Here is a 56,743-nt window from a genome sequence, read left to right on the forward strand (position 1 = left end):
ACGGCTCGCCCCTTCATGACCGCCAGACGTGTGACGAGCATAAAGTCCAGCCCCGGTACCATCATGGCGATTAACCAGAAGGCGGAGATTGCGGTAATGACGGATAAATCCTGTGTCAGATTCATAAGAATATATTTTCTCAAAAATTAAAAGACGTAACTATACTTTTCCGTATTGTTCTTATTTTTATGCCACATCTTGCGCAATAAAAAACAGGTGATCTGCCGGTTTTTCTGTCATGCTGTCTCTGAAGCATCTGCCTTGGTAAGGCGGCGGGTTATGCGATGGTATGCGCAATACCCGTAGTGACCCCAAACCAAATATCTTTTGGACGAGCAGGTTACTAACCGCCCAAAAGAGCGCTTAGTCTGTTCGCCGTTGCTCTGTAGCAAGGCAGCCATGCCGCATGCATTTGCGGTGCTGGAATTCTCCGCTACCATCCCATGACCGCTGGCGCTGCCATGGTCCCCATTTATGCCCGAGAATGCGGCAGATCATGCTTGTTGCAAACCATCTCATGGGTTTTTCTTAACCGCTTTTTTCGTGAAAAGTCCAGAGAGTCAGCTTTTCCATTCCCCGCCTGTTTGCGTGCGCAGTTTGCGCTGTGGTTATTGTCCGCTCAGGGGCGGGCTCATCTGATCTACGGTTTCCAGAGCATTCCGTATGCTCTGGAGGTCGGTATCGGCTGGGGCGTCTGTTTTCTTCTGGTGGTGCCTGTTTGCGGGTAGCAGTGCTTTAATCTGTGCTGCTAACCCCCGTACCGATTGTGCAAAGTCCTGATCTTCGCTGTTTTTTGTGTTTGTTGCGTTGGTGGGTGAGGTCTCGGCCGGTGCGCTATCCGGCGTGGTGCTGCTTTGGTCCGTAGCGGCATTGGTCTGTTGTGTTTGCGTGGTCGCGTTGTTTTGCTCAGGGGCATCCTGTGTGTTGGACGGTTCTTGCGCTGTGCCTTGTGGGGTTGCCAGCAAGGCATTGCCCATGGCGGCAGCGCTGCCGCCACTTTGCGTATATTGGGCAACGGCAGCAGCCAGTTGCCGTGCAAGCTGTGCCAGAGCCTGCGCCAGTGCTTTGGGCGACATGAATGCTTTAAACTGCATCAGCAGGCGTATCTGCGCCTTGAGAATATTAACCTGATCTTCTGCCTGCTTTTTGGCGGAAGCGTGGCTTGATTTGGCAAGCTGATCCAGCCTGCTCAGTGCCTCCTGTGCGGAGGCGAGATACGCGCTGGTGGCAGAGGATGAGTTTGCTAAAAAATCAATGCCAGCCTGAGATAATGTTATTTGCACAGGGTCTTCTACGCCCGACTGCCCTGCCGTGCTGGTGGGGGTAGCGTCTGCGGCGGTGGTGGAGACTGCACTGCTCGTGTTGAGTGCCGCATTGTAGGACCCAGCCGTGTAGGAGAAGCCCATATGAGCAGTCTGGGCTGTGTTGAGAGTTGTCATGGAAAGGTCCTGCCATACGTCAATGTCGTACAGCATGGGCAGAAGGGATTATTAAAAAGTTAAAAGCGTTGGGTGAAGTTGGCAGGGGAGTTCGGGCAACGGTCACGTTGTTCTGGCTGGGGGCGTGATTGCAGGAATATGGTGGTGGTTATCGTACTGGTTTTTCTTGCCAGCACATTCACGGGTCTTTCCTGTTGAGGGACAGAATAATGTTGAGCGCTATGGCGCTCAGGCAGCCCGTAACAACGGGAGATTGCAGGATGGGTTGAGCCCACTGGGGCATGAAAATAAAAAAATCCGGCTTGAGCACAATAGTCATGGCCAGAACAATACTGACCGAAGCAACAATAAAAGGTCTGTTCCCCGGCTGTAGTTTTTGCGTGCCCAATATCTGTATGCCAACCATCATCAACGTGCCAAAAATCATCAGCCCCGCACCTCCTGCAACGGCAGGGGGAATGGCCGCAACTGCTGTTGCCAGAAAGGGGGAAAGTCCCAGACCAAACAGCAAAGCTCCGGCCAGAGCCACAATCCAACGGCTACGCACCCCTGTAATGCCCAGCAGGGCCACGTTTTCAGAAAAAGCGGTATAGGGGAACGACCCCATAATCCCGCCCAGAAGCGTTGCCACCCCATCGGCCCGCAACAGCCTGCTGATCAAGCCCGGCGTAGCAGGGCGTCCGGTCATGGTGCCGACAACAACTGCATCGCCAATAGATTCAACCCATGTAATGGCAACAATAACGATCATGCTCAGTGAGGGCATGATATGAAAAATCGGCCACCCTAGCGGGAAGGGCGGCACAGGTGCCAGCAGTGGGGGCATGTTGCCCAGATGTGGTGTTATCTGGCCCATGGCAAAGGCCACAGCCAGCCCCACACTCACGCCAATAATAACCGCAAGGTTTTTAAATACACTATGCCCTGCAATGGATAAACCAATTGCGCAGGCAAAGACGCTCATGGCGACAAGCATGTTTTTTCCCGCCTGTAAGCCTGTGCCCGCGGCTATTTCGTTCACCGCCACAGGCAGGAGGCTAAGCCCCATAATGGTCAGGGCGGTGCCAACCACAAGGGGAGGGAAAAGGCGCATGACGTACCGCCCCAGAGGGGCTGCAAGGATAGCGGTCAAACCTGCAATAATCACCGCGCCATAAACCGTGCGCAGGCCTTCGTTTTGCTGGCTGTGAGCAAAAGCGGGGGAGGAGGCAATGCCCACCACGCAGGACACCGTTGCAAACGAGACGCCCTGCATAAGGGGGAGGCGTGCGCCCAGCCAGCGTGTGCCAATTGTTTGCAGCAGAGTTGCAATACCGCTGGTGAGCAGGTCCGCCTGAATCAGAATTGCCGTTTGTGCCGCAGGTAATGCCAGCACACGCCCGATAACAAGGGGGACCGTAATAGCCCCCATATACATGACCATAACGTGCTGCACGGCCAAAGGCAGCATACGTGTGATGGGCAGAACCTCATCCACGCCGGTTGGGGCAGGGTGTTGGGGCTTCTGGGGTGTGGTGGCGTGGGGCATGTTTTTACCAGAACCCTTCATGCACATGGGCAATTCTGGCTTCCATGTCCTGCACCGGGCCAACCACCACCACCTTGCGTTGTCCTGCGTTCAATACTTGTGTGCAGGGCATGTCCATGGTCAGGTTTTCGGGGTTGTTCCCTGTCAGGCTGGCCAGACGTTTTTCGGTCATGCCGTAAACAAGCCGCCCGATCCCGGCCCAGTACAGGCCGCCTGCGCACATGCAGCATGGCTCCACGGATGTGACCAGCGTGCAGGTGGACAGGGCCTCTGCCGTAAACAGGCTTGCTGCCTTGCGGGCCACGTTCAGTTCCGCATGGCCGGTGCCACGGTCCGTGGCGGCGGTATTCCCTGATTCCAGCAGGATTTTTCCATCAGCCGTGGCCAGCAGGGCACCAAACGGATGGTTGCCGGTTTTACGGCTTTCTTCTGAAATCTGTATGGTTCTTTCAAGCAATGCCCGGTCTGTGGCGGTCAGGTCGGGTGGCAGTAAGGTATTTTTTGGCAAGGGCGCGCTCCCTTAAAAACGTGGCAAGGAAGCCTGAACATTAGACATTGTCTTTTTGTTATTGTAGCGCAATGAGTTGTTAACGGTGTTCTGATTTTTTATACACAAGGGGGAAACAGGAAGAATGTCCGCCTTCTCGCGCGAGTTGCTCTCTTTTGTGGAAATCAGCCGCCACAACTCGGTCCGTCGGGCCGCAGAAGTGCTGAATGTTGCGCCCTCCGCGCTCATCCGGCAAATGCAAATGCTCGAACGCGCCTTTGGGGCCCCGTTAATGGCCCGCACGCCCCAAGGCTCCAGCTTGACCGATGCCGGTAAAAAACTGCTCGAACAGGCAACACGCTGGATTGATGCGGAGCGTGAACTGCGTGCCGTTATCTCGCGCCCCAATGCCACAGGCATGCGCGTGGGTATTATGGAATGCCTGCTACCATTTGTTATGGCCCAACCGGAACTGCGTACCGGCACACTGATCCTGAAAATTATTGTGTCGGATACCAGCACCCTTTTGCAACAGCTCCGCTCGGGGGAGCTTGATGTGGTTATTGCCTTTAACGTGCTGGATGATCCGGACATCCATATTCATAAAAAGCGTGAATATGACATTGGTTTGATCACGGCCCCGGGGTTCGCTCCTGCTGGGGGCACGGAGGCCGATCTATTATCCGCTTGTGCAGATTTGCCTTTGTGCCTGCCAGATGGCTCGCTTTCCATCTGGCCAAGGCTGGAGGGCGCGTTTACGCGCATGCGTGTGCAACCCAGAGTAATGATGGATACAAATTCGGTCCGGCTTATCCGTGATTACATAAAGCAAGGTGAGTGCATGGGTTTTCTGACATGGCTGGATGTTGTGCAGGATGTGTCATCGGGGGATTTATCGTTCCATGCTCTGGATAACCTGCGGTTGAACGAAACATTGTGCCTGTGCACGCGGCATGTGGCGGGGGAGGTTATGCCTGTCATGGCAACCCTTGCACGCATGTTTGATGCACTGCCGCAAACGGGCACGCTCATGCCCGGCTGAGCGGGAAGCCCCTTATGGTATGCGTCATGCGGGCTTGTGCCGGTTTTGCGGGGTGCATACATGCTTTGTGCGCCAGTGGGGCCCTGCGGTTAGGTAGGTCATGGCCGGGTATGGTAGTATCAGCAGCCATGTGCCCATGGGGCAGGAATATGGAAGGCACGGACCATGCGTAAACAGCTTATAAGTCTTGTTCTGGGCGGTGTGCTTGCCGTGTGCTCGGTTCCTGCCATGGCGCAGGATAATGAGGAGGACGGGGACTATAAGGCGTTGATGCAGAAGACGACCAATAACGCCAACGGGATTTGTATAGATTACCTCAACTCCGAGCATGAAGATTATTCAGGCGATAAAATGAGTGAGTCCCGCCCGCCGGATGAGGTTACAAAAGGCCTGTCCAAAGCCATAAGGGACGAATGCCAGAAACACCCCAAGGAGCGGGTGGGCAAGGCCGTTACCAATGTTAAAACAGCCTATGCGCACGAACTTGCGCAAATTATTAAAAAAATGAAAATCAATGATGACCCGATTAACACCAATGGCGGGTCATAACTCCTCCCATTTGTGGGGGAATACCCCCCCTGACCAGAATGGCGCAGGAGGGGAGGGGCCGTCAGATGTGCGAGAAGATGGCTTTTTCAGGCAGGCGGGATTTGGGGAGCTTGGCATTGAAGTCAGCATCCGAATGGTAGCCAAGAGCCACAATAACGGCTGGTGACAGGTCTTTTTCCGCTAGACCCAGTTCTTTGCTCAGAATGGCAGCATCAAAGCCTTCCATCGGGGTGGCGTCCACGCCAAGGAGTGCCGCAGACAAAAGCAGAAAACCCTGAGCAATATAGGTCTGTTTTTGTGTCCATGTGGCAACATCCCCGGCCTGTTCATGCAACCCTACAAACCCGGAGCGCCCTTTGTGCGCCAGCGCGCGGGCATCTGCATCGGCGTAGCGGCCATCGGCCTGTTCCTGGTCTGCAAGGGTTTGCAGGTATTCTGGTGGCAGCGTGTTGCGCGCACTCAGCACAATAACGTGCGAGGCATTCAGAACCCGGGGGGCATTAAAGGCAAAGGTGCCGCTGGTGGATTTGGCAATACGGGCTTTGCCCTCGGCCGTATCGGCCACAAAAAAGTGCCATGGCTGGGAGTTAACGGAGGAGGGGCTGTAACGCAGGGCTTCCAGCAATTGTGCGACGACTGGGGCCGGTATCTTGCGCTCGCTGTCATATGCCTTGGTTGTATGGCGGTGTTTGAGAGTGTGCAGAAGGTCCATGATTCTGTCCTACGTTCCCCGGTATTATCCTGCGCATGCATGGCCCGCGGCGTGGCAACGGGTGCTGCCTTGCGCAGGGCGCTCTGGTGCGTCAGGCGGTATGTTGCTCCCACCTAGAGTGGGTCGGATCGCGCGGGAGATCAAGAGGGAGGGGGAGGTGCGTTCTGGCGTTGCTACATTTGTGCCAGCTTTCAGCCGACAACAATACGGTCCCGCCCGTCCTTTTTGGCCTGATACAGCGCGGCATCCGCCTTGCGGATAATGGCGGTTGTTTCCGTCGGTAAGGATTTGTCCCACATGGCCACACCGAACGACATGGTGGTTTTGCCCAGAACGCGGCCATTGTAATGCAATTCCAGCCGGGACAGGCTCGCCCGCAGGTTTTCCACCCGTTGGATAAGCGTGTTCAGCGGGTGGGAGGTTGTGATGATCAGGAACTCCTCCCCACCAAAGCGGCAAACAATGTCATTACTTCTGAAGGAGTTCTGGATTTCATTGGCAATGGTGCGCAGGACCATGTCCCCCGCATCATGCCCGAATTCATCGTTAATGTGCTTGAAATGGTCAATATCGGCCATAATCAGGCCCAGTGCAGTGTTGTTCCGGCTGGCGGTGGCAATTTCGGCGTTCAGGGTTTCTTCCATGTAACGGCGGTTGTACAGGCCGGTCAGCGGGTCATGGATTGTTTGTTCCAGCAGGTCTTTCTGCAGGTTCTGGTTGACCAGAGCAGAGGCAATGTTTTCCACCAGTGCAACAAGGCGGACGCGGTTTTCCTCCGCGACATGGCTTTGCAGGTACAAAAGCCCCACAACCTCGCCACTCGCAAACAGGGGTTCGCAATGATAAATGCTGACATTGCTATCCACATGCTGGCAGCTTACATCCCCGCCGGGGGTGTTGACGGAGTGGCTCTGCCCCAGCCGCAGCGCCCAGCAGGAGGAAGGATGTAACCCCTCGCAGCCAACAGGTGTGCTGCTGCCCCAGTGTGCAATACGCTCAAGCTGGTTTGTGGTGTGGTTATGTGTGTATAGCGCGCCGGGTATGCCGGGCAGCACGCGGGGCACAAAAGCGCAGATAATGGCCGAAAGTTCATCGCTGGTGCGGGCCGCTTGCAGGCGATGTGCCATTTCCCCCAGCAGTTCCATGGCCTCGTTGTTGCGTTTGAGTTCGGTATTGGCCTTGAGCAGTTTATAGTCGCTGGCTTCTTGCGCCTGCATGGCGGCGTCCAGGCGTTCGGCCATGGTGTTGTAGCCTTGGGCCAGCATATCAAATTCGGTACAGCCCATCTGGTCATCTACACGCACAGTGCGGTTGCCGTTCCCGAAGTCGGACATGGCCCGTACAATCTGGCTGACGGAACGGCGCATGCCGTTGAGCACAAAATACAGAAGCCCATTGACCAGCAGAACAATAATCAGGCACCCGCCGATAACCAGATTTCTGTTCCATGTGACATGCGCCCTTGCCGTGGCTTCCCGCGCAATGAGCAGTTCCTGCTCTGTCTGGCGGATTTCATCAGCTTTTTGGGCAATAATGGCCATGTTCACCCGGCCCTGACCAATAATAACCCGCGAGCGGGCCTCATCAAACCGGCCCTGCCGGGCCAGTGCGATCTGCTTGGTCAGGGTGTCCAGCCGTTCGTTGGTAGCAATTTGCAGGCTTTGTGCCCGTTCGTGCTGGATGGGGTTATCCTGCACCAGTTGTTCAAGCATGTTGACCTTGGCAAGGGCAGACGCAACGCGGTCGTCAAAATCTTTGGCAAAGGAGGGGTCCGTGGTCAGCAGGTAGCCGCGTTCCTCGGCCTGGGCCTCGCGCAGGTCGGACAGGGTTTCAGAGACAATTTCGGTAATTTTCTGCCTGTGGGCGTTCCATTCAAAGCTGGAGATCATGCTGTTGGAAGCGGAAAGCAGCAACCCGGAAAGACAGACCAGATTAACACTGACGATGGAGCCGACAAAGACGATCCGGGATGTAAGGGAATGGAGCAAAATAATCTCTTTTAATTCTAAGATTTTGCGCAAAATATAGAAGATATTTTGGTTTTTCAATTACGTTTTGGCAATTTTGCAAGAATGTCATGCAGTTATACGTCATGATTTCATTCATTATTGCAGATCAGATAAAGCAGATGCGTATAGATGTCTGCCGCACCGCCGCCTATGTGCGAAGGAGAGGGGGTAAAAGAGGGCTAATTGATATTGAGTTGCATATGCGGTATTGGGGCTGCATCGTCAGTCTCCCAGAGTTCCTAGGCTTATGCGGTCCAACGCGTTTACCCTGTCTCAACTCCTGATTTCCCAGCGTTCCGTGTTTGTCCGCATGGTCAAACAGATCGTGGGAAGCCGCCCGGAGGCCGAGGATGTGGTGCAGGGGTTGTGGATCAAGCTGCAGGGCGTGGAGGACGACCGCTCCATAGAAAACCCGCAACCCTATCTTGTTCGGCTTGCGCTTAATTCTGCCAAAACGCACAAGATGCGGCTGAAACGCCACGATCAGGCCAAGCAGGACGCGCAGGACCTGCTGCATGGCAGCCGGGAGAGTTTTTCCCCCGAGCGGGTAACAATGGGGCGCGAAGATATTGAGCATATGGATAACGTGATAAGGGCCTTGCCCGAACGCACACGCTATATTCTTTACTTGAACAGAATTCAGGGCGTGCCCCAGCAGCGCATTGCGGTGGAGCTGGGTATTTCCACCACATCGGTAGAGCGGCATATGCGCCGTGCGCTGGATATTATTGCCCTGAGCCGGGACGCCGGACCTTCCTGAGAGCTATTGTTCAGGAAAATGCAGCATTTTTATAAAACCATGCTGTCAATATATATTGGTATTAAGAAATAGGTCTGTTGCGTGTCCGCTCAAAGTTCTCAGTCTCCAGCACGAATCAAGGCCCGCGAATGGGTGATTGTGCTGGCGTCTGGCCATACGTCCCCCCAGAGCGTTGCTGCCGTAAAGGCATGGCTGGCCGAAGCGGAGGAGCACAGGCAGGCGTTTGATGCAGAGCGGCAGCTCTGGCAGGAACTACATCTGTTTGAACAGGTTCTGGCTCAGGCGGAACCCCAGCCCCAGTGCAGGCCCGTTCAGCCCCGAAGGGCATGGAAGCCCGCAAAACGCTGGGCGTTTGCGTTGCCTGTCATGGCCGCATTGGGAGTGGCACTGTTTTTTGCCCCCGATATTATGCTGCATCTGCGCGCGGATTACCTGACCCATGCGGGGGAGGTAACAACCTATACCCTGCCCGATGGCACCAGTCTGGCGCTGGATGCGCAATCTGCCGTTGCCCTGCATTTTTCCCCCACGGAACGCAGGGTGGAACTGCTGGCAGGCCGGTTGTGGGTGGATGTGCAACATCAGGATACAAGGCCCTTCCGGGTTGTGGCGGCCGATGGTGTTACGCAGGATGTGGGCACGGCTTTTTTTGTCGGGCAGGATAAAAACCGGGTGGATATTGCGGTTACTCAGGGCCGCGTGCTGGTGGGCAAGCAGGGTGCAGCCATGCAAACGGACCTGCAGGTAGGGCAGGCAGCGCATTACCTGCGTGGCGGCGCCGTCATGCGTGACCCCGCAGTGGACCCCGAAGATATAGCCGCTTGGCGGTATGGTGAACTGGTTATACGGAACCAGAGCGTGGCCGATGCCTTGCGGCTTATTGCGCGTTACCGCCGCGGGCCAACATGGGTCTGGGCCAATACCGCCGGAATGGACCGGGTGGATGCCGTGCTACGGAATGACCACCCGGATGATGCCATTTTATCCCTTATTAACGGGCGGGGGTTAAAGCTGACCCACCTGCCGGGCAACGGGTTGCTTATTACATCTGGCTCTCGCTGATTTTTTTTGCGTTCAGGGGGTGGGTAAATACGCCCGACGTGAGTCTTACCTCTGTATGCAGGGAGTTGCGAATGCATCTCACTGTCGGTTCTGGCTGTTCCTGCCATAGCCCGATGGTTGTTTGTCAGGTGAAAGATGCATCACATTTTGTTTGGTCGCCGCTTAAAAAACGTGTCTGTTGGCTGGTACGCTCTGGGTGGGTTGCTGTGCAGCGCTACGGCAAGTCTGCCCGCCATGGCGCAGACAGCGCCCCTGCCCGGAGTGGGAGTGCATACGTTCCATATTGCATCCCAGCCTCTGGCTGCGGCCATCCGCCAGTTTTCACGCCAGTCGGGTGTGCAGGTTTCTGTGCCCACATCCCTTGTGCGCAATCTGGTCTCGGGGGAGGTGTCCGGCACATTGAGCGCGCCTGATGCGCTGGGCAAAATGCTGGCAGGCACGGGGCTAAGCTTCAAAAGCACGGCTCCAACCTCTGTAGCACTTGTGCAGGGGGGCACTGCGGCGGCTCCAGTAGGCCGGGCAAAGAGCGAGAGTGTGGATGTTGTCGGCCGTGCGCGTACAGCCAGCACCATGGCGTCCTCCGGCACCAAAACAAATACGCCGCTGGTTAATACGGCGCAGTCCATAACGGTGATCAGCCGGCGCGAAATGGATAACCGTGGCGTATTAAGCCTTAATCAGGCCATACGCTACATTGCCGGTGTGCTGCCCGACCAACGTGGCGCAACCGCATCGCGCTATGACCAGTTTACCCTGCGTGGCTTTACGGTTCCCACCTTTCTGGACGGGCTTAAGGAGCAGGCCAGCCCCACCGGCTATGCAACGGCCCAGACCGATACCTCGCGGCTGGACCGCATAGAGGTGCTCAAAGGCCCGTCTTCCGCTCTTTATGGGCAGTCCAGCCCCGGCGGGCTGGTTGCCCTGTCCAGCAAACTGGCCACGGCAGACAAGTTTTATGGCAGCCTGACAGCAACCGGCGGCAGTTTTGACCTGTACCGTGTGGATGGAGACATAGGCGGGTGGGCCACAAAAGACGGTTTTGTGCGCTACCGCCTGTATGGCACGGTTAATGGTTCGGACAGCCAGCTCAGCCAGACCGTTAACCGGCGCTACAGCATAAGCCCGACGGTAACATTTGGGGGGGATGGCCCAACAACCTTTACGCTGCTGGGCAATTACCAGTACGACCCCAAAAGTGGGGCTTATGGATCAGTGCCGCTGCAGGGGTCTTTGAAAAAAGCTGCTTTTGGCTACATTCCCCGCAATTTTTATGATGGGGAACGTTCTTACGAGGAGTTCGACCGTAACCACGGGGCCATTACCTATATCTTCAACCACGAGTTCAACAAAAACTGGAGTGTTGCATCGCGCGGGCGGTATGATGACATCCAGACAAAATACAAAAGCGTCTATAACAAGGGCGTTTATATGGACAGTGGCTACACCCGGCATATGGACCTTGAACAGTTGGGTGACTTCTCCCGCGGGATGATCTTTGCCAACGAGCGGATGCAAAATCTTGCATTCGATAGCCAGGTCAAGGGGCGGTTCAACACGTCCATTCTGCACCATCAGCTCATGGTCGGGTTTGATTACCAGCAAAGCCACGCAACCGAGGTGGATGGCTGGGGCGATGCACCGGGCATTAACGTGCTGCACCCGCTTTACGGGCAGCCGCTTACAAACCCGCCCGTTGCCAGTAATTACGTCACCAACCAGCACCAGATCGGGCTATATGCACAGGACCAGATCCGGATTGAAAACCTGTATCTGACCGGCAGCCTGCGTAATGACTGGTACCATAGCGAGCAGAATGAGCGGGTCAGCAACCAGCGCACAACAGAAAGCCCGGGACAGATCACCTTCCGCGCATCTGGCCTGTATCATTTTGACTTCGGGCTTTCGCCTTACATTTCATACGCCACGTCTTTTGAACCGCAGGCCGGTCTGGTCTCCAATGATGGAGGGATTCACAAGCATCAGGCTGACCCCAGCATGGGCAAACAGCTTGAAGGCGGGTTAAAATACCAGATTCCCGGCCTGCCGGTTCTGCTCTCTGCTGCGGCATTCCATATTGAGCAGACAGGTGTTCTGGTCTCTGTCCCCAGCAGTGACTATTCCACCCAGAGCGGCAAAGTGCATTCGGATGGCTTTGAATTTGAAGCGCATGTGGAGGCCTATAAGGGGCTGGACGTGACAGCCGCCGTAAGCACGCAGCGCGTCAAAGACGATTCAACTGGGCGGCCACTTATTGGCGCGAACCGGGGCAATGCATCGCTGTTTGCATTTTACACCATGCAGTCCGGCCGCCTTAAGGGGTTTGGCTTTGGGGGCGGGGTGCGCCATGTGGCCTCCTCCTACGGTGGCACGGCGTCCTATGGTGCGGTTACGGTGCCGTCCTATACGCTGTTTGATGGGTCGATCAGTTACGATATGTCTAACCTTGGGTCGTCATTTAAGGGCTGGACGTTGCAGGCCAGCGTGCACAACCTCTTTAACAAGCGCTTTGTCTCCAGCTGCTATGCTGGGGCACCGTATTCTGAATGGTGCTGGTATGGAGAGCAGCGTAATGCGCAGGCCAGCGTAGGTTACACCTGGTAAAACCCGGAAAGGGCGGGGGCTGCCCGGCCCCCAACCGGCCTGTAGGCTCTACGTTATCCACAGATTCTGAGGATGCTTGCGTGGGTAAGCCTGTGGATGAAAAGCGGATAAACACAGGGTTGCAATCTTGCCCGGCACTTGGTAGGCATCGCGCAGTCCTTGGGGAGTAGTTACCCTCAGTTTTGAGGGGCCTTCATCAACACACTTGGCCTTTTGGCCATGGTGGAGGCAGCGTTTTGCAAAAAACGCCAGGCAAGACCAACGGCAGAGGAAGCCCCAGTTGTGGCCGGGGGATTTCTGTCTGCTGTTTGTGTTTCTTGCGGCCCGTGGAATCTTCATGACCGGTTTTTTCACGCTGGGTGTTCTGGGGCTCAGCCTGTCGGTGGATGCTTTTGCTGCGGCTGTTGGCAAAGGGGCAAGCGAGCAGACTGCCCGTTTGAACGATGCCGTGCGCATAGGCGCGGTCTTTGGTTTTTTTGAAGCCATAACACCAGTCATCGGCTGGGTTCTGGGGTTGGCACTCAGCACATGGATTGCAGCGGTTGACCACTGGATTGCCTTTGGCCTGCTGCTGGCCATTGGGGGCAACATGATCCGCCTTGCCGTGCGGGGGGAAGAGCAGACACAGCCAGATCAGGTTGTGGATCAGGCATCGCCGCGGCGTGGGGTGCTTGGTCTGGTCACAACCGCACTGGCTACCAGCATAGATGCAACGGCTGTGGGGGTTAGCCTTGGTGTCATGCAGGTGAATATTCTGTCCGCCTGCCTGATTATAGGCGGCATCACAACCGTTGTGGCCACAATGGGGGTCATCATTGGCCGGCATGCCAGTGTATGGATTGGCCGTTACGCAGAAATTCTGGGCGGGTGTGCGCTGATCGGCATAGGCTGTTCCATTCTTTATACGCATCTCAGCGCGCCATAAGGTGGGTATGGGCGGGGCAGGGCATGGGTGCATGCCTGCCCCGGGGCTGCTTTGCCTGCAGGTTGGCGCTTTAATTTCAAGTCATAATTGTTATGTTATACTGTAACGTATATACCGAAGGGAGTATGCCGCAACAATAAGGTTCTCCCATGCCCGACAGGCTGCCCGTTACCGTTTTGTCCGGTTTTCTTGGTGCCGGAAAAACAACCTTGCTCAATTACATTCTGAATAACCGCACAGGCCGCAAGGTCGCGGTCATTGTGAATGACATGAGCGATGTGAACATAGATGCCGATCTGGTGCGCGATGGGAGCAACCTCTCCCGCACGGATGAAAAACTGGTGGAAATGAGCAACGGCTGCATCTGCTGCACCTTGCGTGATGACCTGTTGCAGGAAGTACGCAGGCTGGCCGAAGATGGCCGGTTTGATTACCTTTTGGTGGAATCAACTGGTATTGCGGAACCCCTGCCCATTGCCGCCACGTTTGAGTTCCGTGATGAAGCCGGTGCCAGTCTGGCGGACATAGCCCGGCTGGATACCATGGTAACCGTTGTGGACGCGGTTAATCTTCTTAATGATTACGGCTCAACCGATTTTCTCAAGGATCGGGGGGAAATCGCGGGGGAGGATGATGAACGCGCTCTGGTTTCCCTGCTGGTGGAGCAGATTGAATTTGCAGATGTTGTTGTGCTCAACAAGGTTTCCAGCGCCACGTCCGAACAGCGCGTAGCAGCGCGCCAGATTATTATGAGCCTGAACCCAGACGCCGATATTGTGGAAACAGACAATTCCGTGGTGCCGTTGGACAGGGTTTTGAATACGCACCGCTTTGATTACGAAAAAGCTCACAAAAACCCATTATGGTACAAAGAGCTTTATGGGTTTGCAGACCATGTGCCCGAAACGGATGAATACGGTATCAGCAGTTTTGTTTTTAGGGCGCGTCGCCCATTTGTTCCCGAAAAATTCAAGGCTTTTATAGATCATGCCTGGCCGGGTGTTGTGCGTGGCAAGGGGTATTTCTGGCTGGCGACCAGACCCATGTGGGTGGGGGAGCTGGGGCAGGCTGGAGCACTGGTGCAAACGCAGGCCGCCGGGCACTGGTGGGTTGCCATTCCTCCCGAACACTGGCCGGAAGATACGGAATGGCAGGATATGCTGGTTTCCAGATGGGACCGGGTTTATGGCGACCGCAGGCAGGAACTGGTGTTTATCGGCACGGCCGATATGGATGAAGCCGCTATTCGCGCCGCATTGAACGCCTGCCTTGTGCCAGATACCGGGCAAACTCTTTTTGATGGAAGCATGTTTGCAAACCTGCCAGATCCGTTCCCCGCGTGGCAGATGGAGCCCGTGGAGCCATGACCCGCGCGCCAGCCCCCAGCAACGAACGCACCCTGCGCCACGAGGTCTGGCGCAGGTATGACGGCAACGACTGGCAGGCGTTTGATGCCTTGCCCCCCAGCATACGCCAGCGCGTAACCCAGCATAGTTACGATGCATGGTCCGTGAATGTGCTTATGCTCTGGCGGCATTACAAACGGAGTTATGGCCGCACGGCGCGGGCCGAAAAAGCACTGATCCGCTACCTGGATTATTGTGAGCGGCTGGAGCGCGATGTGTTTGCCACGCGGTATGGGGAGCAATATGGCATGCCGCTCCCCCATATGGCGGCAGGATGCACCGTACAACGGTAACGGCATGTGTATTGGTTGCGTGCATTATCGCCTTTGCCAGCGGCTGCATATATGATAGAACAAACAAAGAACATATTGCAGATGGAAAGCTAACATGGCGGTAGCAGAGCGGATCGTGTTTCAGCCATTTGTGTGGCAGGGGGCGGTATTGCGGGCGGGAGCACCCATTGTGTGCCCGAACGTGGAAGATGCACGCAGGCGCGTGGACAAAATCCGGGCCGGTATCCTGCATGTTGCCGGGGCCGTGGTCGTGCGCATGGATGTAGATGAAGACATAGGCGATTACGGGGAGCCCGAATACCTGGAACGGATTGGTGATACCCCCGGTGGGGAAGACGAGGACTAATCCGCCTCCAGCAATAGTCACAGCCAGTTGCTATGCCGCTCCGGTTTTTGCCGGGCATGACAAAGGGGTGATTGCGGGTGCGCAACACTCTGTAGGAACTGGCGCATCTTCCTGCTAAAGAGGGCGCATAAAGGCGGGGGGCAACCCGGCCTGCGGCGTGATTGTTAAAGGATGGTGTTTATGGCTGTGCATTATGCCACGGTAACATGGGAGCAACTGCATAGGGATGCACGGGCGCTGGCGGCGGCCCTTATGCCCAGAATGCCCTTTAAAGGTATTGTGGCGGTTACCCGTGGCGGGTTAATTCCCGCAGCCATTGCCGCCCGGGAACTGGGGTGCCGGTTGATCGAGACCATTTCCGTCGTGACCTATGACGAAGAAGAAATGGGCCAGCCCCAGATTATCAAAGCCCCGGAAGCGGCAGGGGATGGCGAAGGGTTCCTGATCATTGATGATCTGGTCGATTCCGGCGTGACCGCGCGCTTTGTGCGTGAATGTCTGCCCAAAGCCTATTTTGCCTGCCTGTATGCCAAACCTGCCGGTAAACCCTTGACCGATCTGTTTATTACGGAAGTTCCGCAGGATACGTGGGTTCTTTTTCCGTGGGATACGGCTCCGCTGTTCGTGCCGCCACTGGTCAGCAACAAAAAAGAGTGTGCGGAGTAATTTTTTTAGCGCAACAGGGTTGCCAGTTTATAATTAGACGCCTAGTTTCCCGCTTGTTCGGGGCGTGGCGCAGCCTGGTAGCGCGCGTGTTTTGGGTACACGAGGCCCCCGGTTCGAGTCCGGGCGCCCCGACCATAAATAAAGCGGGAGGCACATAATGCCAGCGCGTATTTATCAGCAGTCCAAGCCAGTAGGTCAGTCCGGTCTGGCAGGCACCCGCAAATGGGTGTTTGAATACGGTCAGGGCGCTCCACGCAAGCAGGATGCCCTTATGGGGTGGACCGGCAGCGCGGATACCCGTTCACAGCTCCGCCTTCTGTTTGACAGCCGCGAGGCCGCCGAGGCTTACGCCCAGCATGAGCAGATTGCTTATGAGGTTGAACAGCCAGCCCAGCGGCACCGTCGTCCCAAGGTTTATGCCGATAACTTCGGCTACAACCGGATCCAGAACTGGACGCACTGAATTTTAGCCTCCACTCCCTGTGCGGGACGGGAGGCTTTTCGCGCCCTTAGCTCAGTTGGATAGAGCAACAGCCTTCTAAGCTGTGGGTCATTGGTTCGAATCCAATAGGGCGCGCCAGTTTTTATCTGTAAAATCCTGTCAGGGTGGAGGATCAGGCTCCGCCCTTTTTTGTGTCCGCTCTGCGCCGGACTGTCTGGTGTCGTATTGTGCCACGGGGCTGGGTAAAAAGCGTTGGGCCAGCCGTGAGTTGGGTAAGGTATATGGGGGCAGGGCCGTAGTGCGCGCCCCCATGCTCTGGGTGTCAGATAATGTAATCAATAGGGGGGAGTGTCTGGTCCATGTTCAGGGCGGGCATACCCTTGTGGCGCACACCGACCTTGCGGGCGGGGTTGCCGACCACGGTGGTAAAGGGGGGCACGGGCTCAAGTACAATGGAGCCAGCGCCAATTTTGGCACCTTCACCAATTTCAATATTACCAAGAACTTTGGCGCCTGCGCCAATCAGCACGCCCCGGCGCACCTTGGGGTGGCGGTCCCCGCAATGTTTACCCGTGCCACCAAGGGTCACATTTTGCAGAATGGAAACATCGTCTTCAATAATGGACGTCTCCCCCACTACAATGCCTGTGCCGTGGTCAAACAGAATGCGGCGGCCAAGCTGTGCGGCTGGGTGAATGTCCACCCCGAACAGTTCTGATGCACGGCTTTGCAGATGCAGGGCCAGATGCCGCCGTTCAGACAGCCAGAGCCAGCGCGCCACCCGGTAGGTCTGCACCGCATGATAACCTTTGAAGAACAGGAACGGAGTTACAAAATCCGGGCAGGCCGGGTCCCGCTCCCGGATGGCCAGCAGGTCGGCTGCTGCTGCGCAAACCAGATCAGGCTCCGCGTCAAAACTTTCCTTCACCAATTCGGAAAGCGCATCGGCGGCAACGGAACGGTCCCCCAGTTTGCGGCCAATCAGGGCCGCCAGAGCAGATGCAAAGCTGGAATGGCTCCGCACACCGGTTGCCAGCAGGCCGCGCACCAGTGGGTCATGGCAGCTGCATGCTTCCTGCGTCATCTGCCGCCACAGCACGGTCAGCTGTGGCGCGCACAGCATGCTGCTTTCTTCAAAATGACTGGAACTGACTGAGGCAACGTTACCGTCCTGCATCCCGGCTACTCCGCAACTACAAACCCATGGCGTGCTTTACAAAAGCTTTCCGCAGGGCCGGAAAGCGATGCACGCCCGCAATACCCAGATCACGCGCCAGACGGAGGACCGGGTTGTTGTTACTGAACAGCCTGTCCAGCGCATCTGTTGCTGCCAGCATGAGCATATTGGCCGGGCGGCACAAGGCCTGATAACGCGCAAGCACAGCAGGAGCACCAGGGTCCTTGCCCTGCGCATGGATGTCCAGCAGCAATGGGCTCAGGTGAATGACATCCCGGTAGCCAAGGTTAAGCCCCTGGCCTGCAATGGGGTGAATCCCGTGTGCGGCATCACCTACCAGCAGGAGCCGTGTATCTGTATAGCGTGCGGCATACTGGGCGGAGAGCGGGTAAGTCCAGCGGCGGCCCACGGGTGTTACGCGGCCAAGGCGGGTATTGCCCATGCGGCGTTCCACCTGCTTGGCAAAAGCATCATCGGGCAGGGCGGCAAAGCGTTCGGCTATGCCGTCCTTGTCGCTCCACACAATGGCGGACATGTAGGGGTGTTCGTCCGTGCCTGTCATGGGGAGCTGCGCAAACGGGCCAGCGGGCAGGAAGTGCTCCAGTGCGCTGTTGTCGTGCGGGAACTCGTGGGCAATGGCGCACACAATGGCGGTCTGCCCATAGGGCAGGCGGGTCAGGGGAATACCGGCTTCGGAGCGCAGGCGGCTGCGGCGGCCATCGGCGGCTACAATCAGGCGGGCGTTAAAGCTGCGGCCATCCTGTAGCTGCACATGCGCATTTTGCGCCGTGCGGGTAATTTTTGCTTCCGCGGGGGCCAGAACGGTCACGCCCGGTGTGGTGCTCAGGCATTTGTTCAGCGCCACGCGCAGGGCGCGGGCTTCCACCATCCAGCCAAAAGGCTGCGAGGCATCGGCTCGTGTGAACTCGAGAAAAAGGGAGGATGCGGGCTCCCCCGGCCTGCCATCGGTGACCAGAATTTCTTCAATCGGGCAGGAGGTGGCGGGGAGCAGGTCCCACACTCCGGCACTTTCCAAAAACTCCTTGGGGCCTGCGGCAATGGCGTAGGCGCGCCCGTCCAGATCCGGGTGTTCCATGGGGGGCAGGGCCGCCTTGTCCACTACGGCCACCCGCATGCCGCCACGCGCCAGACGGCACGCCAGAGCGGCACCAACTGGCCCCGCTCCGATAATGCACACATCCACGTCCGCCACATGCGGGTGGTGGGTGCTGGCGTGTTCTGCCGTGGCATCGGGGGAGATTGGGCTCATGCGGTTTTTTCCTTAACATTCACACATCTGGCAGGCGGCACGCCCGGAAAGCCGCACAGGCTGTTGCGGATCATGCCCCTATATGCGCCCTCCTTTGCGACAAAACCAGCCGTCTTGCCTTGAGGTGCATCAAAGCTCTTGGCAATTGGTGTTTAACTGTGCCAACATCGTAACGTCATGGAAATGTTTTGCAGCAGGGAGTTGCAGGCAGTATGAAGCTGATTACCGCCATTATAAAGCCCTTTAAACTCGATGATGTCCGCGAAGCGCTTGCGCCGCTGGGTGTTCAGGGGATTACTGTCTCGGAAGTCAAGGGGTTTGGTCGCCAGAAAGGGCAGACGGAAATTTACCGTGGAGCTGAATACCGGATCAGCTTCCTGCCCAAGATCAAGGTGGAAGTCGCTGTAAGCGATGCCCTGCTTGACCAGGTGCTGGAAGCGATTCTGGATGCAGCGCATACGGGCAAGATCGGGGATGGCAAGATTTTTGTCAGCGATCTTACCCGTGTCATCCGCATCCGCACGCGTGAGACCGGGGATGCAGCCCTTTAACGGGTAGGCCGGTCTGGCGGTAGGGTAGGTTTGCGCAACTTCGGGTCTGGCACCTGCCCTTGCGGCCATTAGGGCGGCAACCCCGCGTGTGGGGGCTGCCGTAAACCTGCATTTTGTGCAAGGTTGCTGGCGGTGTGCGCCAGTGTGCAGGGTGCTGCCCGTTGCACGGTAAGAACCGTGTTAAACGGGATGCCTCTCTTTCCCATTTTCAGGCTTGACGGGGCAGGGGTGTGGCCTCATTGCTTCGGACATGCGAGTAGCTGCCATTCTACTGGCTGCCGGTACAGGCAGCCGCTATGCCGCCACCACGGGGTGTGCCACGCCCAAGCAGTATGTGCTGCTTGCTGGCCAGCCTGTTATCCGACACGCCGCAGAGGCTCTTCTGCCGCATGTCTCCTCTATTCAGCCGGTGGGGGACCCTTCCTCCCTGAATGACGCATTGCAGGGGCTGGCTGTTCTGCCACCCGTGCAGGGTGGTCAAACCCGGCAGGCCAGCGTGCGCGCCGGGCTGGAGGCGCTGGACGCCCTGCCACCGGAGCAAAAGCCCGATCTGGTTCTGGTGCATGATGGTGCCCGCCCTTATGTTACCGGGCAACTGGTGGCCAATGTTGTGGCGGCTCTGGCGGAACACCCCGGTGCTATTCCCGCCGTGCCCGTGGCCGATACCCTCAAGCGTGAAAAAGACGGCGTGATTGATGGCACCGTCTCGCGCGAGCATCTGTTTCGTGCGCAAACCCCTCAGGGCTTCCGTTTTGGCCTGTTTTTGGACCTGCACCGCGCAGCCGCCTCGCTCAATGCCACGGATGACGCCAAACTGCTTGAGGAGTCCGGCTTTAGCGTGGCGCTTGTGCCGGGTGATGAAGATAATATCAAACTGACATACGAGGCTGATCTGGTGCGTCTTGAAAGGCTGATTGGCCCCACATTGCTGCCGCGTGTGGGCCTTGGGTACGATGTGCATGCCTTTGAGGAAGGGCGCCCGCTGATCATGTGCGGGATTACCATTCCCCACACGCATGGTCTGGCTGGTCATTCCGATGCCGATGTGGGTATCCACGCGCTGTGTGATGCCATTTATGGCGCACTGGCCGAAGGTGACATCGGCAGGCATTTCCCTCCCAGCCAGAATGAATGGAAGGATGCGGATAGCGCGCGCTTCCTCATCCATGCTGGGCAGCGTATTCGCGAGCGGGGGGGTATGCTGGTCAATGCCGACCTGACCCTGATTTGCGAACGCCCCAAAATTGGCCCCCATGCGCAGGCCATGCGGGAGCGCCTTGCTGCGCTGCTGGAAGTGGATGTGGACCGTATTTCGGTCAAGGCCACAACGTCTGAACGGCTGGGCTTTACCGGGCGGGAAGAAGGCATTGCCTGTGCGGCTACCGTCAGCGTTCTGGTGCCGTAAAACCGCACCGCGTAGCTGACGGCGAAAAAACATTGCACAGGGGCGCGTGGACCGGTATTTCTGCCTAATTCGTAGGCAAATGGAAATGACTGTGCAAACGCAACCTCTGCTGCGTCCGATTGATCTGGGCGGTGTTGTTCTTGATACGCCAGTAATTCTGGCGCCCATGTCCGGCGTGACCGACCTGCCATTCCGGCGGTTGGTCCGCAGGCTTGGGGCTGGCCTTGTTGTTTCCGAAATGATTGCCTCATGGGCAATGGTGCGTGAGAACGATACCACCCTGCGCATGGCCGAAGTGGCCGATGCCGGTGGCCCCAATGCCGTGCAGCTGGCCGGGTGCGACCCGCAGGCCATGGCCGAAGCCGCCCGTATTGCCGTGGACCGTGGGGCGGACCTGATCGACATTAATTTTGGCTGCCCGGTTAAAAAGGTTGCCGTGGGGCAGATGGCAGGCTCCGCCCTGATGCGGGACGAGGCCGCAGCACAGCGGATGCTGCAAACGGTGGTCAAGGCCGTGTCTGTGCCTGTCACGCTCAAAATGCGCATGGGCTGGGACCATGAGCACCTTAACGCCCCCGTGCTGGCCCGTATTGCGCAGGACGCGGGTATTCGCATGATTACGGTGCACGGGCGCACCCGCCAGCAGTTTTATAACGGCACGGCGGACTGGGCGTTTGTGCGCAATGTTAAAAACGCGGTGGACCTGCCCGTTATTGTAAACGGGGACATCCTGACCACGGCCGATGCCCGCAACGCACTGGCCCAGTCCGGCGCTGATGGGGTGATGATCGGGCGTGGCTGCTACGGGCGACCGTGGTTTCTGGCGCAGGTTGCCCATGCCCTGCGTACGGGGGAGGAGATGCCCGACCCTGCGCTGGAACAAGAAAAAGCCATTGTGCTGGAGCATTATAACATGATGCTGGAGCATTTTGGCCCACGCCCCGGCCTGCGGCTGGCCCGCAAGCATGTGTCCTGGTATTCGGCCGGGCTGCCTGCTTCGGCTGCATTCCGTGCCGTCTTCAACAAGGTGGAAACGCCCGATGAGGCCATAGCCCGGATTGCCGAGTTTTATGACCAGCAGATTGCCGCCGGTGCACAGCGGGAGCCGCGTGCCTCCCGCCAGGAAGCCGCACGCCAGCACGAACAGGCTCACGCGGCGTGAGCACACAAGCGCCAGACAGGGCAGAGCCTGACGCGGCGCTTCTACTGGACAGCCTGCCTGTTCCGTTGCTTGAGGTCGGGGCAGGGAATGCCGTTCTGGCGCTCAATATGGCGGCAGAGGAGTTTTTTGGTATGTCCCGCCAGCAGATCAAGGCTGGCGGTATGGCCGAAATTGCACCACCTGATCACCCGATTTATCTGCTGCTTGCCCATCTGCGCCAGCGCGGGGGGAGTGTGACCGAGCATGACCTCCTGTTCAGTTCCCCCCGCTTCCACCACGAGGGGGTGAGTGTGCAGGGGGCGGAGGTGCTGGACCATCCGGGGCACCTGCTGCTCACATTCCACCAGCCATCCACCGCGCGGGTGCTGGACCAGCAGCAGGTCTATCGCTCGGCGGCGCGGAGTGTGTCGGGCATGGCGGCCATGCTGGCGCATGAGGTGCGCAACCCGCTTTCAGGCATCAAGGGGGCGGCCCAATTGCTGGAGCAGGCCGTGGGGGATGCAGACCGTGATCTGGCTACCCTGATCTGTGATGAAGTGGACCGCATAGATGCGCTGGTCGAGCGCATGGGCATGTTTGGCGAGGCGCAGATGGACTACCGCGCCCTGAACATCCACCGCCTGCTCGAGCACGTAAAGCTGCTGGCCAGCAACGGTTTTGCCAAGGACCTGCGGATTATAGAGCAGTATGACCCCTCGCTCCCCCACGTATGGGGGGATCGGGACAGACTAGTGCAGGTGCTGCTCAATCTGGTCAAGAACGCGGCGGAAGCGCTGCATGAGACCGGCAAAAAGGGGGATATTACCCTGATGACCAGTTACCGACCGGGTATTCGCGTGACCGCTCCGGGCACCACCCAATGGCGGCACCTGCCGCTGGTGGTGACCATAAGGGACACAGGGCCCGGTATTTCGGAAACAGTCAGGCCGCATCTGTTTGAACCCTTTGTTTCTACCAAGGTCAACGGTAGCGGGCTGGGGCTGGCGCTGGTGGGTAAGGTGATGGATGACCATGGCGGAGTGATGGAAGTTGAAAGCCGACCGGGCAGAACGGAGATCAGTCTTTTCCTTCCGCTGGCGGAAGAAAGGGCCGGACTGTCTTGACCTTGGGGTTACCCGCGCCTGATAAGCCTCTCCCTGTTGTTATTCCTCTGGTTCCAAACGCATGACACCACTGCCCACCATTCTTGTTGCTGATGATGACCGGTCCATCCGTACCGTGCTGGGGCAGGCACTTGGTCGCGCGGGTTATCAGGTTCAGGTCACGCCCTATGCGTCCACCCTGTGGCAGTGGGTGCAGGAAGGGGAGGGCGATCTGGTTATTACCGATGTGGCCATGCCCGATGGCAACGGGCTGGAACTGGTAACGCGCATCCGCCAGATCCGGCCGGACCTGCGGGTTATTGTTATGAGCGCCCAGTCCACGCTGACAACCGCCGTAAAGGCCACGCAGCGCGGTGCGTTTGAATATCTGGCCAAGCCGTTTGACCTGAAGGAACTGCTCGCAGTGGTGGCGCGTGCGCTGACCACCCCGGTACAGGAGGCGGAAAAACCCGCATCCCCCCAGACACCGGAGGAACGGTTGCCGCTGATCGGGCAATCCGTGGTTATGCAGGGCATCTACCGCAGCATTGCCAGACTGACGACCTCGGACCTGACTGTGATGATCACGGGGGAGAGCGGCACCGGCAAGGAGCTGGTGGCCCGTGCCCTGCACGAATATGGTCGCCGCCGCAGTGGTCCGTTTATTGCCGTCAACATGGCCGCCATCCCGCGTGAGCAGATCGAGAGTGAACTGTTCGGCTACGAGCGCGGCGGCAATCTGGGCCGCATGCCCGGCCGGTTTGAGCAGGCATCGGGTGGCACGCTGTTCCTTGATGAGATCGGGGATATGCCACAGGAAGCCCAGACCCGCCTGTTGCGCGTGTTGCAGGAAGGGGAGTTTACAACCGTAGGAGGCTCCACCCCCCTGCATGCCGATGTGCGGATTGTGGCCGCAACCCACAGGGACTTACGGCAGGCCATACAGGCCGGTACCTTCCGTGAGGACCTGTATTACCGGCTGAACGTGGTGCCCCTGCGCCTGCCCCCCCTGCGTGAACGACGGGAGGACATTCCCCTCCTTGCCCGCCACTTTCTGGCCCAGTGCCGCGAGGCAGGGGGTGGCTACCGGACGCTGGATGAGGAAGCCATGACCCGCCTGCAGGCATGGCGCTGGCCGGGCAATGTGCGGGAGCTGGAAAACCTGATCCGCCGCATTGTGGCCCTGTATTCGCAGGAAACCATTACGGCCGAACTGGTGGACGCGGAACTGGCGGACCCACTGGAGAATGATTTTGTGCCAGATTGCCGGCAGGTGGCCGAACCACTGGTCGCTTCAGTCTCGCGCCATATTGCCCGTTATCTGGAAGCAGGGCGGGAGGGTATGCCGTTGCATGATCTGCACGCCCGTATTATTGCTGAGGTGGAACGTCCTCTGATCCAGATGACGTTGACGGAAACACGGGGCAACCAGATCAAGGCCGCCGCCATGTTGGGGTTGAACAGAAACACCTTGCGTAAGAAAATACGCGACCTTGAGATTCCCGTCGTGCGTGGCGTAGTCTAGCCACGGGTATGACAAACGCGCCACGGTTCTCCTTTTCCCACCTGTTTTCACGCGCAGGCCTGCAATGGCTGCTGCGTGCGCTTGAGCGCAGGAGCGTTGCCGTAACGCTTGTGGCTCTGGCGCTATGCCTTGTGTTTGCAACATTTGTGGTGCTTTCGGGCGGTATGTCTTTTGGGCATTACGCCGTGGTCGAGCCGCTGGTGCTGGTTGTTAACGGGCTGGTGCTGTTGCTGCTGCTGCTCGCCATGGGGGTGCGTGGCTGGCCTATTCTGGTGGAGTATCGCAAAGGGCTGGCGGGCACGCGCCTGCATGTGCGCCTTGTTACCTTGTTTGGCATTGTGGCCGTTGCCCCTACGGTGGTGGTGGGTGTGTTTGCCACCCTGTTTTTCCATTACGGAATACAGATCTGGTTTTCTGATAGGGTCAACACGGCACTGAACGAGGCCTTGCAGGCATCACGCGGATATTTGCAGGAGCATAACGCCAATATCCGCACAGATGCGTTCTCGATGTCCAATTACATCATGAGCGCGCAGAACGAACTGGCTGCCAGCGGCATGGAGCTGTTGCAGGACCATGATGCCCTGTCCCAGATGCTCGACAGTCAGGCGACCATCCGCGGGCTGACCGAGGCCTTGGTATACGACCCCATTACCAACAGAGTTGTGGCGGCTGGCGGGCTGATGAGCCGGACAGGCTACCTGCAGGACCTGCCTCCGCCTGCGGCCACGCTCATGGCGCGCTCCAATGATGTAGCTATTCTGGACTCCCCGGACGAGCGCACGGTGCGGGCTGTTGTGGAACTGTCGCAAACGCCTACGCTCATGCTGGTGATTACCCGGCTGGTTGACCCGTCCATTCTGGAGCACATGCACCGGACGGAAAACGTGGTGGCGGACTACAAGCACCTCAACAGCAACAAAGCCAAGATCCAGCTCACCTTTGTTATGATCTTTGTGCTGGTGGCGCTGCTGGTGCTGGCTGTTGCCGCCCTGATCGGCTTTGCACTAGCCAACCAGATTGCCCGCCCGTTGGGCCTGTTGAGCATGGCCGCCCGCAGGGTGAGTGAGGGTGATCTGCGCGTCCACGTGCCTGAAACCGACCGGGATGATGAAGTGGCAAGCCTGTCCCGCGCCTTTAACCGCATGACGGAGGAACTGGACAGCCAGCGTTCGGAGCTGATGCTGGCGTATGGGCAGATCAATGAGCGCAGGCGCTTTACCGAGGCTGTTCTGTCAGGCGTGTCCGCAGGGGTGATCGGGCTGGACGTGGAACAGCGGATTGAGCTGCCAAACCGTGCGGCCAGTGTGCTGCTCCAGACCAATCTGGCGGATGCCACGGGTGAGCCGCTGGCAACACGCGTGCCGGAGTTTGCCGGGCTGCTTGAAGAGATCACCCTCTCGCCCGAGACCGTCTTCACGCGTGAAATCCAGATTGGCCATGCCACCAGCCAGCGTACCCTGCTGGTGCGCGTGGGGGCGGAGCTGCGCGGCACCGTAACCGAAGGGTATGTCATGACATTTGATGACATTACAGCCCTGCAACAGGCCCAGCGCAAGGCAGCATGGGCGGATGTGGCCCGCCGCATCGCGCATGAGATCAAGAATCCGCTTACCCCCATCCAGCTTGCGGCCGAGCGGCTCAAACGCCGTTTTTTGAAGGAAATCACCTCCGACCCCGACACGTTTGCCCAATGCGCGGATACAATTGTGCGTCAGGTGGCGGACATCGGGCGCATGGTGGACGAATTTTCGGCTTTTGCCCGCATGCCACAACCAATTATGAAGGATGAGAACCTTTCCCGTATTGCGCAGGAGGTGCTCATCCTGCAACGTAACGCTCATCATGAGATTTCGTACCACCTTGATCTGCCGCAGCACGGACCACTGGTTCGGTGTGACCGGCGGCTTATCAGCCAGGCTTTGATCAATCTGCTGCAAAATGCGGCCGACGCCATTGCCATGGTCCCCCGGCAGGCAGACGCATCCGGGCAGGAGGTGGCTCCCAAGGGGGAGGTATGGGTGCGTATTGCGCAGGAGGGGGAAAACATTGCTATTGTCGTGGCCGACAATGGGGTGGGGCTTCCCAAGGATGACAGGAACCGCCTGACCGAGCCTTACGTAACGCACAAAGCCAAAGGAACAGGGCTGGGATTGGCTATTGTGAAAAAAATCATGGAAGATCATGGTGGAACGGTCCGTCTGGAAGACAGAGCAGGAGAGAAGGGAACTGTGGCTACTCTGGTTTTGCCGGTGAAAGACGACCATGGCGCATGAAATCCTGATCGTTGATGACGAACCCGACATTCGGATGCTGATTGAAGGCATTCTGTGTGATGAAGGGTACGAGGCCCGTGTTGCCTCCAGTTCCGAGGCAGCTCTGGCGGCTTTTAGGGCACGCAGGCCGTCTCTGGTCATTCTGGACGTGTGGTTGCAGGGCTCGGATATGGACGGGCTGGAAATCCTGCAGGCCATGAAGGCGGAGGAAGCCTCCGTGCCCGTGGTCATGATTTCAGGCCATGGCACAATCGAAACCGCCGTGGCGGCTTTGCAGCACGGTGCTTACGATTTTATTGAAAAACCGTTTCAGGCCGACCGGCTGCTGGTTATTGTCCGCCGTGCCCTTGAAGCATCGCGCCTTGCGCGTGAAAACGAGGAACTGCGCCTGCGCGCCGGGCAGGATGCAGACCTTTACGGTAACAGCGCCCAGATCGTGGCTATCCGCAACCAGATAGAAAAGGTGGCCCCCACCGGCTCACGCGTGCTGATAAGCGGCGGTCCGGGTTCAGGCAAGGAGGTGGCTGCCCGCATGATCCATGCCCGCTCCCGCCGGACGGATGGGCCTTTTGTGGCACTCAACTGCGCCACGCTGGCTCCGGGCCGGTTTGAGGAGGAGCTGTTCGGGCTGGAAGGCGGGGTGGATGGTGTTGGCCGCCGGACGGGCGTGCTCGAACGCGCCCATGGTGGCACCCTGTTGCTGGATGAGGTGGCGGACATGCCGCTGGAAACGCAGGGCAAGATTGTTCGTGCCCTGCAGGACCAGACCTTTGAGCGGCTGGGTGGTGGCTCCCGTGTTAAGGTGGATGTGCGCGTACTGGCCACCACCAACCGCGACCTTCAGGCCGAAATTGTAGGTGGGCGCTTCCGCGAGGACCTGTATTACCGTCTGGCGGTTGTGCCCCTGCGGATGCCAGCCCTTAAGGAACGGCGGGACGATATTCCCGGTCTGGCAACGCTGTTCCTGCACCGTGCGGCGGAAATGGCAGGCCTCCCCTCACGCGATCTGTCGCCCGATGCCGTGGCCGTTCTGCAGGCGTATGACTGGCCGGGCAATGTGCGTGAGTTGCGGAACCTGATGGAACGGGTGCTGATCATGCAGCCCGGCAGCAGCCAGGACCTGATCCGCGCAGACATGCTGCCTTCCACAATTGGGGAGAACGCGCCGGGGCTGTTAAAGTTTGATGCTTCGACCGATGTCATGAGCCTGCCACTGCGCGAGGCGCGGGACCTGTTTGAAACCCAGTACCTTCAGGCACAATTATTACGATTTGGAGGGAACATAAGCCGCACAGCGCTGTTTGTGGGCATGGAGCGGAGCGCTTTGCATCGTAAACTCAAGCAGCTTGGTGTAACATCGGACGAACGGAACACTGGCTGAGCAGTGAGTTGTTACGAGTCAGGGCAGGCGTTGGATCTGGCTCCCAAGAAAAAAAGAAAATGGAATAGGGTCGCACACAGTGGAAAAAGAGAGTGCACACAATGTGCAGGACGCATTTTTAGGCCAGATTCGCCGTTCCCGGGCAGCCGTGACCGTATTTTTGGTCAATGGTGTCAAACTTCAGGGTTTTATTACGTGGTTTGATGATCAGGTAGTGCTTCTCCGGCGTGATGAGCAGACCCAGCTTATTTACAAACATGCCATCAGCACTGTTATGCCCAGCATTCCCGTAGATATTGCAGACTCCACCGGAGCGGGCGCAAAGGCGGACAAGGAACCATCTCTTGGCGACGAGTTTTACTGAGAAAAAACAAACGGTTGCAACGCGTGCTGCCGTTATTCTGCCGTGGGAGCGCTCAGCCCACGGGCAGGACGTAAGGGCCGCAGAGGCCCGGCTGGAAGAAGCCGTTGGCCTCACGGCCTCCATTGGTCTGGTTATTGTCCGTAAAGCCGTTCTTTTGCTGCGTATGCGCCGCTCGGCCACATTGCTGGGCAAGGGGCAGATCGATTCCCTTCGAATAGCGGTCAAGGCCGACAATATTGACGTGCTGGTGGTGGATACCAAACTGACCCCCGCCCAGCAGCGTAACCTGGAAACCGAGTTTGGCTGCAAGGTCATCGACCGAACCGGCCTTATTCTGGATATTTTTGGTGCCCGTGCTGCCACGCGGGAAGGGACATTGCAGGTCGAACTGGCGCATCTGGAATATCAGCGTTCGCGCCTTGTGCGGTTGTGGACCCACCTTGAGCGCCAGCGCGGTGGCTTTGGCTTCTTGGGTGGTCCGGGTGAAACCCAGATCGAAGCTGACCGCCGCATGATTGGCGAGCGCATTGTGCGCCTTAAAAAGGATCTGGAGCAGGTGCGCCGCACACGCGGGTTGCACAGGCAGGCCCGCAAGCGTGTGCCGTTCCCCGTTGTGGCTCTTGTGGGTTACACCAATGCGGGTAAGTCCACCCTGTTCAACGCCCTGACCGGGGCCACCGTTTACGCACAGGACCAGTTGTTTGCAACGCTGGACCCGACCATGCGCGCCATAGAGCTGCCATCGGGGCGGCAGGTTATTCTATCGGACACGGTGGGTTTTATCAGCGACCTGCCAACGGAGCTGATTGCCGCCTTCCGCGCCACGCTGGAAGAAGTGGCCGAAGCCGACATTATCCTGCATGTGCGTGACATTGCTCACCCCGATAGCGCGACCCAGAAAAAAGACGTGCTGGGTGTTTTGCAAAGCATGGCCAAGGACAACATGCTTGAGCAGGACTGGCCAAGCCGTGTGATTGAAGTGCTGAACAAGGTGGACCTGCTAGGCGAGCACGCAGCAGCCCTGCAGGGGGATGAAAGCGTTGCCATTTCCGCCATTACGGGGGATGGGCTGGACCGGCTTCTGGCCCGTATTGACCAGCGCATTACATCGGGGATGGAAATGGTGCGTTATGCTCTGCCACTGGCCGATGGTGCCGCGCTGGCATGGCTGTACCAGCATGGCGAGGTTATCGGTCGTAACGACCGGGAGGAAGAGGCGGATATTACCGTGCGCCTGCTGGCAGAAGACCGTGCGCGCTTTGAGCGGCAGTTCCGGCACATTACGCCCCAGATCGCGTAACGCGTTACGTGGGGCTCCATGCCCGGCGGATCAGTCAGCCTGATCTACCGGGCATGCGCTTTTTAATCAGTCAAACTCGGTTGGCAGGCTCAGATCAGCGTGGTGCGCAAACAGCCGGTCGATCTGATGGCGTGAGATACGCCCGGTTGAGAGGTCGTGCGGGATCTCGTTGCGCGCAAAAAACCGGACTTCGCTGGTTTCAATGCTGGTGGTGGGAGCCCCGCCGGTAAGTTCTCCCAGAAAAAACAGTTTGGTGATGGAAAAAGCCTCTGGCGGTTCATGCCCCTGTTTTGCCCGGTCCAGCACCATGGCAAGGCGGGTCATGCGCACCGTGTAGCCGGTTTCTTCCCATACTTCCTTGGCGGCGGATTCCGAGGCACTCAGGTTTACATCCGCCCAGCCGCCCGGCACGGTCCAGCGGTTCTGGTCCAGCACTTCACGCACCATGAGCAGGCGGTTCTGGGCGTCAAACACCCCGGTACGCACTTCCAGCTTGGGGGTGGCGTAGCCGGTCTGCTGGGTAAACAGGTTTTCTATCTGCTGGATGGGGGCACCACTGCCACGGGCCATAACCTTGGCAGCCAGCGTGCGCAGCATTTCATAGCGTTCGCGGTCAAACGGGTCTTTGGCAAAGGTCAGTCCGGTTTGGGCAATGGCCTGAACCTCTCTGGCCCAGATAAGCCATTCAGGCTCGGACATGGTTGTGCTCCTCTCTTCTTCAACAAAAAACGGGAAGGCATGCGCCCTCCCGTTTTTTATGTGCCGCTAACAGGCCGGGGTATCCGGGTTAGTAGGCAGGTTCAGGCTCTGTGGCGGCCTGACCGTTAATCAGCAGGCCATCCCCGTTGGCAGAAATATTGACGGTTTCGCCGTCATGGATCGTGCCTTCAAGTAGCTGCCCGGCCAGCGGGTTTTGCAGGTTGCGCTGGATAACCCTTTTAAGGGGGCGCGCACCATAAACCGGGTCGTACCCTTCATTCGCCAGCCAGGTTTCGGCCAGATTATCCAGATGCAGGCCAATCTTGCGGTCTTCGAGCAGTTTTTGCAGGCGGCTGATCTGAATATCCACAATTTTGGTCATATCCACCCGCTGGAGGCGCGAGAAGAGAATAACCTCATCCAGACGGTTCAGGAACTCGGGGCGGAAGTGCTCACGCACCACCTTCATAACCTGTGCCTGCACCATGGCTGGGGTATCCCCATCCGGCTGGTTGGCCAGATATTCGGAGCCGAGGTTGCTGGTCAGGATGATCAGCGTATTGCGGAAGTCCACCGTGCGGCCCTGACCATCGGTCAGGCGGCCATCATCAAGCACTTGCAGCAGAATGTTGAATACATCCTCATGCGCCTTTTCCACCTCATCAAACAGGATGACCTGATAAGGGCGGCGGCGCACGGCTTCGGTCAGCACGCCACCTTCTTCATACCCCACATAGCCCGGAGGTGCGCCGACCAGACGGGCCACGGCGTGCTTTTCCATGAACTCGCTCATGTCAATGCGCAGCAGGGCTTTGTCATCGTCAAACAGGAAGCGGGCGAGTGCTTTGGTCAGCTCCGTTTTGCCAACACCCGTCGGACCGAGGAACAGGAACGACCCGATCGGGCGGTTGGGGTCCTGCAAACCGGCGCGGGCACGGCGTACGGCGTTGGCAACCGCACGCAGGGCGGGTTCCTGCCCTACAACGGATTTGCGCAACTCGTCTTCCATCCGCAGCAGTTTGGCGCGTTCGCCTTCCAGCATCCGGTCCACGGGCACACCCGTCCAGCGTGAGACAACCGAGGCAATGCCCTGATCCGTCACCGCTTCAGAGACAAGGTTCGCGCTTTTTGCTTCCTGTTCCTCCGTCTGCTGGGCGCTGGCAATCTGGCTTTGCAGGTTGGGGATAACGCCATACATCAGCTCGGAGGCGCGTTGCAGGTCGCCCTTGCGCTGAGCCACTTCCACATCGGAGCGGGCCTGATCAAGCTGTTCCTGCAATTTCTGCACCGCATGCACGCGGTCTTTTTCCGCATGCCATGTGGCGCTGAGCGTGTTGGATTTTTCTTCCAGATCAGCCAGTTCGGCCTCAACAGATTCCAGCCGGTCCTTGCTTGCGGTGTCGTCTTCCTTGCGCAGTGCTTCCCGCTCGATCTTGAGCTGGATAATGCGGCGGTCCAGTTCGTCCAGCTCTTCGGGTTTGCTGTCGATCTGCATACGCAGCCGGCTTGCGGCTTCGTCTATCAGGTCGATGGCCTTGTCGGGCAGAAAGCGGTCCGTGATGTAGCGGTTGGACAGGGTTGCCGCGGCGACCAGTGCGCCATCGGTAATGCGCACACCATGGTGCAGCTCGTATTTTTCCTTGATCCCGCGCAGGATGGAAATGGTATCAGCCACGGAAGGCTCGCCCACATAAACGGGCTGGAAGCGGCGTGCGAGCGCTGCGTCTTTTTCAATATACTTACGGTATTCATCTAGCGTGGTGGCACCAATGCAGTGCAGCGTGCCGCGCGCCAGTTCAGGCTTGATCAGGTTGGAGGCATCCATGGCGCCATCGGTCCGGCCTGCGCCGACCAGCGTGTGCATTTCATCAATGAACAGGATGACCTGCCCTTCTGCGGACTCAATTTCCTTGAGCACGGCTTTCAGGCGTTCTTCAAACTCACCACGATATTTGGCACCGGCCACCAGCGCGCCCATGTCGAGGGAGAGGAGTTTTTTGTTTTTAAGCGCTTCGGGCACATCGCCATTAACAATGCGTTGGGCCAGACCTTCCACAATGGCGGTCTTACCCACCCCGGGTTCGCCAATCAGCACAGGGTTGTTCTTGCTGCGGCGGGCCAGAACCTGAATGGCGCGGCGGATTTCCTCATCCCGGCCAATAACCGGGTCCAGCTTGCCCTGCTGGGCAACTTCGGTCACGTCCCGCGCATATTTCTTTAGCGCGTCAAAATTGGCTTCAGCGTTTTCGCTGGTCACTGTGCGTCCCTTGCGGATGGTGGCTATGGCTTTTTCCAGCGCATCGGGGGTGGCGCCGTTGGTTTTGAGCGCCTCACCCGCCGCGCTGCTGGTTGCGGCAAGGGCTACCAGCAGGCGGTCCTGCGCGACAAAGCTGTCGCCTGCTTTCTGGGCGATCTGTTCGGCGGAATCCAGTGCGCGCACCAGGTCCGGAGTGGCCGCTGGCTGGCCAGCGCCCCCACCCTGTACCTTGGGCAGTTTGGCCAGTGCCTGCTCGTTGGCAGCACGGACCGCATCGGGGTTGCCACCGGCTGCACGGATCAGGGCCGATGCAGCGCCTTCCTCATCATCAAGCATGGCTTTGAGCAGGTGCTCGGGCGTAAGCTGCTGGTTAAAATCGCGCAGGGCAATGGTCTGTGCTGCCTGCAGAAAACCGCGCGAGCGTTCGGTAAATTTTGCAATATCCATAATATCCCTCTTGTCCCTTTATCGTAGGCGACTGAAGGCCTTGCCCCATCCCGCTTTGCGGCAACGGAAGGCAGGGTCTGTCGTGTTGACACCTCTAAGATTGGAAGGCCCAACAGCACAATCAAGGGGGATGTGTGCATATGTCGCACACCCTATGGAATGGCCGATATGAAAAAAGGCGGAGCCCCATGGGAGCCCCGCCTTTTTTACACCAGACCGGCTTGGAGCCGGTGGTTTTGCACTCAGGCCGCGTTCAGCTGGGCTTCGGCAAATTCATAGTTTGCCAGCTTGTCCAGGAAGTTGGTGATGTAGTCCGGGCGACGGTTGCGGAAGTCCAGGTAGTAGGAGTGTTCCCACACGTCGGCCGTCAGCAGTGCCGTGCCCTGACCTTCGGCCAGCGGGTTGGTGCCGTTGGGGGTTTTGGTAATGGCCAGCTTGCCGTCCTTGCCCAGCACCAGCCAAGCCCAGCCAGACCCGAACTGGGAGATGGCGGCCTTGCGGAATTCTTCCTTGAAGGTGTCGATGCTGCCAAAGTCTGCGGTAATTTTGGCCCCAAGCTTTTCGGGCATGGCACCGCCAGAGGTGGACAGGCTGTTCCAGAAGAACGAGTGGTTCCAATGCTGGCCAGCATTGTTGAACAGGCCGGTCAGGTCAGCCTTGCCGTGTGCGGCCAGAATAATGTCTTCCAAAGACTTGCCAGCAAGGTCGGGCTTGCCTTCGAGCAGCGTGTTCAGGGTGTTTACGTAAGCCAGATGGTGCTTGCCGTGGTGGAACTCAAGCGTTTCCTGGCACATGCCGCGTGCGGCAAGGGCATTGGGGGCGAAGGGGAGGGTTGGCAGTTCAAAAGCCATGACATAACTCCGTCGTATCAAGCAGGGCGTGTCAAAAACGCGCCTGTCCAGAGCTATGGGCGTGCCATATGGCACAGAGCCAGCGGGTGGTGGCCCGATGTCTCTTTTCCCTTGCTCACGGAAACTTGCCCTGCTGGTGGGGGTGGGGTGGCGCGGCAGTCCGTAAGGAAAGCTATATGTGCATTACGCATGAAACAGCATGAATTTGCAACATGCCACCGGGTAAGAGAAGTAGGATACAGCCATGAACACCCCTCCATCACACACCGATATGCAGGCATTGGCGGGGCTTGCAGCGGGGGATGCGGACAGGCTGCTCTGTGCGCGTTTTCTGCCCGCATCTGCACAGCCGGGCGGGCTTGTGCTGCTGGCGTTCCATAACGAGCTGATTCGCGTGCTGGCCCCGGCCCGCTCGGCTGCGGTAGCCGGGCCCATGGCCGGGCTGATCCGCCTGCAATGGTGGCGCGAGGTGCTGGAAAAGACCCGCCCCCCCGAGCACATTCTGGCCCCTTTTCTGCTTGGGATGATGGCATGCGGGCAGGCCCGGCTGGCCACACTGCTCCGCCTTGTTCACTCTTGCGAGATGGAACTGACCGGCGCGCGTGATCAACCGGCATGGGAGGGCATGATGCGTGATGGCCCCGGAGCACTGCAGCGCGCAACAGGCGAACTGCTGGGGGTGGAAGACCCCGCCATCCTGCTCAGGCTGGAAGCCTGTGGTATGGCTTATGGGGCAGGGGCCATGCTGCGGCACTGGCCCGTGCTCCAGCAGTCAGGGCGGTTTGTATGGCCTGCCCGGCAGGAGGCGCTCAGGTTACAGGGGCAGGCATGGCTGGCGGCGCTGGACTGGCCCCATCTGCCCGCGCCTTTTCGCCTTGCGGCTCTGCCTGCCATACTCGCCAAGCGGGACCTTGCAGGGACCGCCCGGCAGGCCGGGCAGCCCCGTGGGCTGGGGGACCGCGCCGCACTCATGTGGCAGGGTGTTAAGGCCCTGCGTGCGTTTGAGCGCGACTGAACGGCTTGGAGTGCCGTAAAACCCTTACGGGTCGTTGGCCACAATGTTTTCCAGTACCCCGATCAGGGCGGAATAGTCTGCATCTGCTGCGGCGCGGCGGGTCAGGGAGAGTTCCTGCGTGACTGCGGCCATGGTGGGTACCGGCACGGCCAGACGGGCACAGGCATCAAGCAGCAGGCGCATGTCCTTCTGCATGAGCCGGGTGGGGAACTGGGGCGAAAAATCCCCTTCCTTGGCCATTTTGATCTTGCGTTTGTGGTGGGGGGAGATCACGGCCATGTTATCCAGCGCATCAAACAGCATGGTGCGGTCGAGCCCTGCGGCCAGACCATAGGCAATGCCTTCGGCCACGGCGGCCAGCCCGGCTCCCATAATCCCGTTAATAACCAGCTTGAGCCGTGCGCCACTGCCTGCCGGGCCTGCATGAATGGTCAGGCGGCCAATGGCGTCAAACACCGGTTTGGCGCGGGCCATGTCATCCTCACTGCCGCCAGCAAGCACCACCAGATTGGCGCTGTCCGCCTCGGGCGTGCTGCCAGAAACCGGACAGTCCACAACGCTGACTTTCAGCTTCTGGCCCGCATCCAGCAAGGTTTGTGCGGCTTCGGGGGAGACGGAGCTTGTGTTTAGTAACAGCCCGCCCTCTGGCATGCCGGCCAGCGCGCCCTGTGGGCCGTACATGCTGGCGCTCAAGGCCTCGTCATCCGGGACGCACACAAGAACAATATCAGCCGTTTTGGCAACATCTGCCGGGCTGGGCAGGAAGGCAGTGTTTTCGTCCCCCCCTTTGCCGGAGGGCGTGTAAGCCACGGCTGCAAACCCTGCTTTTTTCAGGTTTGCGGCCATGCGGCTGGCCATTGCGCCAAACCCGATAAAACCGATTGTCTTTGCTGTGCTCATGGTATCAGAGACTCCTGCATGTTCTTGCGTATTATGGACATAACGCACAAACTCCTTTCAAGGTTAAGGCGCATGGCCTGAATGCGCTGTCAGGCACCCCGGAAGAATAAAGGCTGATCATGGCTCCACCTGTTGCCGGTCGCGCGCGGCGCAAAAACCTGTCGCCACTGGCACGGCAGGTTCTGCTTTACGGCCTGTTCCTGCTCCCCGCCGTGTTTGATCTGGTGGAAGGGTGGCTGGGCTGGCTGGGGCCAAGGCCTTACCGCGAATGCCTGCATGACTTTGGGCGTTATGCGTTCCGCTTCCTGCTGGTTTCGCTCATGGTGACACCCTTGCGGCGGTTTACCAGAATTAACCTCATCCTCTACCGCAGGCCGCTGGGGTTGCTGGCCTTTACCTATGCGGCCCTGCACGTCACACTCTACCTGACATGGGCGCGCGGGCTGAACCCGGCCCTGATCTGGACGGATTTTACCACCCGCCCGTTCCTCAGCTTTGGTCTGCTGGCTTTTGTTATCCTGTGCGTGCTGGCGGTTACCTCCACGCGCAAGTCCATTATGCGGCTGGGCAAGCGGTGGGCACCGCTGCACAGAACGGTTTACGTGGCTATGGTGCTGGCCTGCGTGCACTACAGCATTGCCTTTAAGGTCTGGCACGTTGAGCCATTTATTTACGCAGCCATAGCGGCGGCCGTGCTGGCAACGCGCCTGCTCCCCAAAGCACAAAAAAGCCGCCCGACCCCGGTTTAGGGGCGGGGCAGCTTTGGGCCGTGCCGGGCTGTGTGGCGCTGGCTTTTGTGCGTTCAGGCCAGCAGGTTGGGGTGCCCCAGTGTTGCCAGCAGTTTTGCCGCGCGTGCATCGGCATGGAGAATGGTAACGGTTTTGCCGCGCCCTTCCAGCCGGGTGGCGGTTTTTTCCAGCGTGTCTGCCGCACTGATGTCCCATAGCTGGGCGTCGGCCAGATCAATCACCACGTTTTTTGCGGGGGCCTGAAAATCCACGGCATCGGTCAGCACGCTGGTTGAAGCAAAAAAGAGCTGGCCGCGCACATGGTAGGTGCGGGTTGTGCCATCGGGCGTATCCTCCGCTCTGACCTGCACCAGCTTCATGACCTGAAACGAGAAGAACAGACCGTTCAGCAACACGCCGCAGCCAACACCAGCGGCCAGATCATGTGTCAGCACAACCACCACAACGGTTGCCAGCATAACGGTGGAGGACAGCTTGGGGTGGGCTACCAGCTCGCGCAGGGATGACCACGAAAATGTGCTGATGGATACCATGATCATGATAGCCACAAGTGCTGCCACCGGCACCTGAGCAACAAAGCGGTGCATGGCGACAAGCAACAGCAGCAGAAAAGCCCCTGCCGTAAAGGTGGACAGGCGGCCCCGGCCACCGTAGCGCAGGTTGCCCACGGTCTGGCCGATCATGCCGCAACCGGCCATGCCGCCAAACAGGCCCACAAAAATATTGGAAATACCCAGCCCCGTGCACTCCATGCGCTTGCTGGAATGGGTGTCGGTCAACTCATCCACCACCGTTGCAGTCATGAGCGATTCCAAAAGCCCGACCATGGCCATGGCAAAGGCATAGGGCAGTACAATCTGGAATGTGCTCCAGGTCAGGGGTACCTGCGGCCATGTCAGGTGTGGCAGCCCCGTGGGGAGCGCCCCAAGGTCGGCCACAACATGAATGGGCATGGGAACGGCAAGGCTGATCCCGGTCAGCACCAGAATGCAGATAAGGGGGGAGGGAACAGCCGTGCTCAGCCGAGGCAGCAGGTAAACAATGGCCAGCCCAAGGGCGATCAGGGCGTAGGTGTGCCACGTCACATGCAGCATCTGCGGGATCTGGGCAGAAAAAATAAGAATGGCCAGCGCGTTGACAAAACCCGTCGCCACCTCGCGCGAGACAAAGCGCATCATGCTTTGCAGCCGCAACAGCCCGAACAGCACCTGCATACCCCCGGCCAGCAGGGTTGCCAGCAGCAGGTACTGCAACCCATGCCCGTGCACCAGATCCGCCGCAACCAGCGCGACCGATCCAGCGGCCCCCGAGATCATGCCCGGCCTGCCGCCCGTTATGGCAATGGCAATGCTGATAACGAACGAGGCAAAAAGCCCCACTTCCGGCGCAACCCCCGCCACGTAGGAAAAAGCGATAACTTCGGGGATAAGGGCAAAGGTGCCGACCATGCCGGCCAGAACGTTACGGACGGGTTGTTCCGTCCATTCACGCACATACTGCTGAACACTCACGAGGCAGAAAATATCCTGTAAACTAGGGTGGATGGTTTGGTGCTCCCAGCCATAAACCGGACTTTTTATGTGCGGAAAGGTTTTTCTTTGCGGATCATGGCTTGCACATTCCCTGTTTGGCCGGAATGGTGGTGTGCCTGCGTTGTGTTTTTGGTGCGTGAAGATGCTTGAACTGCCCCCTCCATCCCCCCTTGTATGGATCCTTGCCGGAGAGGCGAGCGGGGATGTGCTGGGTGCCCGGCTGATGCACGCACTCCGCGCGCGTAACCCGCATATCCGCTTTGCCGGAGTAGGGGGTACGCGCATGGCGCAGGAAGGGCTTGCCAGCCTTTTTCCCATGCGGGATCTGGCGGTTATGGGGCTGGTGGAAATCCTGCCTCGCGTGCGCCAGCTTTCGCGCAGGCTTAATCAGGCTGTGGCGGATATTGCAGCCCAAAAACCCGATCTGGTGATTACCATAGACAGCCCCGGCTTTGCCCTGCGCCTGCTCCGGCGGATTGCGGGCATGGGTATGCTGCGCGTGCATTACGTGGCCCCGCAGGTATGGGCATGGCGGCAGAAAAGGGTGCGCAAGTTCCCTGGTCTTTGGGACGAACTGCTATGCCTGCTCCCGTTTGAGGAAGAATTTTTTGGCAGGCACGGCCTGAAAACCCGCTTTGTGGGCCACCCCGTTCTGCAATCCGGTGCGCAGGAAGGCAATGCCGCCCGGTTCAGGGCACGGCACGGACTGGCGGATAACGCACGAGTGCTGGTGCTGATGCCCGGCAGCCGCCGCTCGGAAGTACCAAGGCTGCTGCCCGTATTCGGGCAGATGCTGGCCCTGCTCCGTACCAGCATGCCCGATGTGGTGCCGGTTGTGCCGGTATCCCCCGTGGTGGCGGCTACTGTTGAGCAGGCCGTGCATGACTGGCCCGTCCGCCCGATTGTGGTGACAGATGTGGACGACAAGCATGACGCATTTGCCGCAGCCGGGGCGGCTTTGACCAAATCAGGCACCTCCACGCTGGAACTGGCATTGGCTGGTGTGCCCATGGCGGTAACATACCGGGTTAACCCCCTTACGGCGTTTATGGCGCGCAGGCTTATCCGGGTGCCCTATGTGGCTATGGTCAACCTGCTTGCAGGCCGGGCCGTTGTGCCCGAACTGTTGCAGGAAAACTGCGCGCCAGACGTGCTGTCGCGCGAGGTGCAGACACTGTTTGAAAACCCCACCGTGGCTCAGGCCCAGAAGGCGGCCTTTGCCTCGGTCCTGCACGGGTTGGAGGGGCCGGGGGGGAGCCTGCCGGCAGACGCCGCGGCATCTGCCGTGCTGGACCTGCTGGCCACGCGGGGGCAGCCGTAAGGGGCTACCCTTCAGGCGTGGGTGTGGCCGTGGGTTTTATAAAGCTCGGCGGGGTCAATTTCAGGCTTGGTCAGTTCAAGCAGCCCGGTGGGGGAGAATGCGCGGTAAAAGCAGTTTCTGCGCCCGGTGTGGCAGGCAACGCCAATCTGGTTGACTAGCAGCAGAACGGCGTCTGCATCACAGTCCAGCCGTGCTTCGTGCAGGTGCTGGACCTGGCCGGATGTCTCGCCTTTACGCCACAGTTTTTTGCGGCTGCGCGAGTAGTAGCAGACGCGCCCGCTCAGCAGTGTTTCACGCAGGGCTTCGGCATTCATCCATGCAATCATCAGCACTTCGCCCGTGTCATGCTGCTGGGCAATGGCGGCAATCAGGCCGGAAGCATCGTATTTGACTGTGCTGAGCATGGCATCAAGCACTGCGGCATCGGGTGCGGTGTAGGTCATGGTTTGTCCGGTGTGGTGGCGGAGGGTTCTGGTGGTGTGCCAAGGGCTGGTAGCAGCCACGCGGGGGGGCGGGCAACCACGTTATGGTCAAGGCAGGTCAGGGGTTTGTCGGCCATGTCCACCTTGAGCAGCGCCAGCCCGATATGATCGCGCGAGGAGCGCAGGGTGCCAACCTCCTGCCCGTTATGCAGGATGGCGGTGCCCGGCGCGGGCAGGGGGGCGATGGCGGCAATGGGTACAAGGCGGCGTTTGAGCAGCGTGCGGTAGTGCATGCGGGCTGTGACTTCCTGCCCCATGTAGCACCCCTTTTTCCAGGCAATGCCGCCAAGCAGGTCCATGTTGGCCTCGGCTGCCAGTGTGCGGCCCTGTTCGCAGTCCTGTACGCCATCCGGCAGGCCAAGGGCCAGGCGGTGCAGGTCATAGTCCAGCTGGGTGGCGGTCTGCTCCGTAGTGGCAGGTGGGTCTATCAGCCGCCAGCCTGCGGCGGGCAGTCTGGGGTCTGCAACGCTTATTGCGTTTTCCAGCAAGGTGGCCTCGGGCCTGTTACCCCATGCGGCATAAACGGGGAGTGCCGTCAGTTCCATCTGCACATCCGAGCGGAGCCGAAAGCGCATGAGCTGTGTGCGCAGGGCTTCGGCCTGCTCGGTGGCGCAGTCCAGTAGCAGGCAGGTATCATCCGGGTCGGGTATGGCAAAAAAATCTGCCTGCCAGCGGCCCTGTGGGGTCAGGCATGCGGCCCATGCGGCCTGAGCCGGTTGCAGGGCTTCAATATCTGCCGTGACCAGCCCTTGCAGAAACCGCACACGGTCCGCGCCGGAAAGCTTGAGAACAGTCCGGCCCTCAAGCCGGGTGATATGGGATGGGGCGGGTAATGGCATGGTGTGGTGTCCTTTTATGCAAGGATGCAGGCCGTTGGTGCAAACTCTAGACCGGGCGGGGCAATGGGGCCATAGGCAGGCTGTTCACGTCCGGCTTTGCCGCAAAAGTGCCAGAGCCGCATGGGCGACGCGCTCCACACTTAACCCCGCAATGGGGGCTAGCCCTTCCGGCCCCGGTGCCTCTACCCAGTGCGTCATGGCGCCGGTGGGGGCATATTCCGATGCGCGGGACGGGCCGAACAGCCCCAGTGTGGGCGTGCCTGCCGCAGCGGCCAGATGCATTAACCCGGAATCGTTACCAATATACAAAGCACAACGGGCCAGCATGGCGGCGGTTTCGGTCAGGGCAAACCGTCCTCCGGCATCTATGGCGTGGGGCAGGGCGTGCAGCACGGGGCGGGCCAGTTCCGCCTCCTGCGGGCCGGGGCCATAAAAAATGGCAGGGCGGGCCTGGGGGTACGTGGCGGCAAGCTGCTGCCACAGGGGCAGGTAGTGCTCTGTGGGCCAGATTTTGCCGTGCCAGTTGGCCGTGGGGCCAAGGGCAATAACCGGTGCATCCGGCGTGTGTGGCGGTATAACCTGCGCGGCAGCCTGCTGGTCGGCATTGTTGAGCCACACCGTAGGGTGCGGAGCGGGGGAAAGGCCGAGCAGGGCACCCAGATGCCCCACCCGCCTGCCGGGCCTGCGCCCCCCACGCATGACAAACCGCCGCCCCGAGCGCAGGGCAAAACTGATGATTGAGCCGCGCAGGTCCACGGTCATGTCCCAGCGGGTGGGGGCGCAGGTTTTCCACAAATCCAGCCAGTGCAGGTCGTAGCGGCGTTTGTGCATGACCAGAACCCGCTCGAGTCCGGGCATGTGGCTGAACAGCCCGGCTGCAACAGGCCCGCAGGCAACGGTTATGCGCGCATTGGGCCATTGCTGTATTAATGTGTTGAGAATACCGGTGGAAAGCACCGCATCCCCCAGACGGGTGGCCGTAATAAAAAGAATGCGCATGCAATCAGGCTATACTGTCTCTTTGTCTCTTTTCCAAGCAGAGCAGATATGGACATTTGCGCGGCATATGCCAGAAGATGGAGCGTTACAGCGCAGGCTGGCCTGCTCCAGTGGGGCAGGTCGCCCGCGTAGGTCCACTGTCTGGGCAATAAGGGTGTTTTGGCAATGTTGCAGAAAGGTTTTTTGCTGGCTTCCGTCGGGGGGCTGGTGGCTATGGTTGCATGTGTTCCCGCCCATGCGGCCGAGCGGGCGTGGGTGCCCTCCACCTGTGGTGCGGAACCGCAGGCCCCTGCGGTCGATGTTTCCAGTGTGGAAAAATATAATGCCAGCGTGGACAAGGTCAGCGCTTACGAAAAAGCCGCCCGGACCTATAACGCCTGTGTCTCCAAGACTGCGGTGAAGGAAGAAACCGCAATCAGCAACGACGCGCGGGATAAAATTGCCTATATTCATGATGGCAGCACCGCTGTGCAGCAGCGCATCGGGGCTAATTTCACCCAGCTGACAACCGCGCTCAAAGCGGGTGGCACCAAGCTGCAGAAAGCAGCGCACTAAGCGCTTTTGGGCTTTTGCCGTGCAGCCTGTTGGGCCGTAAGGCAGTATAACAGGCGCACAACAAACACGCTGCGCCTTGTGTGATGCGTCCGGCTGGGGCAGATATGCCATAATACGGACAGGCATGTATTGGCAGGAACAGGAACGGGCCGGATCGTGGCAGAGGATATTTACCGGGAAGTTGACGAAGAGCTGAAGGCTGAACGCATGCGTGCGGTTGCCCGGCGTTATGCCGGTGTGGCTGTTGCCGCTGTGGTGGCCGTTGTGGCTGGCGCGGGCCTGTGGTCGTGGAAGCTTGCACAGCACAAGGCTCTGGATCAGGCAGCGACAGGCACGTATCTGGCCGCCTTGCGCCAGACCGATCACCTGCCCGATCAGGTGGGCAGCAGCCCCATAACCCTTGTCGGCAAAGCGCAGAGTGGTCTGGAAGCCCTGCAAAAGCTGGCAACATCGGGTGATCAGGGTGTGGCCACATTGGCCCGGATGCAGGAAGCCGCCGTGCAGGCCGCCCGGGGTGATGCCCCCGCCGCACTGGCCGCATGGAACGCCGTGCAGGATAACCCCGCAGCCGACCCGGCCCTGCGCAGCATTGCAACCCTGCTATGGTGCCAGCATCAGCTTGATACGGGGGATATTCCGACCCTGCGCTCGCGCCTTTCCCTGCTGACCGGGCCGGGCAAGGCCTGGAACGGCCTTGCCGTGGAGGCGCTGGCTGTTCTGGATGTGCGCGAAGGGCATAGGGATGATGCCCGCAAAAAACTGTCTGCCCTTGTGGATTCGGGCGAAACACCGGCAGGTGTACGCAACCGCGCACAGGATATGATGCAGGCCCTTGATCCGTCAGCAGGATAAAACCATGAGCAGCAAAACATATACGGGCGGCGCAGCCCGCTCCGGCCTTACCCGCAGGAGCCTGCTGGCCGGGGCAGCCCTTGCCCCCACACTGGCCGCTTGTGGTGATGACGACGATAAAAAACCCCTGCTGGCCGGGCACCGTACGGATGTCCTGTCATCAGGTGCAGGGCTGATGGTGGATAAGGAAGACCGGACAGCCATTACGCTGCCTGCACCTGTTACGGTTTCCGAGTGGCCGATCAGTGGCCGCGTGCCGGAGCATACGGGCAGTAACTACGCGTGGGGCGGGCTTAAGCGCCGCTGGAAGCATAGCGTTGGTGCGGGTATTTCCGAGCCGGACTTTATGGCATGGGCAGCCCTTGGCTCGCTGGGGCGGGGTATGCTGTCCTGCCCGCCGGTTATCCATAACGGCCGTTTGTTTATTATGGATGCGCAAGGCGTTATCCGTGCCTTTACATGGCCTGCCATGCGGCATGTGTGGACTTTTAACCCGCGCCCCAAGCAGTCGCGTTCGAGCAACACTGGTGGTGGCATCGGGGTTGATGGGGACGTGCTGTATATTGTGGATGGCATTTCGCAGGCTGTTGCCGTTTATGCCGCAACAGGCAAGGTCAAGTGGCGGACCGATGTTGGAACGCCCGGTCGTTCCGCCCCGACCATTGCCGAAGGCCGGGTTTATTTTGGCACGATTGATGAGCGCTTTTTTGCGCTCGATGCCGCGACCGGCCATCAGGTCTGGACATATGCTGCCACGGCGGCCGAAACCACGGTGTTTGGTCAGGCCGCTCCTGCCTACGCCAATGGCGTTGTGGTGGCAGGCTTTGGCGGAGGCGACCTGATTGCCTTCCGCGCCGAAAGTGGTGAGGTCGTGTGGAGCGAAATGCTCGGCAATGTTGGCTCACAGGCCAGCACACTCAACCTGAACTGCGTGCGTGGCCTGCCGGTTATTGTGGGCAGCGTTGTGTATGCGATCAGCATGGCGCAGGTGCTGGCTGCGGTGGATATCCGCACCGGCCGCCGTGTGTGGGAGCGTTCCGTTGCCAGCCAGAACAGCATTCTGTGCGTGGGGGAATGGCTGTATGTTGTCTCCCTCGACCAGCAGATCGCCTGTATTGACCGGCTTTCGGGCCATGTGCGCTGGATCACCCAGCTCCGCCGCTTCCGCAAGATCAAGGAAAGCAAGGACATTGTCACATGGTTTGGCCCCATTATGGCGGGTGGCCAGCTTGTGTGCCTGAGCACCCTGCCAGAAAACGGCATGATCCGTATTAACCCGGTAACCGGCGCAATTATCTCTATCGATGCCATGGAGGCCATCTCCTTCGTGCCTCCTATTGTTGTGGACAATCAAATGCTTATCGTAACTAATGACGGAAACCTGATCTCCTATGGTTGAACGTCGCAAGTCCATGCGCCCCCTCCCGCCGATACCGACGGGGGACCTGCCGGTTGTTGTTATTGCCGGACGCCCCAATGTGGGCAAATCCACCCTGTTCAACCGCCTTGTGGGGCGCAGGCAGGCACTGGTGGCCGATACCCCCGGTGTAACCCGTGACCGCAAGGAAGGGGTTGCCCTTGTCCGCGGTCGCCACATACGCCTGATTGATACCGCCGGGCTGGAAGAAGCCGCGCCAGATACACTGTTTGGCCGCATGCGCGCCTCGTCCGAAAGTGCGGTGCAGGAAGCGGACCTTATTCTGTTCTGCATAGATGCACGCGCAGGCATTACCCCTGCTGACGAGCATTTTGCCCAGTGGATCCGCCGCCAGAACCGGCCCGTGCTGCTGATCGCCAACAAGGCGGAAGGGCGGCAGGGCACAGCCGCTGCGCTGGAAGCTTACGCACTGGGGCTGGGCGACCCGCTGGGCCTGTCCGCCGAGCACGGCGAAGGCGTGACCGACCTGATGTGGGAAATTGCCGAGCGCCTGCCTGCTGACAAGGTGGAGGATGAAGAGGACGAATGGGCCCCCGAACCCGACCTGTCGGAAGAGGATGAAGAGGAGATTCGCCCCAAGGGGCCGCTCAAGGTTGCCATTGTCGGGCGGCCTAATGCGGGCAAGTCCACGCTGCTGAACACCCTGCTGGGTGAAGAGCGCATGATCACCGGCCCCGAACCGGGCCTTACGCGTGATTCCATTGCCGTAACCCTGCATGACGGGGATGACACGTTCGAGATTGTTGATACAGCAGGCCTGCGTAAAAAGGCCCGTATTGATGAAGCCTTGGAAAAAATGTCTGTCTCGGCCTCCATTGAAGCCCTGAAAATGGCGGAAGTGGCCGTGCTGGTGCTGGATGCGACCCTTGGTGTGCATGAGCAGGACCTCCAGATTGCCCGCCTGATCGAGCGGGAAGGACGGGCCTGTGTGCTCGCACTGAACAAGTGGGACGCGGTGGAAGACCGTACGGCCACACGCAAGGCTATTCTGGACCGGCTGAGCATTTCTCTGGCCCAGATGCGTGGCGTGCCGGTTGTAACCTTTTCTGCCCTGACCGGTTCGGCAGTGCACAAGCTGCTCCCCGCCGTGCGTGAAGCCTGGACCGTCTGGAACGCCCGCGTTCCCACAGGTGCGCTCAACCGCTGGTTTGAGGAAATGCTTGAACGCCACCAGCCTCCGCTGGTGGATGGCAGGCGGCTTAAACTGCGTTACATGACGCAGGTTAAATCCCGCCCGCCAACCTTTGTCGTTTTTGGCACCCGAGCCGAGCAGATGCCCGATGATTACAAGCGGTATCTGGTCAATGGCCTGCGTGAAGCGTTTGACCTGCCGGGGGTGCCCATTCGGCTGCAAACGCGTGGTACCAAAAACCCGTACGCAAATACCTGACCCCAACGGGTCAGGTTGCGCGCAAAAGGGGTATCCGCTGCGGCTTTGTCATGGGCTGACAGCTCTGCCACAGGCAGTGTGCTGCCCCCAGTAAGGAGCCAGAACCAGCATGACGCCCCCCCAGCAGACCACGCCCCGCCAGCCACCTCCCTCCGATGGTTTGCATGGCTCGGCCAGAAACTGGGCCATGCTGGCGGTTTCTCTTTCGGTTTTTCTGGCGCTGCTCGACTACGCCATTGCCAATGTGGCCCTGCCAGACATTGCGCGAGACCTCAGGGCGTCTTCTTCCTCCTCCATCTGGATCGTCAATGCCTACCAGATGGCCAGTCTGGTTTCCCTGCTGCCGCTGGCTGCCCTTGGTAGCCGGGTGGGGTTTGCGCGGCTGTGCCGGGCGGGCATTCTGCTCTTTATGGTGGCTTCACTCCTGTGCGCCATGGCAACCAGCCTGCCGGTACTGGCCGGTGCGCGGGTGTTGCAGGGCATAGGGGGGGCTTGCATCATGAGCGTGAACATCGCTCTGGTGCGCTTTATTTACCCTTCGGCAGAAATCGGGCGCGGCATGGCCCTTAACGGGCTGGTGGTAGCTCTTGGGGTGGCGTTAGGGCCTACAGCTGCTGCGGGTATTCTTACCTTTGCATCCTGGCCGTGGCTGTTCTGGATCAACCTGCCTTTGGGGGCTGCGGCTCTGGGTATGGCGTTTTACGCCCTGCCCAACACGCCACGCGCGCCCCATATGCCCGACATGACCGGCAGCCTGCTGTGCGTTGTGGCCTTTGGGGCCTGCATTATGGGGGGCGATGGTCTGGCCCATGCGCAGGGCTGGGTTGGCTCTTTGCTGCTGCTGTTATGTGGGCTTATGGCTGGCGTGTGGTTGGTGCGGCGTGAGGTCGGGCTGGCACAGCCGATCCTGCCGGTTGACCTTTTGCGCCGCCCCGATTTTGCCGTGGCGTTTACCACCGGGTTCTGCGGTTTTATCGCGTCCAATTTTTATATCGTTTCCATGCCCTTTACCCTGCATGACGCGCTGGGCCTTAGCTCCGCCCAGACCGGGCTGCTCATTACTCCGTGGCCTATTGGTATTATGCTCTCGGCCCCGGTTATTCGCCGGGTGGCGGACCGTATTTCGGCCGGGGTTCTATCTTCCATCGGGCTGGGGCTTACGGCTTCGGGGTTTTTCCTGCTCTGGCAACTGCCTGCCCACCCTGCATTGTGGGACATCGCTTGGCGCACGGCCCTTGCCGGGTGGGGGTTTGGGTGTTTTCAGCCCCCCAACAACCGGGCGATGATGGTTGCTGCCCCCCTGCACAGGGCCGGGGGTGCCAGCGGCATGGTGCAGGTGGCCCGTCAGGCTGGGCAGACGGTTGGGGCTATGGGGGTTGCTGCCTTTTTTACCCTCTGGGCAGATGCTGCCAACCGTGAATGCCTGCTGGCTGCGGGGTGTGTGGCTTTGTTTGCTGCACTGCTGAGTGCCAGCCGCCTGCTGGGCGGGCGCTCTGCATAATGCCCTATTGCGTGGCAACAGCTCAGGGGATGGCAGCATGAGAACATGTCTTGTGTACAGGGATCGGCTTCTGCCCGCATCCGAGCATGCCTTCATGCGCAGGCAGTACATGGCCTTCAGCCAGTTGCGGCCTTACTGGGTTGGTTGCCACCGAGATAACCCTCCGGCGGATATGGCCACCACCTTGCGCATTCTTGGCGAAGGCCGTGTGTTAGGGGGGCTGCGGCGGCTGGCGTTTAAACAACTGGGGTGGGGGGCAGGTCGTGCCGTGGCTGATCTGGCCCCTGTGGTGGTCCATGCCCAGTTTGGGCGGGGGGGCGCGTTGGCTCTGCCCATTGCCCGGCAACTGGGCCTGCCACTGGTTGTGACATTCCACGGAGGCGATGCCTTTAAGGACAAGCATTACGCAAACCGCTTTCCGCCCCCTGTTTTTCAGCGCCGGTGGCAAAGTCTGCTGGATTACAGCGCCATGTTTGTGTGCGTGTCCGACGGGGTACGGGACAGACTATTGGAGCGCGGTGTGCCTGCCCACAAGCTTGAGGTGCTGAACATTGGCACCGAGGATGTGGCACCCGCTCGGGGGCCGTTTGACCGTTTGGTTTTTGCCGGACGGTTTGTGGAAAAAAAAGGACTGCCTGTTCTGCTGGATGCCCTGCGTATTCTGGCTGGGCAGGGGTTAACGCCCCCTGTGGTGCTGGCGGGCGACGGGCCAATGCGCGCGGCCATGGAGCAGTATGCCGCAGGGCTTGAGCATGTCTGTTTTGCTGGCTGGTTAAGTGCCGGGCAGCTCCGCCAGCAGCTTGAACACGCGGTAGCACTGGTCGTGCCCAGTGTGCGGGCCACAGGCGGAGACCGGGAGGGCCTGCCTAGTGTGGCGGCTGAAGCCATGATGTATGGCGTGCCGGTTGTGGCCTCCAGCGAGGCCGGGCTGGAGACAACACTGCTTGATGGAGGGGGGCTGGTGGTGCCAGCGGGGGATGCGCAGGCACTGGCGCAGGCACTGGCCCATGTTCTTCAGGCGGGTGTACGCACTGGCATGGGGCAGGCGGCGCGCAGGGTGGCGCGGGAGCAGCTTAGGGCGTCGGTCCAGTCTGCCCGGCTGGAACAACGCCTTTTGTCTGTTTTGTAATCAGATTTCGCTTTCAAGGAAAATGCGCGAGGCATCACCCATCCACGGGCCGTAATAGCGTTCCAGCCAGTGTTCGGCCTGTGTGGGGGCACCTGCGGCAAGGGCTGTGAGCGGGGCCAGATAGACCCATTCGCTCGTCTGGCTCTGTTCGTCCACCATATCCCGGTTTTGCAGGCCATCCATGGAAATGGAGAGCATATGGGCGGCAAGGTCACGCACTGTGCCTTCACCCCAAGGGGTGTCCAGCCCCATCATGGGTACCAGTTCACGTAGCTTCACGTAGTCTTCCCACGGGCGGGCGCGCACCAGTTCCCATGCGGCTTCCAGTGCGGAGTCATCATACAGCAGGCCGGTCCACAGGGCGGGCAGGGCCATCATCATTTCGGGCGATCCGGCATCGGCCCCGCGCATTTCCAGAAACTGTTTGAGCCGCACATCGGGGAAGGCGGTTGTCAGGTGGTCTTCAAAATCACCCAGTGTGGGGGTAAAGCCTTCCAGCCCATCCTGCCGTTCACCATTCAGCCATGCGCGGAAGGAGCGGCCAGCCACGTTGTGCATCCGGCCCTCACGCATGATGAAGTACATGGGCACGTCCAGCGCCCAGTCCACATAGCGTTCAAAGCCAAAGTCTTTTTCAAACACACAGGCAGGCATGCCCGAGCGGGCATTGTCCGTATCGGTCCAGACCCGTGCACGGTTGGAAAGGAAGTTGTTGGGCTTGCCCTCCACAAAGGGAGAGTTGGCGAACAGGGCCGTGGCTACGGGTTGCAGCGCCATGGAAACCTGCATCTTGCGCACCATGTCCTGCTCGGAGCCGAAGTCCAGATTAACCTGCACGGTGCAGGTGCGCTGCATCATGTCCAGCCCCATGGTGCCGACCTTGGGCATGTAGTCGCGCATGATGCCGTAGCGTGTTTTGGGCATCCATGGCTGGTCAGCACGGGTTGCGGTGGGGTGGAAGCCCAGCGGCGCAAAGCCCAGCCCCAGCTTGCGTGCCAGCGGGCGCACGGCGTCAAAATGGTTGCTCAGTTCTTCCGCCGTGTCATGCAGGGTGCGCAAGGGCGCGCCGGAAAGTTCGAACTGCCCGGCCGGTTCGAGCGATATGGCAGCCCCCGCAGCCTCCCCCTGACCTTTGAGCCCGATAATGCGTCCGTCATCCAGCACGGAGGTCCAGTCATCGGGTTCGGATTTGTGGAGGTTCCGCAGCAGGGTTTCTATGCCCTGTGGGGCATAGGGGGGTGTTGCGTAGGCTGTGTTGCCAGCCTGGGGTGCGTCTGCGCCCACGGTGGCTTCTGGGCGCACAAAGCCGAATTTTTCATGCTCGGTGCCTATGCGCCACGCATCACGCGGTTTGCAGCCCTGCGCAAGCAGTTCGGCCAACTGCGCAATGGAATGGATGGGCGTTGTGTCGGAAGCACCGGGGTTGGACATGAGGTTTTCTGTATCCCAAAAACAGCCTTGCGGTCGCACGGCAAGACAGGAGCAATTGCCTTATTGTGATGAAACAGGGGCAGAGCGCAAGCCATTGCCCAGCAGCGCAAGCCCCGCCACCACCGCAGTATCGGCCCGCAGCACCAGTGAACCAAGGGAAATTGGGGCAACAAAAGGGCGCTTGAGCAGGGTCTGGCACTCACCATCGCTCAACCCGCCTTCCGGCCCGATCAGGAGTCCATCTCCCTCCTGCACCAGTCGCGGGGTGGGGTGGGGTGTGCTCTCGCGCTCGTCCAGCCGTTCTATTGCGGCAAACAGGCTTGTCTGCTGCGGCCAGCTCCCCAGCAAGGCGGGCAGGGTCTGCACCTGCGCTATGGCCGGTATGTCCAGCCTTTCGCATTGTTCGGCGGCTTCCACGGCTATGGCGTGCAGGCGCTCGGGGTTGATGCGGTGGGTGTTGGTGCGTTCGGTGACAAGTGGCAGAAATTCCGTCACGCCCAGTTCGGTGCCCATGCGCAGGACCAGATCGGTGGCATCGCGCTTGAGCAGGGCAAAGGCCAGCCGCAGGGGCGGGCAGGGCTGTGGGGCGCGTAGCTGGCGCTCAAGGGTCAGGCTGCCCCGGTCCTTGCGGATTTCGGCTATGCTGGCCAGCCATTCCCCCATGCCTGCATGGAACACACGCACCTGTTCCCCAGCCTTTTTGCGCAGGACAGTGCCAAGGTAGCGTGCCTGCTCGGGGGCAATCGGGCAGGGAGCGCCCTCCTGCGCCGTGGGCACAAGGGCGGGGTCCATATACAGGCGGGGGAGGCGGGAGAGGCCATTCATGCCGGTCATTTATCCTGCATCTGCTCGGGTGAGGGAGGAACAGGCCCGGTTTACGCACGAAATACCCTGTTTTGCAAAGGAGGTGGTGGGGGGAGGTTATGGTCCGCACCAGTTTGTGGCATAGGGAAGGGCGCAAAACGGTGCCCGTTGTTCCTGACCAGAGGCCTTATCAGAATCGTGTCTGCTTCCACCAGCCATACCGACATCCGGGTTACGGGATGGATTGCCCGCCTCCCTCCCTCCCTGCAGGCTTATGCCCTGCTGGCCCGGCTGGACCGGCCGGTGGGAACATGGCTTTTGTGGCTGCCCGGTGTGTGGGGCATTCTGCTCCCCCAGGGCGTGGCCCCCATGGAACGGGTCAGGCTGATTGTGCTGTTTGGCATTGGCAGTCTGGTCATGCGTGCGGCGGGCTGTGTTGTAAACGACATGTGGGACCGCGATATTGACCGCCAGGTTGCGCGTACGGCGGGACGGCCACTGGCGTCCGGCGCGCTGGGCATGCGGCAGGCCACGGCCTTTCTGGCGTTGTTGCTGGTTATGGGGCTTGGGGTGCTGGTGCAGCTTAACCCCCTTTCATGGATGCTGGGGGTGTCCTCCCTTGTGCTGGTGGGGCTTTACCCTCTGGCCAAGCGGTTCACATGGTGGCCGCAGCTTGTCATGGGGTTTACGTTCGGCTTTGGCGCACCCATGGGGTATGCGGCGGCTGCGGGGCAGCTGGCATGGGCGCAGGCCGCCCTTTATGCTGCCACGATTGTCTGGCAGCTTGGGTTTGATACGATCTATGGCTTTCAGGACATGGAGGATGATGCGCGGATTGGCGTTAAATCCACCTCGCGCCTTATGGCCGGGCGGGCACGGGCGTTTATTGGCGTGTGCTATGGGCTGACCCTTGTGCTGCTGGCGGGGGCTGGCCTGCTGGCCGGTGCTGGCTGGCTGTTCTGGCCCGCGCTGCTGCTGCCCGGTGTGCTGTTCTGGCGGCAGGCTGTAGCGGTTAACCCGGCCCGGCCGGCTTTGTGCCTTGCGCAGTTTTATGCCAACCGCAAAATTGGGCTGACCATTGCGCTGGCTCTGGCGCTCGGGTTGCTGGTGGTTTGAGAGTATCTGCGTTTTTTGCTGGCGGTAATGGCTGGCTGTAATAGCTGGCAGTCAAAGTGAGATGCCCTGTTCATGATAAGAGTTTTTCGTGCTGTTGCGCCATTATGTGCCGGTCTGCTCCTGCTGGCGGGGGCTGCCCATGCGCAGGATGCCGAAGGTAGTGCAGATACCGCAGCCGCCAGCACCGTGCAGCCCGCACGCCTGAGTGCTGCGGACAAGGTATGGGTTGCCCGGATTGAGCAGGAGCTTAACCATGCGCTCACCTTCAAGGCTCGCATCCAGCAGATAGATGCGGAGGGCAAACGCACAACCGGCACGGTGTGGATGAAGCGCCCCGGCCAGATGCGTCTGGCCTACGACCCGCCATCCCCTTTGCTGCTGGTTGCCAATCAGGGCAAGGTCGTGTTCCGCGACAGCCAGCTGGACCAGACAACGGTCATACCCATGGACCGGACCCCGCTTGGGCTTCTGCTGGCCCAGCATGTCAGCCTGTCTGACGGGGTTACATTGACCGCCTTCCGCCACGAGGCCGGGCTGCTTGCGGTCAAGCTGGTGCGCACGGCCTCGCCCGGAGATGGCAGCCTGACACTGGTGTTTTATGAAACCCCGCTGGCCCTGCGCTCATGGAGTGTGCTGGATGCACAGGGGCATGAGACCCGCGTGACCCTGTTTGACGTGCATCCGGGTGCGGATATTCCGGCCAGTACGTTCGACCTGCCCGCCCAGCCGGAAGAATAATATCGTCCCCGACGGGGCCGGCCCAGCACGGCCCGGTTTGTGCAGCTACTGGAAAAACAGGCCGCGCATGGCGATATATACGGCGCACAGGACAGATTTTGAGACTGAAGGTATGAACGCCATGACCACACGGCACGCAGCACCATGACGGGAGAAGACCTGTTTGGCGGGGCCTCCCCCACGCCGGGTGCCGATGCCGCTCCGGCGCGCACGGGGGGCAGGCCCGCTCCAACCCAACCACTGGCGGACCGCCTGCGCCCGGCCTGTCTGGCCGATGTGGTGGGGCAGGGGCACCTGCTGGGGCCGGAGGGCACGCTTACGCTCATGCTTGAGCGCGGCACCCTGCCCAGCCTGATCCTGTGGGGTGGCCCGGGGGTGGGTAAAACCACCATAGCCCGCCTGCTGGCACAGGCTGCGGGGTTGCGGTTCATGCAGATTTCGGCCGTGTTTTCCGGGGTGGCGGACCTGAAAAAAGCGTTCGACGCCGCGCGCAAGCTGGCGGCTGGGGGCGTGGGCACACTTTTGTTTGTGGACGAGATCCATCGCTTCAACCGCGCGCAGCAGGACGGCTTTCTGCCCGTGGTGGAGGACGGAACCGTGGTGCTGGTAGGGGCCACGACCGAGAACCCTTCCTTCGCCCTGAACTCGGCCCTGCTCTCGCGCTGTCAGGTTATGGTGCTTAACCGGCTGGATGACCCGGCACTGGAAGCGCTGCTGGCCCGCGCGGAGGAGGAGACAGGCCACCCCCTGCCGCTTACGGAGGACGGGCGCGCCACCCTGCGCGCCATGGCCGATGGGGATGGGCGCTACCTGCTGAATATGGTTGAGCAGGTTTTAAGCCTGAAAAACACAAAACCGCTGGATGCGCAGGCTCTGGCCCGGTTGCTGGCCAAAAGAGCCATTCTGTATGACCGGGACCGGGAGGAGCATTACAACCTTATTTCCGCCCTGCACAAATCACTCCGTGGCTCGGACCCCGACGCCGCGCTGTACTGGTTTGCGCGTATGCTCGAAGGGGGCGAGGATCCGCGTTATCTGGCCCGCCGCCTGACCCGCTTTGCCACCGAGGATGTGGGCATGGCCGACCCCAATGCCCTGCCTCTGGCCGTGGCTGCGTGGGAGACATATGAGCGGCTTGGCTCGCCCGAGGGTGAGCTGGCTCTGGCACAGCTTGTGGTGCATCTGGCGACAGCCCCCAAATCCAACGCGGCCTACAAGGCGTATGGGGCTGCACGTCGCGCCGCCAAGGCCACTGGCAGCCTTATCCCGCCCGCGCATATCCTGAACGCGCCCACGCGGCTGATGCAGGATATTGGCTACGGCAAGGGGTATGAATACGACCACGACGCGGAGGAAGGTTTTTCGGGGCAGAATTATTTCCCCGATGGTATGCGCCGCCAGACCTTTTATAATCCAACGGGTAGAGGCTACGAACGGGAGGTCAAACACAGGCTGGAAACATGGTCCCGCTTGCGGGAACGGCGCCAGTCGTGAATATCAGCGCATGAGTGTTGTCAATCTTACCGTGAGCGAGGACGAGGCCGGTATCCGCCTCGACCGTTATTTCCGTCGCCATTACCCGCATCTGACCCAGGGCGCGCTGCAAAAACTGTGCCGCACAGGCCAGATTCGCGTTGAGGGCAAAAGGGTGGAGGCTTCCACCCGGCTCGAGCCGGGGCAGAGCGTGCGCGTGCCGCCCATTCCCATGGCTGCCAAGCCCGCACGTGATGTGCCGCGCCCGCTGGACGACAAGCTGGTGCGCGAAATCCAGCGTATGGTCGTTTATCAGGACAAGCACCTGATTGTGCTGAACAAACCCTCCGGCCTGGCCGTGCAGGGTGGTCCGGGCATTACCCGCCATGTGGACATGATGCTCGATGGCCTGCGCGAAAACCCCGATGACCCGCGCCCGAGGCTGGTCCACCGGATTGACCGCGATACATCGGGCCTGCTGCTGCTGGCCAGAACCCCCGGCGTGGCTGCCAAACTTGCGGCCTCCTTCCGTGGGCGGGACGTTAAAAAGACTTACTGGGCTGTTGTTGTGGGCAGGCCAGACCCGCTCTCTGGCGAGATCGACCAGCCGCTTGCCCGTCTGGGTGCCGGGCCGGGGGCCATTACCGTTGCCGCCGACCGTAAGGATGAGGATGCCCAGTCCGCCCGTACTGTGTACGAAGTGCTGGATTCGGCAGCCCGCAAGTTCTCATGGCTTGGGCTTTCCCCCCTTACGGGGCGCACGCACCAGTTGCGCGTGCATTGCGAATCCCTTGGCACCCCCATTCTGGGTGATCCCAAATATGGTGGGGCCACAGCGCACCCCTCCGGCTTTACGGACCAGTTGCACCTGCATGCGCGGGAGCTGGACATGCCCCACCCCGCAGGTGGCCGCCTTGTTGTAAGCGCTGAACTCCCCGCGCATATGCGTGAGACCTTCCGTGCTCTTGGCTTTACACCCGGAACAACGCCGCCCCCTGCGCGCAAGGGCGGCTGAGCGGCAACCGACCTCGCGCGGGAGAAAACGTGACAATGCGGTTTAAGTGGAAAATTGGCCTGCTTGCGGGTGTTGTGGCTGTGGTCGCGGGTGGCGGGACAATTTTTTCCGCAACGCAGGATGCCACATGGCTGAAAACCCGGCTGAGTGATGCGGTGGAACAGGGCACGGGGCGGCACCTGAGCATTGGCACGCTGCATGTGTGGGTGCTGCCCTTCCCTTGGGTGGAGGCGCAGAATGTGCGCCTTTCCGGCGTGGAGGATGGTGGCCCGGACGTGCTGGCGGTCAAGCAAGTGCGGGCACGGCTCTCCATCACGCCGCTGTTTTCCCACCGCATTGCGTTCCGAGATGTGAGCATTATTGCCCCCAAAATCACCCTGCGCCGCCTGAGCGATGGCCGGGCGGACTGGTTGCTGACCCCACCAGCCGCCACGGAGCAGGCTGCGGGCCCTGCACCTGCGGTGCGGATGCACTGGAATGTCAGCGCATCGGACCTGAATATCGTGCAGGCAGATGTGGTGTGGGATGACGCCCTTACCCATTATTCGGGCACGTTTGGCCTGCGCAAGGCCACGTTGCGTGGGCTGGATGGCACGGCCCCCGATCTGGACATACAGGGCCAGAAGGGCTCCGCCAGCTTCAGCCTGACCGGGCAGACAGGCCCGTTCTGGCCCCTTGGTGCGCAACTGCCCCTGCAACTCCGCCTGAGTTTGAACAATGGCGGGCATTCCATAGGCCTTGCGCATGTGGATGGCGTGATCAACGCACCGCAGGCCGAGCGTGTGTATAACCTGCATATGGGCGGCTCTGTCGGGCAGTTACAGGACCTGAATACCTTTTTCCCTCATGCCAATCTGCCTGATGGGCAAAACCTCTCGGTGGATCTGAGCGTGGCGGGGAGTGGTGATGCCCCGCAGGTCCAGAGCCTGCATATTCGCATGGGACGTGTGGATCTGGGGCGCTGGCTGCCACAGGCAGCACTTGTCCGTGCTGTGGTGGATGCGCCCACACCCGCAGACCCGCTCAGCCTGCATGTAGAAGGGCAACTGGGTAGCCAGCCTGTGGGTCTTAACGGGTCCGCAGGCACTCTGGCGCAACTTGTGCAGATGCAGGAGCAAACCCCTGCACCCGTGGATCTGGCGCTTACGCAAGGGCAGTCATCCGTGCAGGTCAAGGGTGCGCTCAGTGCTGCCCATTCCGCGCTGGATGTGCAGGGTACGCTGGAGCATCTGGCGTTTGGCACGCAATGGCCGGATGCTACTGGGCTGACAGTTACCGGGCATGTTGAAACCGACAAAACGGCATTTTTATACAAAAATCACGCGGTTGCGGACGTCATGCACAACCTTGCGCTGGCGGGGGATATGCAGGTGCAGGCCGTAAGCTGGCAGGGTGTTGCCTGGTCGCAGGTGCAAACGCATGTGGCACTTGCCAATGCCCGTCTGGTGCT

General features: G+C 59.7%; 51 protein-coding genes, 2 tRNA genes, 2 pseudogenes and 1 riboswitch (2 of these 56 cut by a window edge). Of the genes and pseudogenes, 37 read left to right on the forward strand and 18 right to left on the reverse strand.

The annotated features are described in order from the left end of the window. The 4 genes from GOB83_RS04830 to GOB83_RS04845 all read right to left on the reverse strand — a co-directional run. Positions 1 to 125, reverse strand: partial view of a LysE family translocator gene (locus GOB83_RS04830; protein WP_179290114.1) — the start only. Its footprint begins 517 nt before the window's first position; the window shows 125 of its 642 coding nt (coding positions 1–125); the start codon lies at positions 123 to 125; its stop codon lies beyond the left edge, outside the window. A 483-nt stretch (positions 126 to 608) separates the two neighbouring features. Continuing rightward, entirely contained in the window at positions 609 to 1,439 is an 831-nt protein-coding gene (locus GOB83_RS04835) for a hypothetical protein (protein WP_165925389.1), read from the reverse strand. A 178-nt stretch (positions 1,440 to 1,617) separates the two neighbouring features. After that, the gene (locus tag GOB83_RS04840) at positions 1,618 to 2,988 is read right to left on the reverse strand and encodes a solute carrier family 23 protein (RefSeq protein ID WP_165925390.1); all 1,371 of its coding nucleotides are present in this window, start codon (positions 2,986 to 2,988) and stop codon (positions 1,618 to 1,620) included. Continuing rightward, on the reverse strand, positions 2,972 to 3,475 hold the full coding sequence (locus tag GOB83_RS04845) for a nucleoside deaminase (RefSeq protein WP_242005733.1): 504 nt from the start codon (positions 3,473 to 3,475) through the stop codon (positions 2,972 to 2,974). Before GOB83_RS04845 ends, GOB83_RS04840 begins: the two co-directional genes overlap by 17 nt. A gap of 124 nt (positions 3,476 to 3,599) precedes the next feature. Here GOB83_RS04845 and GOB83_RS04850 point away from each other — a divergent pair, with 124 nt between their 5' ends. Together GOB83_RS04850 and GOB83_RS04855 are read left to right on the forward strand one after the other, a co-directional pair. Next, positions 3,600 to 4,496, forward strand: coding sequence for a LysR family transcriptional regulator (locus GOB83_RS04850; protein ID WP_165925391.1), 897 nt, complete (start codon positions 3,600 to 3,602; stop codon positions 4,494 to 4,496). A gap of 165 nt (positions 4,497 to 4,661) precedes the next feature. Further along, complete coding sequence (locus tag GOB83_RS04855) at positions 4,662 to 5,045, forward strand: hypothetical protein (protein ID WP_233129042.1); 384 nt, start codon at positions 4,662 to 4,664, stop codon at positions 5,043 to 5,045. 61 nt (positions 5,046 to 5,106) lie between these two features. Here the strand turns inward: GOB83_RS04855 and nfsB are convergent, their stop codons facing one another. Then, positions 5,107 to 5,757 (reverse strand): oxygen-insensitive NAD(P)H nitroreductase, encoded by a 651-nt coding sequence (gene nfsB, locus GOB83_RS04860; RefSeq protein WP_165925392.1) that lies wholly within the window; start codon positions 5,755 to 5,757, stop codon positions 5,107 to 5,109. 191 nt (positions 5,758 to 5,948) lie between these two features. Further along, the gene (locus GOB83_RS04865) at positions 5,949 to 7,745 is read right to left on the reverse strand and encodes a diguanylate cyclase (RefSeq protein ID WP_165925393.1); all 1,797 of its coding nucleotides are present in this window, start codon (positions 7,743 to 7,745) and stop codon (positions 5,949 to 5,951) included. Positions 7,746 to 8,013: 268 nt separating this feature from the next. Between GOB83_RS04865 and GOB83_RS04870 the strand changes: the two genes are divergently transcribed. The 12 genes and pseudogenes from GOB83_RS04870 (at position 8,014) to GOB83_RS04920 (ending at position 16,405) form a co-directional block, all read left to right on the forward strand. Further along, a complete protein-coding gene (locus GOB83_RS04870) occupies positions 8,014 to 8,526 on the forward strand; it encodes a sigma-70 family RNA polymerase sigma factor (RefSeq protein WP_086645518.1) in 513 nt (170 codons plus the stop codon). Positions 8,527 to 8,658: 132 nt separating this feature from the next. Continuing rightward, positions 8,659 to 8,745 (forward strand): annotated as a pseudogene (locus GOB83_RS15260) (hypothetical protein); the annotation flags it as partial. A gap of 219 nt (positions 8,746 to 8,964) precedes the next feature. Then, a pseudogene (locus GOB83_RS15265) lies at positions 8,965 to 9,588 on the forward strand (FecR family protein); the annotation flags it as partial. Positions 9,589 to 10,014: 426 nt separating this feature from the next. Further along, positions 10,015 to 12,189, forward strand: coding sequence for a TonB-dependent siderophore receptor (locus GOB83_RS04880; RefSeq protein WP_373321595.1), 2,175 nt, complete (start codon positions 10,015 to 10,017; stop codon positions 12,187 to 12,189). A 149-nt stretch (positions 12,190 to 12,338) separates the two neighbouring features. Further along, positions 12,339 to 12,439: riboswitch (yybP-ykoY riboswitch) on the forward strand. An 87-nt stretch (positions 12,440 to 12,526) separates the two neighbouring features. After that, a complete protein-coding gene (locus GOB83_RS04885) occupies positions 12,527 to 13,114 on the forward strand; it encodes a manganese efflux pump MntP (protein WP_095349437.1) in 588 nt (195 codons plus the stop codon). A gap of 149 nt (positions 13,115 to 13,263) precedes the next feature. Continuing rightward, complete coding sequence (zigA, locus tag GOB83_RS04890) at positions 13,264 to 14,481, forward strand: zinc metallochaperone GTPase ZigA (protein ID WP_165925395.1); 1,218 nt, start codon at positions 13,264 to 13,266, stop codon at positions 14,479 to 14,481. Beyond that, complete coding sequence (locus tag GOB83_RS04895; protein ID WP_086645515.1) at positions 14,478 to 14,813, forward strand: DUF6525 family protein; 336 nt, start codon at positions 14,478 to 14,480, stop codon at positions 14,811 to 14,813. Before zigA ends, GOB83_RS04895 begins: the two co-directional genes overlap by 4 nt. A 94-nt stretch (positions 14,814 to 14,907) precedes the next feature. Continuing rightward, the gene (locus GOB83_RS04900; RefSeq protein ID WP_086645514.1) at positions 14,908 to 15,159 is read left to right on the forward strand and encodes a hypothetical protein; all 252 of its coding nucleotides are present in this window, start codon (positions 14,908 to 14,910) and stop codon (positions 15,157 to 15,159) included. Between the two features lie 180 nt (positions 15,160 to 15,339). Then, positions 15,340 to 15,825 (forward strand): xanthine phosphoribosyltransferase, encoded by a 486-nt coding sequence (gene gpt / locus GOB83_RS04905; protein WP_086645682.1) that lies wholly within the window; start codon positions 15,340 to 15,342, stop codon positions 15,823 to 15,825. Between the two features lie 58 nt (positions 15,826 to 15,883). Next, positions 15,884 to 15,960: transfer RNA gene (locus GOB83_RS04910), tRNA-Pro, on the forward strand. 22 nt (positions 15,961 to 15,982) lie between these two features. Further along, positions 15,983 to 16,288, forward strand: coding sequence for an ETC complex I subunit (locus GOB83_RS04915; RefSeq protein ID WP_165925396.1), 306 nt, complete (start codon positions 15,983 to 15,985; stop codon positions 16,286 to 16,288). A 40-nt stretch (positions 16,289 to 16,328) separates the two neighbouring features. Then, positions 16,329 to 16,405: transfer RNA gene (locus GOB83_RS04920), tRNA-Arg, on the forward strand. A 184-nt stretch (positions 16,406 to 16,589) separates the two neighbouring features. Here GOB83_RS04920 and cysE read toward each other — a convergent pair. Beyond that, positions 16,590 to 17,390: a serine O-acetyltransferase gene (gene cysE, locus GOB83_RS04925; protein WP_233129060.1), complete on the reverse strand. Its 801-nt coding sequence runs from the start codon at positions 17,388 to 17,390 to the stop codon at positions 16,590 to 16,592. A 70-nt stretch (positions 17,391 to 17,460) separates the two neighbouring features. Beyond that, positions 17,461 to 18,714 (reverse strand): UbiH/UbiF/VisC/COQ6 family ubiquinone biosynthesis hydroxylase, encoded by a 1,254-nt coding sequence (locus GOB83_RS04930; protein ID WP_165925397.1) that lies wholly within the window; start codon positions 18,712 to 18,714, stop codon positions 17,461 to 17,463. Positions 18,715 to 18,926: 212 nt separating this feature from the next. Here GOB83_RS04930 and GOB83_RS04935 point away from each other — a divergent pair, with 212 nt between their 5' ends. The 9 genes from GOB83_RS04935 to hflX all read left to right on the forward strand — a co-directional run bounded on the left by GOB83_RS04935 (position 18,927) and on the right by hflX (position 29,760). After that, entirely contained in the window at positions 18,927 to 19,265 is a 339-nt protein-coding gene (locus GOB83_RS04935) for a P-II family nitrogen regulator (RefSeq protein WP_025828032.1), read from the forward strand. A gap of 250 nt (positions 19,266 to 19,515) precedes the next feature. Beyond that, positions 19,516 to 20,670 (forward strand): 2-C-methyl-D-erythritol 2,4-cyclodiphosphate synthase, encoded by a 1,155-nt coding sequence (gene ispF, locus GOB83_RS04940; RefSeq protein WP_086645681.1) that lies wholly within the window; start codon positions 19,516 to 19,518, stop codon positions 20,668 to 20,670. Between the two features lie 91 nt (positions 20,671 to 20,761). Beyond that, positions 20,762 to 21,832 (forward strand): tRNA dihydrouridine synthase DusB, encoded by a 1,071-nt coding sequence (gene dusB, locus GOB83_RS04945; protein WP_253528949.1) that lies wholly within the window; start codon positions 20,762 to 20,764, stop codon positions 21,830 to 21,832. Next, positions 21,829 to 22,935: a two-component system sensor histidine kinase NtrB gene (locus tag GOB83_RS04950; RefSeq protein ID WP_086645510.1), complete on the forward strand. Its 1,107-nt coding sequence runs from the start codon at positions 21,829 to 21,831 to the stop codon at positions 22,933 to 22,935. Before dusB ends, GOB83_RS04950 begins: the two co-directional genes overlap by 4 nt. 61 nt (positions 22,936 to 22,996) lie before the next feature. After that, on the forward strand, positions 22,997 to 24,439 hold the full coding sequence (ntrC, locus tag GOB83_RS04955) for a nitrogen regulation protein NR(I) (protein ID WP_165925399.1): 1,443 nt from the start codon (positions 22,997 to 22,999) through the stop codon (positions 24,437 to 24,439). A gap of 8 nt (positions 24,440 to 24,447) precedes the next feature. Continuing rightward, positions 24,448 to 26,715 carry a sensor histidine kinase NtrY-like gene (locus GOB83_RS04960; protein WP_165925400.1) on the forward strand — a complete coding sequence of 756 codons (2,268 nt, stop codon included), beginning with the start codon at positions 24,448 to 24,450 and terminating at the stop codon, positions 26,713 to 26,715. Beyond that, positions 26,705 to 28,096: a nitrogen assimilation response regulator NtrX gene (gene ntrX, locus GOB83_RS04965; RefSeq protein WP_086645507.1), complete on the forward strand. Its 1,392-nt coding sequence runs from the start codon at positions 26,705 to 26,707 to the stop codon at positions 28,094 to 28,096. The genes GOB83_RS04960 and ntrX overlap by 11 nt, the downstream gene beginning before the upstream one ends. 79 nt (positions 28,097 to 28,175) lie before the next feature. Continuing rightward, on the forward strand, positions 28,176 to 28,460 hold the full coding sequence (gene hfq / locus GOB83_RS04970; protein WP_059024200.1) for an RNA chaperone Hfq: 285 nt from the start codon (positions 28,176 to 28,178) through the stop codon (positions 28,458 to 28,460). Beyond that, positions 28,441 to 29,760 (forward strand): GTPase HflX, encoded by a 1,320-nt coding sequence (gene hflX / locus GOB83_RS04975; RefSeq protein ID WP_086645506.1) that lies wholly within the window; start codon positions 28,441 to 28,443, stop codon positions 29,758 to 29,760. Before hfq ends, hflX begins: the two co-directional genes overlap by 20 nt. Before the next feature lie 66 nt (positions 29,761 to 29,826). Here the strand turns inward: hflX and GOB83_RS04980 are convergent, their stop codons facing one another. The 3 genes from GOB83_RS04980 to GOB83_RS04990 all read right to left on the reverse strand — a co-directional run bounded on the left by GOB83_RS04980 (position 29,827) and on the right by GOB83_RS04990 (position 34,014). After that, a complete protein-coding gene (locus tag GOB83_RS04980) occupies positions 29,827 to 30,459 on the reverse strand; it encodes an NUDIX hydrolase (protein WP_165925401.1) in 633 nt (210 codons plus the stop codon). 88 nt (positions 30,460 to 30,547) lie between these two features. After that, positions 30,548 to 33,163: an ATP-dependent chaperone ClpB gene (gene clpB, locus GOB83_RS04985; protein ID WP_095349369.1), complete on the reverse strand. Its 2,616-nt coding sequence runs from the start codon at positions 33,161 to 33,163 to the stop codon at positions 30,548 to 30,550. Between the two features lie 242 nt (positions 33,164 to 33,405). After that, complete coding sequence (locus GOB83_RS04990; RefSeq protein ID WP_086645503.1) at positions 33,406 to 34,014, reverse strand: superoxide dismutase; 609 nt, start codon at positions 34,012 to 34,014, stop codon at positions 33,406 to 33,408. 244 nt (positions 34,015 to 34,258) lie between these two features. Between GOB83_RS04990 and GOB83_RS04995 the strand changes: the two genes are divergently transcribed. Continuing rightward, positions 34,259 to 35,029 carry a squalene/phytoene synthase family protein gene (locus GOB83_RS04995; RefSeq protein ID WP_165925402.1) on the forward strand — a complete coding sequence of 257 codons (771 nt, stop codon included), beginning with the start codon at positions 34,259 to 34,261 and terminating at the stop codon, positions 35,027 to 35,029. A 24-nt stretch (positions 35,030 to 35,053) separates the two neighbouring features. On the opposite strand, the gene GOB83_RS05000 is transcribed toward GOB83_RS04995, so the two are convergent. Further along, positions 35,054 to 35,929 (reverse strand): NAD(P)-dependent oxidoreductase, encoded by an 876-nt coding sequence (locus GOB83_RS05000; RefSeq protein ID WP_165925403.1) that lies wholly within the window; start codon positions 35,927 to 35,929, stop codon positions 35,054 to 35,056. A 119-nt stretch (positions 35,930 to 36,048) separates the two neighbouring features. Here GOB83_RS05000 and GOB83_RS05005 point away from each other — a divergent pair, with 119 nt between their 5' ends. Next, positions 36,049 to 36,678, forward strand: a complete 630-nt coding sequence (locus GOB83_RS05005; protein WP_165925404.1) for a protein-methionine-sulfoxide reductase heme-binding subunit MsrQ — start codon at positions 36,049 to 36,051, stop codon at positions 36,676 to 36,678. Positions 36,679 to 36,731: 53 nt separating this feature from the next. On the opposite strand, the gene GOB83_RS05010 is transcribed toward GOB83_RS05005, so the two are convergent. Continuing rightward, positions 36,732 to 38,189, reverse strand: a complete 1,458-nt coding sequence (locus tag GOB83_RS05010) for a SulP family inorganic anion transporter (protein ID WP_165925405.1) — start codon at positions 38,187 to 38,189, stop codon at positions 36,732 to 36,734. Between the two features lie 163 nt (positions 38,190 to 38,352). Here GOB83_RS05010 and lpxB point away from each other — a divergent pair, with 163 nt between their 5' ends. Continuing rightward, the gene (gene lpxB, locus GOB83_RS05015; RefSeq protein WP_165925406.1) at positions 38,353 to 39,531 is read left to right on the forward strand and encodes a lipid-A-disaccharide synthase; all 1,179 of its coding nucleotides are present in this window, start codon (positions 38,353 to 38,355) and stop codon (positions 39,529 to 39,531) included. 11 nt (positions 39,532 to 39,542) lie between these two features. On the opposite strand, the gene hisI is transcribed toward lpxB, so the two are convergent. The 3 genes from hisI to GOB83_RS05030 all read right to left on the reverse strand — a co-directional run bounded on the left by hisI (position 39,543) and on the right by GOB83_RS05030 (position 41,851). Then, positions 39,543 to 39,974 carry a phosphoribosyl-AMP cyclohydrolase gene (hisI, locus tag GOB83_RS05020; RefSeq protein ID WP_165925407.1) on the reverse strand — a complete coding sequence of 144 codons (432 nt, stop codon included), beginning with the start codon at positions 39,972 to 39,974 and terminating at the stop codon, positions 39,543 to 39,545. Continuing rightward, positions 39,971 to 40,852, reverse strand: coding sequence for a CAF17-like 4Fe-4S cluster assembly/insertion protein YgfZ (gene ygfZ / locus GOB83_RS05025; protein ID WP_165925408.1), 882 nt, complete (start codon positions 40,850 to 40,852; stop codon positions 39,971 to 39,973). Before ygfZ ends, hisI begins: the two co-directional genes overlap by 4 nt. 84 nt (positions 40,853 to 40,936) lie before the next feature. After that, entirely contained in the window at positions 40,937 to 41,851 is a 915-nt protein-coding gene (locus GOB83_RS05030; RefSeq protein ID WP_165925409.1) for a glycosyltransferase family 9 protein, read from the reverse strand. Between the two features lie 165 nt (positions 41,852 to 42,016). On the opposite strand from GOB83_RS05030, the gene GOB83_RS05035 reads away from it, so the two are divergent. The 6 genes from GOB83_RS05035 (at position 42,017) to GOB83_RS05060 (ending at position 48,716) form a co-directional block, all read left to right on the forward strand. Continuing rightward, positions 42,017 to 42,406, forward strand: a complete 390-nt coding sequence (locus tag GOB83_RS05035) for a hypothetical protein (RefSeq protein WP_095349375.1) — start codon at positions 42,017 to 42,019, stop codon at positions 42,404 to 42,406. Positions 42,407 to 42,562: 156 nt separating this feature from the next. Then, a complete protein-coding gene (locus GOB83_RS05040) occupies positions 42,563 to 43,258 on the forward strand; it encodes a tetratricopeptide repeat protein (protein ID WP_095349376.1) in 696 nt (231 codons plus the stop codon). Between the two features lie 4 nt (positions 43,259 to 43,262). Beyond that, positions 43,263 to 44,657 (forward strand): outer membrane protein assembly factor BamB family protein, encoded by a 1,395-nt coding sequence (locus tag GOB83_RS05045; protein ID WP_086645492.1) that lies wholly within the window; start codon positions 43,263 to 43,265, stop codon positions 44,655 to 44,657. A gap of 13 nt (positions 44,658 to 44,670) precedes the next feature. Continuing rightward, the gene (der, locus tag GOB83_RS05050; protein ID WP_086645679.1) at positions 44,671 to 46,086 is read left to right on the forward strand and encodes a ribosome biogenesis GTPase Der; all 1,416 of its coding nucleotides are present in this window, start codon (positions 44,671 to 44,673) and stop codon (positions 46,084 to 46,086) included. Positions 46,087 to 46,195: 109 nt separating this feature from the next. Beyond that, positions 46,196 to 47,587: an MFS transporter gene (locus GOB83_RS05055; protein ID WP_095349377.1), complete on the forward strand. Its 1,392-nt coding sequence runs from the start codon at positions 46,196 to 46,198 to the stop codon at positions 47,585 to 47,587. A 37-nt stretch (positions 47,588 to 47,624) separates the two neighbouring features. After that, complete coding sequence (locus GOB83_RS05060; RefSeq protein WP_165925410.1) at positions 47,625 to 48,716, forward strand: glycosyltransferase; 1,092 nt, start codon at positions 47,625 to 47,627, stop codon at positions 48,714 to 48,716. Here GOB83_RS05060 and GOB83_RS05065 read toward each other — a convergent pair whose 3' ends face one another. Both GOB83_RS05065 and GOB83_RS05070 read right to left on the reverse strand, forming a co-directional pair. Continuing rightward, positions 48,717 to 50,147, reverse strand: a complete 1,431-nt coding sequence (locus GOB83_RS05065; protein WP_165925411.1) for a glutamate--cysteine ligase — start codon at positions 50,145 to 50,147, stop codon at positions 48,717 to 48,719. Positions 50,148 to 50,207: 60 nt separating this feature from the next. Then, positions 50,208 to 50,972, reverse strand: a complete 765-nt coding sequence (locus tag GOB83_RS05070; RefSeq protein ID WP_165925412.1) for a 16S rRNA (uracil(1498)-N(3))-methyltransferase — start codon at positions 50,970 to 50,972, stop codon at positions 50,208 to 50,210. Positions 50,973 to 51,149: 177 nt separating this feature from the next. Between GOB83_RS05070 and ubiA the strand changes: the two genes are divergently transcribed. The 5 genes from ubiA to GOB83_RS05095 form a co-directional block, all read left to right on the forward strand. Further along, positions 51,150 to 52,067 carry a 4-hydroxybenzoate octaprenyltransferase gene (gene ubiA / locus GOB83_RS05075; protein WP_095349380.1) on the forward strand — a complete coding sequence of 306 codons (918 nt, stop codon included), beginning with the start codon at positions 51,150 to 51,152 and terminating at the stop codon, positions 52,065 to 52,067. Between the two features lie 72 nt (positions 52,068 to 52,139). Beyond that, positions 52,140 to 52,805: a LolA family protein gene (locus GOB83_RS05080; RefSeq protein ID WP_165925413.1), complete on the forward strand. Its 666-nt coding sequence runs from the start codon at positions 52,140 to 52,142 to the stop codon at positions 52,803 to 52,805. A 144-nt stretch (positions 52,806 to 52,949) separates the two neighbouring features. Next, complete coding sequence (locus tag GOB83_RS05085; RefSeq protein ID WP_095349382.1) at positions 52,950 to 54,299, forward strand: replication-associated recombination protein A; 1,350 nt, start codon at positions 52,950 to 52,952, stop codon at positions 54,297 to 54,299. A 10-nt stretch (positions 54,300 to 54,309) separates the two neighbouring features. Then, complete coding sequence (locus GOB83_RS05090) at positions 54,310 to 55,293, forward strand: RluA family pseudouridine synthase (RefSeq protein ID WP_086645486.1); 984 nt, start codon at positions 54,310 to 54,312, stop codon at positions 55,291 to 55,293. Between the two features lie 35 nt (positions 55,294 to 55,328). Then, a protein-coding gene (locus GOB83_RS05095) for an AsmA family protein (protein ID WP_165925490.1) crosses the window boundary here: on the forward strand, positions 55,329 to 56,743 show its 5' portion. The gene runs 736 nt beyond the window's last position; 1,415 of the gene's 2,151 nt are visible here — the first part of the coding sequence; it begins with the start codon at positions 55,329 to 55,331; its stop codon lies off the right edge, out of view.

Source organism: Acetobacter fabarum (genome assembly GCF_011516925.1).
GTDB lineage: Bacteria > Pseudomonadota > Alphaproteobacteria > Acetobacterales > Acetobacteraceae > Acetobacter > Acetobacter fabarum.

Bases quoted from the DNA above. Each gene is read 5' to 3' on its own strand.
- GOB83_RS04885 (WP_095349437.1), top strand. From the start codon at position 12,527: ATGACCGGTTTTTTCACGCTGGGTGTTCTGGGGCTCAGCCTGTCGGTG.
- lpxB (WP_165925406.1), top strand. From the start codon at position 38,353: ATGCTTGAACTGCCCCCTCCATCCCCCCTTGTATGGATCCTTGCCGGA.
- ntrX (WP_086645507.1), top strand. From the start codon at position 26,705: ATGGCGCATGAAATCCTGATCGTTGATGACGAACCCGACATTCGGATG.
- gpt (WP_086645682.1), top strand. From the start codon at position 15,340: ATGGCTGTGCATTATGCCACGGTAACATGGGAGCAACTGCATAGGGAT.
- GOB83_RS05005 (WP_165925404.1), top strand. From the start codon at position 36,049: ATGGCTCCACCTGTTGCCGGTCGCGCGCGGCGCAAAAACCTGTCGCCA.
- der (WP_086645679.1), top strand. From the start codon at position 44,671: ATGCGCCCCCTCCCGCCGATACCGACGGGGGACCTGCCGGTTGTTGTT.
- cysE (WP_233129060.1), bottom strand. From the start codon at position 17,390: ATGCTGTGCGCGCCACAGCTGACCGTGCTGTGGCGGCAGATGACGCAG.
- GOB83_RS05035 (WP_095349375.1), top strand. From the start codon at position 42,017: ATGTTGCAGAAAGGTTTTTTGCTGGCTTCCGTCGGGGGGCTGGTGGCT.
- GOB83_RS04835 (WP_165925389.1), bottom strand. From the start codon at position 1,439: ATGACAACTCTCAACACAGCCCAGACTGCTCATATGGGCTTCTCCTAC.
- zigA (WP_165925395.1), top strand. From the start codon at position 13,264: ATGCCCGACAGGCTGCCCGTTACCGTTTTGTCCGGTTTTCTTGGTGCC.
- GOB83_RS04930 (WP_165925397.1), bottom strand. From the start codon at position 18,714: ATGAGCCCAATCTCCCCCGATGCCACGGCAGAACACGCCAGCACCCAC.
- GOB83_RS04935 (WP_025828032.1), top strand. From the start codon at position 18,927: ATGAAGCTGATTACCGCCATTATAAAGCCCTTTAAACTCGATGATGTC.
- GOB83_RS04850 (WP_165925391.1), top strand. From the start codon at position 3,600: ATGTCCGCCTTCTCGCGCGAGTTGCTCTCTTTTGTGGAAATCAGCCGC.
- GOB83_RS05090 (WP_086645486.1), top strand. From the start codon at position 54,310: ATGAGTGTTGTCAATCTTACCGTGAGCGAGGACGAGGCCGGTATCCGC.
- nfsB (WP_165925392.1), bottom strand. From the start codon at position 5,757: ATGGACCTTCTGCACACTCTCAAACACCGCCATACAACCAAGGCATAT.
- GOB83_RS05000 (WP_165925403.1), bottom strand. From the start codon at position 35,929: ATGAGCACAGCAAAGACAATCGGTTTTATCGGGTTTGGCGCAATGGCC.
- ntrC (WP_165925399.1), top strand. From the start codon at position 22,997: ATGACACCACTGCCCACCATTCTTGTTGCTGATGATGACCGGTCCATC.
- clpB (WP_095349369.1), bottom strand. From the start codon at position 33,163: ATGGATATTGCAAAATTTACCGAACGCTCGCGCGGTTTTCTGCAGGCA.
- GOB83_RS05060 (WP_165925410.1), top strand. From the start codon at position 47,625: ATGAGAACATGTCTTGTGTACAGGGATCGGCTTCTGCCCGCATCCGAG.
- GOB83_RS04895 (WP_086645515.1), top strand. From the start codon at position 14,478: ATGACCCGCGCGCCAGCCCCCAGCAACGAACGCACCCTGCGCCACGAG.
- GOB83_RS04870 (WP_086645518.1), top strand. From the start codon at position 8,014: ATGCGGTCCAACGCGTTTACCCTGTCTCAACTCCTGATTTCCCAGCGT.
- GOB83_RS05085 (WP_095349382.1), top strand. From the start codon at position 52,950: ATGACGGGAGAAGACCTGTTTGGCGGGGCCTCCCCCACGCCGGGTGCC.
- GOB83_RS05055 (WP_095349377.1), top strand. From the start codon at position 46,196: ATGACGCCCCCCCAGCAGACCACGCCCCGCCAGCCACCTCCCTCCGAT.
- GOB83_RS04915 (WP_165925396.1), top strand. From the start codon at position 15,983: ATGCCAGCGCGTATTTATCAGCAGTCCAAGCCAGTAGGTCAGTCCGGT.
- GOB83_RS05045 (WP_086645492.1), top strand. From the start codon at position 43,263: ATGAGCAGCAAAACATATACGGGCGGCGCAGCCCGCTCCGGCCTTACC.
- hisI (WP_165925407.1), bottom strand. From the start codon at position 39,974: ATGACCTACACCGCACCCGATGCCGCAGTGCTTGATGCCATGCTCAGC.
- GOB83_RS05080 (WP_165925413.1), top strand. From the start codon at position 52,140: ATGATAAGAGTTTTTCGTGCTGTTGCGCCATTATGTGCCGGTCTGCTC.
- GOB83_RS04980 (WP_165925401.1), bottom strand. From the start codon at position 30,459: ATGTCCGAGCCTGAATGGCTTATCTGGGCCAGAGAGGTTCAGGCCATT.
- GOB83_RS04960 (WP_165925400.1), top strand. From the start codon at position 24,448: ATGACAAACGCGCCACGGTTCTCCTTTTCCCACCTGTTTTCACGCGCA.
- GOB83_RS04900 (WP_086645514.1), top strand. From the start codon at position 14,908: ATGGCGGTAGCAGAGCGGATCGTGTTTCAGCCATTTGTGTGGCAGGGG.
- GOB83_RS04990 (WP_086645503.1), bottom strand. From the start codon at position 34,014: ATGGCTTTTGAACTGCCAACCCTCCCCTTCGCCCCCAATGCCCTTGCC.
- GOB83_RS04995 (WP_165925402.1), top strand. From the start codon at position 34,259: ATGAACACCCCTCCATCACACACCGATATGCAGGCATTGGCGGGGCTT.
- GOB83_RS05030 (WP_165925409.1), bottom strand. From the start codon at position 41,851: ATGCGCATTCTTTTTATTACGGCCACCCGTCTGGGGGATGCGGTGCTT.
- GOB83_RS04855 (WP_233129042.1), top strand. From the start codon at position 4,662: ATGCGTAAACAGCTTATAAGTCTTGTTCTGGGCGGTGTGCTTGCCGTG.
- ispF (WP_086645681.1), top strand. From the start codon at position 19,516: ATGCGAGTAGCTGCCATTCTACTGGCTGCCGGTACAGGCAGCCGCTAT.
- GOB83_RS04840 (WP_165925390.1), bottom strand. From the start codon at position 2,988: ATGAAGGGTTCTGGTAAAAACATGCCCCACGCCACCACACCCCAGAAG.
- ygfZ (WP_165925408.1), bottom strand. From the start codon at position 40,852: ATGCCATTACCCGCCCCATCCCATATCACCCGGCTTGAGGGCCGGACT.
- GOB83_RS04880 (WP_373321595.1), top strand. From the start codon at position 10,015: ATGCTGGCAGGCACGGGGCTAAGCTTCAAAAGCACGGCTCCAACCTCT.
- GOB83_RS05070 (WP_165925412.1), bottom strand. From the start codon at position 50,972: ATGAATGGCCTCTCCCGCCTCCCCCGCCTGTATATGGACCCCGCCCTT.
- GOB83_RS05065 (WP_165925411.1), bottom strand. From the start codon at position 50,147: ATGTCCAACCCCGGTGCTTCCGACACAACGCCCATCCATTCCATTGCG.